Annotated in this window: 45 protein-coding genes and 5 tRNA genes (2 of these 50 cut by a window edge); 37 read left to right on the top strand and 13 right to left on the bottom strand. The window is 59.0% G+C overall.

All coding sequences use genetic code 11. The features are described 5' to 3' along the window. Positions 1 to 78, bottom strand: the 5' end (the start) of a protein-coding gene (cphA, locus tag E0486_RS02965; RefSeq protein WP_131850645.1) for a cyanophycin synthetase. It extends 2,562 nt beyond the left edge of the window; the window shows 78 of its 2,640 coding nt (coding positions 1–78); it begins with the start codon at positions 76 to 78; its stop codon lies off the left edge, out of view. A gap of 219 nt (positions 79 to 297) precedes the next feature. Here cphA and E0486_RS02960 point away from each other — a divergent pair, with 219 nt between their 5' ends. The 4 genes from E0486_RS02960 (at position 298) to E0486_RS02945 (ending at position 4,785) form a co-directional block, all read left to right on the top strand. Beyond that, complete coding sequence (locus E0486_RS02960; RefSeq protein ID WP_243697358.1) at positions 298 to 1,527, top strand: aminotransferase class V-fold PLP-dependent enzyme; 1,230 nt, start codon at positions 298 to 300, stop codon at positions 1,525 to 1,527. Positions 1,528 to 1,587: 60 nt separating this feature from the next. Beyond that, positions 1,588 to 2,961, top strand: a complete 1,374-nt coding sequence (locus E0486_RS02955; protein ID WP_131850643.1) for an APC family permease — start codon at positions 1,588 to 1,590, stop codon at positions 2,959 to 2,961. Between the two features lie 87 nt (positions 2,962 to 3,048). Further along, complete coding sequence (locus E0486_RS02950) at positions 3,049 to 3,948, top strand: cyanophycinase (RefSeq protein ID WP_131850642.1); 900 nt, start codon at positions 3,049 to 3,051, stop codon at positions 3,946 to 3,948. An 81-nt stretch (positions 3,949 to 4,029) separates the two neighbouring features. After that, the gene (locus tag E0486_RS02945) at positions 4,030 to 4,785 is read left to right on the top strand and encodes a hypothetical protein (RefSeq protein WP_131850641.1); all 756 of its coding nucleotides are present in this window, start codon (positions 4,030 to 4,032) and stop codon (positions 4,783 to 4,785) included. 118 nt (positions 4,786 to 4,903) lie between these two features. Here E0486_RS02945 and E0486_RS02940 read toward each other — a convergent pair whose 3' ends face one another. Together E0486_RS02940 and E0486_RS02935 are read right to left on the bottom strand one after the other, a co-directional pair. Next, positions 4,904 to 5,575: a hypothetical protein gene (locus E0486_RS02940; protein WP_131850640.1), complete on the bottom strand. Its 672-nt coding sequence runs from the start codon at positions 5,573 to 5,575 to the stop codon at positions 4,904 to 4,906. A gap of 224 nt (positions 5,576 to 5,799) precedes the next feature. Continuing rightward, positions 5,800 to 6,234 (bottom strand): surface-adhesin E family protein, encoded by a 435-nt coding sequence (locus E0486_RS02935; RefSeq protein WP_131850639.1) that lies wholly within the window; start codon positions 6,232 to 6,234, stop codon positions 5,800 to 5,802. A 586-nt stretch (positions 6,235 to 6,820) separates the two neighbouring features. Between E0486_RS02935 and E0486_RS02930 the strand changes: the two genes are divergently transcribed. From E0486_RS02930 to E0486_RS02920, 3 genes are all read left to right on the top strand, one after another. Beyond that, positions 6,821 to 7,912: a serine hydrolase domain-containing protein gene (locus tag E0486_RS02930; RefSeq protein WP_131850638.1), complete on the top strand. Its 1,092-nt coding sequence runs from the start codon at positions 6,821 to 6,823 to the stop codon at positions 7,910 to 7,912. A gap of 107 nt (positions 7,913 to 8,019) precedes the next feature. Continuing rightward, on the top strand, positions 8,020 to 8,607 hold the full coding sequence (locus E0486_RS02925; protein ID WP_131850637.1) for an NUDIX domain-containing protein: 588 nt from the start codon (positions 8,020 to 8,022) through the stop codon (positions 8,605 to 8,607). A gap of 130 nt (positions 8,608 to 8,737) precedes the next feature. Then, positions 8,738 to 9,094 (top strand): DUF4406 domain-containing protein, encoded by a 357-nt coding sequence (locus tag E0486_RS02920; RefSeq protein ID WP_207906188.1) that lies wholly within the window; start codon positions 8,738 to 8,740, stop codon positions 9,092 to 9,094. Between the two features lie 163 nt (positions 9,095 to 9,257). Here the strand turns inward: E0486_RS02920 and E0486_RS02915 are convergent, their stop codons facing one another. Both E0486_RS02915 and tyrS read right to left on the bottom strand, forming a co-directional pair. Continuing rightward, complete coding sequence (locus E0486_RS02915; RefSeq protein WP_131850636.1) at positions 9,258 to 10,367, bottom strand: lactonase family protein; 1,110 nt, start codon at positions 10,365 to 10,367, stop codon at positions 9,258 to 9,260. Positions 10,368 to 10,384: 17 nt separating this feature from the next. Continuing rightward, positions 10,385 to 11,659, bottom strand: a complete 1,275-nt coding sequence (tyrS, locus tag E0486_RS02910; protein WP_131850635.1) for a tyrosine--tRNA ligase — start codon at positions 11,657 to 11,659, stop codon at positions 10,385 to 10,387. A gap of 243 nt (positions 11,660 to 11,902) precedes the next feature. Here tyrS and E0486_RS02905 point away from each other — a divergent pair, with 243 nt between their 5' ends. The 6 genes from E0486_RS02905 (at position 11,903) to E0486_RS02880 (ending at position 23,592) form a co-directional block, all read left to right on the top strand. Then, entirely contained in the window at positions 11,903 to 13,012 is a 1,110-nt protein-coding gene (locus E0486_RS02905) for a putative type IX sorting system protein PorV2 (RefSeq protein ID WP_131850634.1), read from the top strand. 26 nt (positions 13,013 to 13,038) lie between these two features. Beyond that, a complete protein-coding gene (porU2, locus tag E0486_RS02900; protein ID WP_165917163.1) occupies positions 13,039 to 18,096 on the top strand; it encodes a putative type IX secretion system sortase PorU2 in 5,058 nt (1,685 codons plus the stop codon). Positions 18,097 to 18,190: 94 nt separating this feature from the next. Then, positions 18,191 to 18,991, top strand: a complete 801-nt coding sequence (locus E0486_RS02895) for a class I SAM-dependent methyltransferase (RefSeq protein ID WP_131850632.1) — start codon at positions 18,191 to 18,193, stop codon at positions 18,989 to 18,991. Positions 18,992 to 19,060: 69 nt separating this feature from the next. Then, positions 19,061 to 20,917, top strand: a complete 1,857-nt coding sequence (hscA, locus tag E0486_RS02890; protein ID WP_131850631.1) for a Fe-S protein assembly chaperone HscA — start codon at positions 19,061 to 19,063, stop codon at positions 20,915 to 20,917. Next, entirely contained in the window at positions 20,917 to 22,332 is a 1,416-nt protein-coding gene (locus E0486_RS02885) for a sulfatase-like hydrolase/transferase (protein ID WP_131850630.1), read from the top strand. The genes hscA and E0486_RS02885 overlap by 1 nt, the downstream gene beginning before the upstream one ends. A 30-nt stretch (positions 22,333 to 22,362) precedes the next feature. Continuing rightward, the gene (locus E0486_RS02880; RefSeq protein ID WP_131850629.1) at positions 22,363 to 23,592 is read left to right on the top strand and encodes an acyltransferase family protein; all 1,230 of its coding nucleotides are present in this window, start codon (positions 22,363 to 22,365) and stop codon (positions 23,590 to 23,592) included. On the opposite strand, the gene E0486_RS02875 is transcribed toward E0486_RS02880, so the two are convergent. Together E0486_RS02875 and E0486_RS02870 are read right to left on the bottom strand one after the other, a co-directional pair. Continuing rightward, complete coding sequence (locus E0486_RS02875; RefSeq protein WP_131850628.1) at positions 23,489 to 24,628, bottom strand: hypothetical protein; 1,140 nt, start codon at positions 24,626 to 24,628, stop codon at positions 23,489 to 23,491. The genes E0486_RS02880 and E0486_RS02875 overlap by 104 nt on opposite strands. Beyond that, a complete protein-coding gene (locus tag E0486_RS02870) occupies positions 24,625 to 25,224 on the bottom strand; it encodes a riboflavin synthase (protein ID WP_131850627.1) in 600 nt (199 codons plus the stop codon). The genes E0486_RS02875 and E0486_RS02870 overlap by 4 nt, the downstream gene beginning before the upstream one ends. A 100-nt stretch (positions 25,225 to 25,324) precedes the next feature. Between E0486_RS02870 and rpsU the strand changes: the two genes are divergently transcribed. The 13 genes from rpsU to E0486_RS02805 all read left to right on the top strand — a co-directional run bounded on the left by rpsU (position 25,325) and on the right by E0486_RS02805 (position 34,892). After that, positions 25,325 to 25,522 (top strand): 30S ribosomal protein S21, encoded by a 198-nt coding sequence (rpsU, locus tag E0486_RS02865; RefSeq protein ID WP_131850626.1) that lies wholly within the window; start codon positions 25,325 to 25,327, stop codon positions 25,520 to 25,522. Between the two features lie 64 nt (positions 25,523 to 25,586). Then, the gene (locus tag E0486_RS02860; RefSeq protein ID WP_131850625.1) at positions 25,587 to 26,483 is read left to right on the top strand and encodes a tyrosine-type recombinase/integrase; all 897 of its coding nucleotides are present in this window, start codon (positions 25,587 to 25,589) and stop codon (positions 26,481 to 26,483) included. 341 nt (positions 26,484 to 26,824) lie between these two features. Then, the gene (hpf, locus tag E0486_RS02855; protein ID WP_131850624.1) at positions 26,825 to 27,124 is read left to right on the top strand and encodes a ribosome hibernation-promoting factor, HPF/YfiA family; all 300 of its coding nucleotides are present in this window, start codon (positions 26,825 to 26,827) and stop codon (positions 27,122 to 27,124) included. Positions 27,125 to 27,439: 315 nt separating this feature from the next. Further along, a tRNA-Thr gene (locus tag E0486_RS02850) sits at positions 27,440 to 27,512 on the top strand. Between the two features lie 11 nt (positions 27,513 to 27,523). Then, a tRNA-Tyr gene (locus E0486_RS02845) sits at positions 27,524 to 27,605 on the top strand. A 132-nt stretch (positions 27,606 to 27,737) separates the two neighbouring features. Beyond that, a tRNA-Gly gene (locus tag E0486_RS02840) sits at positions 27,738 to 27,810 on the top strand. A gap of 73 nt (positions 27,811 to 27,883) precedes the next feature. After that, a tRNA-Thr gene (locus E0486_RS02835) sits at positions 27,884 to 27,955 on the top strand. A gap of 157 nt (positions 27,956 to 28,112) precedes the next feature. Continuing rightward, positions 28,113 to 29,300, top strand: a complete 1,188-nt coding sequence (gene tuf / locus E0486_RS02830) for an elongation factor Tu (RefSeq protein WP_131850623.1) — start codon at positions 28,113 to 28,115, stop codon at positions 29,298 to 29,300. Between the two features lie 94 nt (positions 29,301 to 29,394). Continuing rightward, positions 29,395 to 29,465, top strand: a tRNA-Trp gene (locus tag E0486_RS02825). A gap of 59 nt (positions 29,466 to 29,524) precedes the next feature. Then, positions 29,525 to 29,707: a preprotein translocase subunit SecE gene (secE, locus tag E0486_RS02820; protein ID WP_131850622.1), complete on the top strand. Its 183-nt coding sequence runs from the start codon at positions 29,525 to 29,527 to the stop codon at positions 29,705 to 29,707. A 15-nt stretch (positions 29,708 to 29,722) separates the two neighbouring features. Continuing rightward, positions 29,723 to 30,316: a transcription termination/antitermination protein NusG gene (gene nusG, locus E0486_RS02815; RefSeq protein ID WP_131850621.1), complete on the top strand. Its 594-nt coding sequence runs from the start codon at positions 29,723 to 29,725 to the stop codon at positions 30,314 to 30,316. A gap of 60 nt (positions 30,317 to 30,376) precedes the next feature. Then, complete coding sequence (locus E0486_RS02810; protein WP_131850620.1) at positions 30,377 to 32,197, top strand: LTA synthase family protein; 1,821 nt, start codon at positions 30,377 to 30,379, stop codon at positions 32,195 to 32,197. 175 nt (positions 32,198 to 32,372) lie between these two features. Then, positions 32,373 to 34,892 carry a DUF5916 domain-containing protein gene (locus E0486_RS02805; protein ID WP_131850619.1) on the top strand — a complete coding sequence of 840 codons (2,520 nt, stop codon included), beginning with the start codon at positions 32,373 to 32,375 and terminating at the stop codon, positions 34,890 to 34,892. A gap of 428 nt (positions 34,893 to 35,320) precedes the next feature. On the opposite strand, the gene E0486_RS02800 is transcribed toward E0486_RS02805, so the two are convergent. The 4 genes from E0486_RS02800 to E0486_RS02785 are packed head-to-tail and all read right to left on the bottom strand — an operon-like array spanning position 35,321 to position 37,740. Then, positions 35,321 to 36,439, bottom strand: a complete 1,119-nt coding sequence (locus E0486_RS02800) for a lipocalin-like domain-containing protein (RefSeq protein ID WP_131850618.1) — start codon at positions 36,437 to 36,439, stop codon at positions 35,321 to 35,323. 12 nt (positions 36,440 to 36,451) lie between these two features. Then, complete coding sequence (locus tag E0486_RS02795; RefSeq protein WP_131850617.1) at positions 36,452 to 36,751, bottom strand: hypothetical protein; 300 nt, start codon at positions 36,749 to 36,751, stop codon at positions 36,452 to 36,454. Next, a complete protein-coding gene (locus tag E0486_RS02790; protein ID WP_131850616.1) occupies positions 36,751 to 37,428 on the bottom strand; it encodes a hypothetical protein in 678 nt (225 codons plus the stop codon). The genes E0486_RS02795 and E0486_RS02790 overlap by 1 nt, the downstream gene beginning before the upstream one ends. A gap of 24 nt (positions 37,429 to 37,452) precedes the next feature. Continuing rightward, positions 37,453 to 37,740: a hypothetical protein gene (locus tag E0486_RS02785; protein WP_131850615.1), complete on the bottom strand. Its 288-nt coding sequence runs from the start codon at positions 37,738 to 37,740 to the stop codon at positions 37,453 to 37,455. Positions 37,741 to 38,088: 348 nt separating this feature from the next. Here E0486_RS02785 and rplK point away from each other — a divergent pair, with 348 nt between their 5' ends. The 4 genes from rplK to rplL all read left to right on the top strand — a co-directional run bounded on the left by rplK (position 38,089) and on the right by rplL (position 40,511). After that, entirely contained in the window at positions 38,089 to 38,535 is a 447-nt protein-coding gene (gene rplK, locus E0486_RS02780; protein WP_131850614.1) for a 50S ribosomal protein L11, read from the top strand. A 54-nt stretch (positions 38,536 to 38,589) separates the two neighbouring features. Beyond that, positions 38,590 to 39,285, top strand: a complete 696-nt coding sequence (rplA, locus tag E0486_RS02775; protein ID WP_131850613.1) for a 50S ribosomal protein L1 — start codon at positions 38,590 to 38,592, stop codon at positions 39,283 to 39,285. Positions 39,286 to 39,346: 61 nt separating this feature from the next. Further along, complete coding sequence (gene rplJ / locus E0486_RS02770) at positions 39,347 to 39,952, top strand: 50S ribosomal protein L10 (RefSeq protein ID WP_131850612.1); 606 nt, start codon at positions 39,347 to 39,349, stop codon at positions 39,950 to 39,952. A gap of 184 nt (positions 39,953 to 40,136) precedes the next feature. After that, complete coding sequence (gene rplL, locus E0486_RS02765; RefSeq protein ID WP_131850611.1) at positions 40,137 to 40,511, top strand: 50S ribosomal protein L7/L12; 375 nt, start codon at positions 40,137 to 40,139, stop codon at positions 40,509 to 40,511. Between the two features lie 2,010 nt (positions 40,512 to 42,521). Here rplL and E0486_RS02760 read toward each other — a convergent pair. Then, positions 42,522 to 43,475: a ComEA family DNA-binding protein gene (locus E0486_RS02760; RefSeq protein ID WP_131850610.1), complete on the bottom strand. Its 954-nt coding sequence runs from the start codon at positions 43,473 to 43,475 to the stop codon at positions 42,522 to 42,524. A gap of 436 nt (positions 43,476 to 43,911) precedes the next feature. Between E0486_RS02760 and rpoB the strand changes: the two genes are divergently transcribed. Together rpoB and rpoC are read left to right on the top strand one after the other, a co-directional pair. Then, entirely contained in the window at positions 43,912 to 47,718 is a 3,807-nt protein-coding gene (rpoB, locus tag E0486_RS02755) for a DNA-directed RNA polymerase subunit beta (RefSeq protein WP_131850609.1), read from the top strand. Between the two features lie 182 nt (positions 47,719 to 47,900). After that, positions 47,901 to 52,193 (top strand): DNA-directed RNA polymerase subunit beta', encoded by a 4,293-nt coding sequence (gene rpoC / locus E0486_RS02750; protein ID WP_131850608.1) that lies wholly within the window; start codon positions 47,901 to 47,903, stop codon positions 52,191 to 52,193. A 116-nt stretch (positions 52,194 to 52,309) separates the two neighbouring features. Here the strand turns inward: rpoC and E0486_RS02745 are convergent, their stop codons facing one another. After that, positions 52,310 to 52,573 carry a GlsB/YeaQ/YmgE family stress response membrane protein gene (locus E0486_RS02745; RefSeq protein ID WP_131850607.1) on the bottom strand — a complete coding sequence of 88 codons (264 nt, stop codon included), beginning with the start codon at positions 52,571 to 52,573 and terminating at the stop codon, positions 52,310 to 52,312. A 122-nt stretch (positions 52,574 to 52,695) separates the two neighbouring features. On the opposite strand from E0486_RS02745, the gene E0486_RS02740 reads away from it, so the two are divergent. The 5 genes from E0486_RS02740 to E0486_RS02720 form a co-directional block, all read left to right on the top strand. Continuing rightward, positions 52,696 to 53,298: an OmpH/Skp family outer membrane protein gene (locus E0486_RS02740; RefSeq protein WP_131850606.1), complete on the top strand. Its 603-nt coding sequence runs from the start codon at positions 52,696 to 52,698 to the stop codon at positions 53,296 to 53,298. 182 nt (positions 53,299 to 53,480) lie between these two features. Further along, positions 53,481 to 54,977, top strand: coding sequence for an APC family permease (locus E0486_RS02735; RefSeq protein ID WP_131850605.1), 1,497 nt, complete (start codon positions 53,481 to 53,483; stop codon positions 54,975 to 54,977). Next, positions 54,977 to 55,972 (top strand): bifunctional heptose 7-phosphate kinase/heptose 1-phosphate adenyltransferase, encoded by a 996-nt coding sequence (locus E0486_RS02730; RefSeq protein ID WP_131850604.1) that lies wholly within the window; start codon positions 54,977 to 54,979, stop codon positions 55,970 to 55,972. The genes E0486_RS02735 and E0486_RS02730 overlap by 1 nt, the downstream gene beginning before the upstream one ends. A 107-nt stretch (positions 55,973 to 56,079) precedes the next feature. Further along, a complete protein-coding gene (locus E0486_RS02725) occupies positions 56,080 to 57,027 on the top strand; it encodes an isoaspartyl peptidase/L-asparaginase family protein (protein WP_131850603.1) in 948 nt (315 codons plus the stop codon). Positions 57,028 to 57,161: 134 nt separating this feature from the next. After that, positions 57,162 to 57,671, top strand: partial view of a 2-C-methyl-D-erythritol 4-phosphate cytidylyltransferase gene (locus E0486_RS02720; protein WP_131850602.1) — the 5' portion only. The gene runs 165 nt beyond the window's last position; the window shows 510 of its 675 coding nt (coding positions 1–510); it begins with the start codon at positions 57,162 to 57,164; its stop codon lies off the right edge, out of view.

Below are 57,671 nucleotides of genomic sequence, written 5' to 3'. Positions count from 1 at the left end.
CTTCATCTGGATCAACTTCGGCCGGCGGACGCTCCAGTAGTTCGGGCCGCGCAGCACTTTCAATTCAAGAATCTTCATAGCAGGGAACTCGAGTTTGCAGCAATATAGCGAATATGACCGCCAAACGTAGCAAACCCTGGGTCCGCGGAAAAGTTTGCCACCCCTGCCGGTAAATCCCCCGGAGAAGTCGTAGTTTCAGTCTGACAACCAACTGCACCTGTCCCTAATTTCTACAACATGCGGCGCCGCTCCTTTCTTCAGCATCTTTCTTGGTTATCCACGGGTGTACTGGCGGGTATGTGGCAACCTGCGTGGAGCCGCAACCTGCACCGGTCGCTCGAAGGGGCCGAAGGGCGCAGCCCAGCCGGGCTCGCAGGCGATGAAGATTTCTGGAGTTCCGTGCAACACTCATTTGTACGCAGCAGCGGGCTCATCAACCTCAACAACGGCGGCGTGTCGCCGGCACCAAAAGCCGTGGCCGAGGCGCTGAAGAAAAATTTCGACTATTGCAACGAGGCGCCGAGCTACTTCCTGTGGCGCAAGCTCGATAAAGGTCGCGAGCCGCTGCGCGCTGCCCTCGCCGCCGCCGGGGGCTGTGCTGCCACATCGGTGGCCATCAACCGCAACGCTTCCGAAGGACTCGACACCGTGCTGCTCGGACTGAACTTGCGCGCCGGCGACGAAGTGCTGGCCTGCCGCCAGGATTACAACCACGCCATCTTTACCCTCGAACAACGCGCCCGCCGCGACGGCATCGTGCTCCGCTGGGTGGACCTAAAGCTGCCTTCGGAAGAAGAAGCCTACCTCGTGCGGAAGTACGTCGAAGCGTTTACACCGAAAACGAAATTGCTCCTGCTCACCCACGTGATCAACTGGAACGGGCAGGTGCTGCCGGTGGCGGCCATCGCCGCCGAAGCCCGCAAACGGGGCATCGAAGTGCTGGTGGATGGCGCCCATTCCTTCAACCAGTTTCCCTTTTCCATCGACGCATTGAATGCCGATTACTTCGTGACCTCGCTGCACAAATGGACCTACGCGCCGGTAGGCGCAGGGTTGCTGTGGGTGCGCCCGGAAAAGATCGCCGGGTTGTATCCCCTGCACGGTCATCCCGATTCGGGTTCTTCCGACATCCGGAAATTCGAGAGCCTCGGCACCCGGCCGTTTTACATCGAGCAGGCCACCACGGAGGCCCTTGCTTTCAACGCGCAGATCGGCATCGCGCGGAAGGCGGAACGCCTCAATTACCTCCGCAACTACTGGATGGACCGCGTGCGGCCGCTTCCGGGCGTACGGTTGTTGTCGCCCACCGCCCCGGGCTTCGGCTGCGCCATCGGACTGCTGTCGATAGACGGCCGCGACCCCAGGACCCTGGAAAGTTTCCTGATGAACGGCTACCACATCCACAGCACCGTCACCGACTGGGCGGGTCTCCGCGGCCTTCGCATTACGCCCAATGTATACACCACCCTCGCCGACCTCGATACCCTGGTAGCGGGCATTACCGCTTATGTCAAAACAGGCGGGTAATCTATTCATCAGTGGTTAACTGATTAATAGATTCTTTGGCCGGGGATTAGTTTTGCCCGCATGTCTCTCCATCGCCGCCTTTCGCTGCTGCAGGCCACGGCCATCAATATGATCGATATGGTGGGCATCGGTCCCTTCGTGACGCTGCCGCTGGTGATCGGCTACTTTCACAGCCCTTACTATATCTGGGCCTGGGTGCTCGGTGCCGGCATCGCCCTGCTCGACGGCTGCATCTGGAGCGAGCTCGGTGCGGCCTACCCGCTGGCCGGCGGCACGTACAACTTTCATAAAGTGGCTTACCCGGGCCGCGCGGGCCGGCTGATGTCGTTTCTTTTCGTTTGGCAAACCTCCATACAGGCGCCGCTGGTGGTGGCCTCCGGGGCACTCGGCTTCGTCAAATACGTGCAGTATTTCGCGCCCCTCGGGTTCTACGGGCAAAAGGGCGTCGCCATCGGGCTCATTGCCGTCATCGGGCTCCTGCTGTACCGCCGCATCGACTCCATCGGCCGGCTGTCGGTGGCCCTTTGGGTGGGCGTGCTCGGTACCATCGGCTGGATCATCATCGGCGGCTTTACCCACGCTACCGTGCCCGTGACGCTCTTTCCCACGGGCGGCGGCGACTTCCTCAGCGGCGCCTTCTGGACCGCCCTCGGGGCGGCTTCGGTGAAGACCATCTACAGCTTCCTCGGTTACTACAACGTGTGCCACCTCGGCGGAGAGATCCGCAACCCAGGTCGCAACATCCCGCGGAGCATCTTCCTATCCATCGCCGGCATCTCGCTGCTGTACCTCTGCCTCAACTGGGCGGTGGCCTACGTAGTGCCCTGGCAGGAGGCGCAGCACTACGACTTCATCGCTTCCATCGCCGTGGAGCGGATGTACGGCCCCGGCGCCGGCCGCGTGGCCACGGGGCTGGTGCTCTGGATCGCCTTTGCTTCGCTGTTTGCCGTGGTGCTGGGCTACTCGCGGGTGCCCTACGCGGCGGCGGCCGACGGCGCCTTTTTCCCGGCCTTTGCCCGGCTGCACCCGACCAAGGATTTCCCCTACGTGTCGCTCCTGTTCATCCTGGGGCTGGCGGTGGTCTTCACCTTTTTCCTGTCGCTGAAAGAGACGATCTCGGCCATCCTGGCCATGCGCATCCTGGTGCAGTTCGTGGCGCAGGGGGTGGGGGTGCTGCTGCTGCGGCGCCGGCGGGGTACGCGCGACCTTCCCTGGAAGATGCCGCTTTACCCGCTGCCCGTGATTGTGTCGGTGGCCATCTGGGGCTTCGTACTCTGGTCTACCGGCGAATTCGCCCTCTGGGGCATCGGAATCGCCGCCCTCGGCGTTTTGGTTTTTGGTTTAACAGAAAAGTGGATGCGCGGTAGAGGTGAAACAATAGCTTTGCGGGAGGCCCATCCGCCACAGACCCATCCTCCCGGCCTCCTTCCTTAGGGGAAGGAGGAGTAGGTCCGGATCTGTTCCTCTTCCCTTAGGGAAGGGGCTAGGGGGATGGGTCGACGAACGAGCCATCCATAACATATGACAAACCATTATCCTAAAGGAAAACTCATCGCCGTCGGCGGAGCCGAGGACAAAGGCACGGACCTGGAAAAAGGCGAGATCAAGCGCAACAACCTCAATTTTTTCGAGCTGGGCATCCTCCGCCGTATCGTGGAAGAAGCCGGCGGGGCCGAGGCCCGCATCGAGGTGGTCACCACCGCGTCGATGATCCCCGACGAGGTGGGGCCCATGTACCTGGATGCCTTCAACCGCGTGGGCTGCACCAATGTGGGCGTCATGCGGATCCGCGACCGCGCCGATGCCGGCCTTCCCGAATACATCGACCGCCTGCTCAACTGCGCCGCCATCCTGTTCACGGGCGGCAACCAGCTGCGGCTTACCGCCACATTCGGCGGCACCCACTTTGGCCAGATCCTCGCCGCCCGCTACCGGGCCGAGCCCTTCCTTATTGCGGGCACTTCGGCCGGGGCTATGGCCATGAGCAATACGATGATCTACGAGGGCAATGCCGCGCAGGCACACCTCAAAGGACAGGTAAAGATCACTACCGGCCTTGGCTTTATCGATACCGTCATTATCGACTCGCACTTTGAAAAACGCGGCCGCTTCGGTCGCCTCGCGCAGGCGGTGGCTACCAACCCGGGCTGCATCGGCATCGGCCTCGGCGAAGACACGGGCATGCTCATCACCGAAGGCAACCAGATGGAAGCCATCGGCTCGGGCCTCGTGATGATCCTCGACGGCCACGACATCCGCCACTCCAACATCGCCGACATCCCCGACGGTAACCCCATCTCGCTCGAAAACCTCAAGGTGCACCTCTGCGAAAAAGGCAATGGCTACCTCGTGCGCGAGCGGACCTTCCTGACCGAAGTCCGTGAAGGCGCGCTGGTGAAAAAGCAGGTGCACGTCGAGTAAGGTTAGTGAACCAGGAACAATGAATTTCGAATACAGAAGGGGCGCCGGGCCGGAAGGTCCGGCGTCCTTATTTTTACAGCAATGAAACGAATCCTGTTGCTCCTCCTGCTGCTGTCCGGAATGACCACTTTCGCGCAGCAACCGCCGCTGACCGGCACCTGGACCTTCAACTACCTTATCGACACGGCGGGCCGTGAGCGCGAAGACCTCCGCGAAGCTTCCGCGCTGTTTGCCGACCTGTATTTCCGGTTTGATACGAGCGGCCGCTTCCGGGCCTTCCTGATGAAAACGAAAATGGAAGGTGACTGGAGCTATGCGCCCGCCACCGGCACGATCCGCATGCAGATGGACGGTACCACCACGCCCCATGAAGCCCGCGTGCTGCGTCTCACCGACAGCAGCCTGCTGCTGCGCATGGACCGCAAGGGCGGCTATGCCCTGCGCCGCAGCACCGGAATCAGCGACAGCAGCGAAGCACCCGCGCCGCCTCCGCCGCCGCCTCCTTCGGTGTCCGCCACCAAAGCGCAGGTAGCCAAACGCTGGTACTTTCTGCGCCGCGAGGTGCCGGGCCGCAGCGAAGAACAGATCCGCCTCCTCAGCGAGCTGGTGGCCGGCTCCTACCTCGAATTCCGCCCCGACGGCGGCTACAAGGGAAAGATCGGGAAGCTCGAAGTTGACGGCCGCTGGTCCTTCGGCGAAGGGAACCACACGATCGTGGTCAGCGTCGACGGCGAGCAGCAGATGTGGACCATCAGCAGCTTCTCCGCCACTAGCCTTGTGCTGATCAAAGGCAGCCGCGAGGTATGGAAATTCTCGGTGAGGCCGCCCGCGAAATAGTTGGGACGTTACCGGATAATCCCATCCCATTTAGGTTCGAAACATGGTTATCCCCAGGGAATGCAAAAAAAAGACAAAGCCGCCCATCGGGCGGCTTTGTCTTTACCAGGGAAACGGCTTACGCTCCGCCTTCAGCCGAAGGCTTGCGCCCGCCCGGACGGTCGATGATGACGCGGGTTGTGAAATACGCTTTCTTGAATTCTTCGTTGTCCAGCAGGCCTTCCACTTCATCGTCGAGGCGGGTCAGCAGTTCCCGCAATCGGGCAAAGAGGCCATCTAGGTCGCCGGTAGCGCTTACGCGGTGCGCCACCAGTTCGTCGCGCTGGCCGCGTAGGCTTTCAAAGGTGGCGATGCCCGCGTCGATGGCTTCCACCAGGGCATCGTTGATGCGGTAGGTATCGTTGGGAACGAGGGCCCGGACCGCATCGCGCACCTGGCGGTGGCGCTGCAGCACCTCTTCTTCGGCGCCCCGCTTGAGGTCAGACACGCTTTGATTCACAATCGCCAGGAGGCCGAGATCCCCCTTCTTCCGGGCAAGGGCGGAGCCGCGGCGGCAGGCCACATGCGTGACGTCGGCCAACTGCTCCAGCGCCTTGTCTTTGTCGGCCGTCGCGCCGGTGCTGTCTTTGGACTGCACATCGCCGCCGGAGCGGATTTGCCGGATCGTTTCGTCGATTTCCACTTTCGTTTCGGCAACAGGGTCGCAGGTGCGCCATTCACCGGCATGGGCTTCCAGGTGGTTGACGACTTTGCGTGCGGATTCGAGGAGATTGAGGTCGGTTTGTTCCATATAGCAGTAGCGTTTAGTGTGGTAGTAAGGTAAAAAATTTTTCGGAAAAAGAAAATACGAACATTTTTTCGGGCCGCTTAGGATGGTTGGCAAATGGCGAAAAGCAATTACAATCGAGCCGAAAATCAGGTCTGAACGAAACACCTAGTAGCGCCTTTTACGTTGGCCGGATTTCATGCCCTGATGGCTGGAAAGAAAAACCCCGGCTGAGCGCCGGGGTTTAATTATTGAATGTTTGTACAAAACCAATTCAAACGATTACTGCCACGTGTATCCGGAATCGTTTCATTCCACTCCGCGCTTTCTCCAAAATCAAAAGTTTCTAAAGACTTTCCATCATTATCATACAAAATACTTTTCAGCAATCGCGAGCTGTTTGTAGAGCAATTAAACTGCATTTTGTCGATGGAATAAGAGTATCTGGTGGGGATGGTAGAGCTCGCGCCAAATACCTTTCTAAGGCTCTTTCTTTCTTCAATCAAAGCCGTGCCTGTCTGTTTTGTTTTTATCCAGACTGTAATAACAGATCCCTCGCGACTTGAACGTTCTGTGTTATATGAACTTGTTGTTTCTGAATCATAATCATAGACAGTCCAGCTGGATTGAGCGGAAGCAAATAATGAGACAATTGTAAAGAGTACAGTTAGTATAGGTTTCATAGCGCCAAAATAAAGGAATATTTCGTGATCAGCTCCGGGAGGATAGGGGCAAATTGAACCATTCTTGCGCGCGAGGATTCTTGATAATTTATCAAAAGCTTTCTGCCATCGGACGCCAGGGTTTCTACAGCGCGCCCAGACGGAAAAATCATGCATATTGCGCCGCGCTCGGAGTGCGTGCAATCGATCACTGAAGTCTACGGAACGAGAACAGGCGGAACTGGACCAACGACGCGGAGTAGCAGAACTGCCTCCGGAACAGACAGAACAACAATACAGCTTGGCAAATCAACACCTGGGGCATGTGGAACAAATGCTGGAGGGAGCGGATCAAAGTCCGGTGACGACAGATCAAAAACCAGAGCGCGCAGAACAAGCCCTATAGCACACAAAACAATCTCCCGACCTGACAGAACATCATCCCGGCCTGACAGGACAGCATAGTGGCCATCCGCGCTGAGAATCATCGGGTTACGCTTATTTTCGGTGCTGCTCCTTGCGAACTGTTCCTTGTATTTTCACCGTCCCAGGGCGCTCCCGGTTAAACATCCGCCTTATCTTCCCGGTCTATCCCAAAACTTCCTGCATGAAGCGCCTCCTCCCGCTCCTCCTGTTCCCCGTTTTCTTTTCCTGTAAAAAGAAGGATACGACCGCCGATCCCGTCACGCCGCCACCCGCCCCGCCAACGACCCTGTATTTCCCGCCCTCCGGCAACTCCTGGGAAACCGTTTCACCCACCGCTTTGGGCTGGAATGTAGCCGCGCTCGACACGCTCGCGCCCTGGCTGCAGTCGAAGAACACAAAGGCCTTCCTCATCCTGAAGAACGGCCGCATCGCCTACGAAAAATATTTCGGAACGTTCACCGCCGACTCCAACTGGTATTGGGCCTCGGCGGGCAAAACAGCCACCGCGCTGCTCACGGGCATCGCGGTCGGCGAAGGCCGCATCGACATCGCAAACAAAGTGTCGCAATACATCGGCACCGGCTGGACGTCGGCACCGCTTGCCAAGGAAAACGCCATCACCGTGCGTCACCTGCTCACGATGACCTCGGGGCTCGACGACGGCGTTCCGGATAACGACTGCACCACCCCGGCCTGCCTGCAATACAAGGCCGACGCGGGTACCCGCTGGGCCTACCACAACGGCGCGCATACGAAGTTGCACAACGTCGTGGAAAGCGCCACTGGCCAGACCTACAACGCCTACTTTGCCGCGAAGGTGCGCGACCGCATCGGGATGAACGGGCTTTGGGTAGCGGGTGGCTACAACGAGATCTACTACAGCACCCCGCGCAGTGCCGCGCGCTTCGGACTCCTGCTTTACAACAAAGGGAACTGGAATGGAACGGCGCTCGTGAGCGAAGGTTGGTGGAACACGCAGGTGGCCACGTCGCAGAACCTGAACCTCTCGTACGGCTACCTCACCTGGCTCAATGGAAAGGCCAGCGCAATGGTGCCCGGCTCGCAGGTCGTGTTCCCGGTATCGCTGATCCCCAATGCCCCGGCCGACCTCTTCGCCGCCCTCGGCAAGAACGACCAGAAGATCTACGTGTCGCGCGCGCAGGGACTGGTCGTTATACGGATGGGCGATTCGGCCGGCACACCCGCGCTCGCGTCTTCCGGCTTCGACAACGAGGTTTGGGCGAAGCTGCGCACGGTCATCGGCGGCTGGTGACCCACTCCAGCCCATCCCCAACCCTTCCCGAAGGGAAGGGAGTTCATGAAACCTCCAGCGCTTCGCACTTGTGGGATTGCCCTTAACTTACCGCGACAAATGAATCCATGAAGGAACGCATCCGCAACATCAGCACCGAGGTGCTGTCGAAGGGCTGGTCTACCCTGAGCACGATCTCGTTCGACTACCGGCGCCGCGACGGCAGCTGGGAGCGGCAGCAGCGTGAGGCCTACGACCACGGCAACGGCGCCGCCATCCTTTTGTACCATCCCGGCAAAGGCACCGTGCTGCTTACCCGCCAGTTCCGGATGGTCACGTACCTCTATGGCAACCCGGAAGGGATGCTATGGGAAGTGCCGGCCGGGTTGCTCGACGAGGAACACCCCGACGAGGGCATCCGCCGCGAAACCGAAGAAGAAACCGGCTACCGGCCCGGGGCGATCCGCCCGCTTTTTTCGGCCTATATGTCGCCGGGCTCGCTCACCGAACTGGTCCATTTCTATGCCGCTGAATACGACGACACGATGAAGACGGCAGAAGGCGGCGGCGTCGCTCACGAGCAGGAAGAGATCGAGGTGGTCGAGCTGCCTTTTGCAAAAGCCCTGAAGATGATCAACAGCGGGGAAATACGGGACGGCAAAACCATCATGCTGTTGCAATGGGCCGCCCTCAATGGTGTGATGAGTAATGAGTAATCAGCAATGAGTAATACGCTTCGGCTGCGCCCGCCCGGACGGTCGGGCTAACCGTTACGAACATATCATACGTTGGCAGGTCCCTGTTACCAATAGACCAATAAACCAATAGACCAATAAACCTTCTCCCATGATGATTTTAGTCGCCGGCCCCTACCGCTCCGGCACCAACGACGAGCCCGAAAAGATCCACGCCAACGTGCAGGCCATGACCGATTGCGCGCTGCGCCTTTACCGCCGCGGGCACCTGCCCGTGCTGGGCGAATGGTTTGCGCTTCCCCTCATCGAAGCAGCCGGCTCCCAACAGGTCGGCGACGATGCCTTCAACGAGATCTTTCATCCCGTGGCCATCCGCCTTATAGGGCATTGCGATGCCGTGCTCCGCATCGGCGGCCCCTCGGCCGGCGCCGACGAAATGGTGGCGCAGGGACGCGCGCAGGGCAAAAAGATATTCCTGTCGGAAGATGATATTCCCGATGGAGTTTGAACCGCCCTCCGCGGTTATAATCCCCGGATCATCCGGAACGGGTCCCCACGCAGTGGCGATGCCTTCCGGTTCATCCGGAATGAATCCCCACGGCGTGGCGGTCGCATCCGGACCATCCGGTCAATTGATTAACCGGTCAATCAATTGACCGGTTAACTGATTATTAGTTTCCCCACTTCAAACATACCGGGCCCGGCACCGAGATGCTCTTACCGGTATCCGTCAGCAGGCCCGTGGCCTTATCCACTTTGAAGATCGTGATGCGGTCGCTGTCCTGGTTGGCGGCGAGCAGCCAGTTCCCCGAGGGGTCGAGCGTGAAGTTGCGCGGCACGGCGCCGCCGGTGGGCTGTGTGCCTGCGAGCGTGAGGGTGCCGGTCTTTTCATCGATGCGGAAGATGGCGATGTGGTTGGTCGGGGCGCGGTTGGAGGCATAGAGGAAAGCCCCGTCGGGCGACACGTGGATGTCGGCGCTGTGCGGCGCGCTGCTGCTGCCGGCGGGCAGGAGGCTGATCTCCTGCAGCGGTGCCAGCTTGCCGCCGTTGAAGGTGGCTGCCGTGACGGTGCCGCTCAGCTCCTGGAGGATATAGACCCAATCCTTTTTGGGGTGAAACACGATGTGCCGCGGGCCGGAGCCGGCGCTGAGGCGGATGGACTTCTTCGTTTCCGTCAGCCGGTGCTTGCCCGGCGCAAAGCGGTAGGTCTTTACCGAGTCGGTGCCGAGGTCGGCTACGAGCAGGTAGTCCTCGCCGGGACTGAGCACGGTGCTGTGCACGTGGGGCGCTCCCTGGCGCTGCGTGTTGGGCCCGGACCCGGCGTACTGGAACACCTGCTCGGCGGGCGCGAGGCCGCCGTCGGGCGCCACGGGAAAAAGGGCCATCGTGCCGCCGCTGTAGTTGCCCACGATCACGTTCTTGCCCTTGCGGTCGGTGGTTACGTAGCAGGGATCATCGCCTTCGGAAGACACCTGGTTGATGAGAGTCAGCTGGCCCTTGCGCACGCGGTAGGCGCCCACGGCGCCCTTGCCCTTGCCCTGCTCGCTGACGGCGTACAGGAACCGTCCGTCGGCGCTGGGAGCGAGGTAGGAGGGGTTCACGGCGATCATCGTGTCGAGGAGCGTCGCTTCCTGCGTGGCCCCGTCGAAGCGGTACACGAAGATGCCGGCGCGGCCGGGCGTGCGGGTGTAGGTGCCCACGAAAAGGGTCTGCGGCTTTTGGGCGGCGGCGCTCAGCGAAGCCAGCAGCGCCAGGCCCAGGAAACGAAGGGAGCGGTTCATGCCGCGAAGCTACTAACTCAGCAGCGCACGAGGTAGACGTTCTTCTTGCCTTTGTTGACCAGCAGGTATTTACCATGCAGCAGGAGGGAGGCGTTCACCTGGAGGGCCACGTCGCCCACCTTCGTCCGGTTGAGGCTCACGCCGCCGCCCTGCACCATCTTGCGTGCTTCGCCCTTGCTGGGGAAGATGCCGGTTTCGGCGAGGAAGCTCACTACGTCGACACCCGTTTCGACCTGGCCGCGCTCGTAGTCGATCTTCACGATACCCTCGAGGCTTTCGAGGTCGTCGGCGCTGAGGCTTTCGGCGGGCGCGCTGGCGTTGGCAAACAGTTTCTTCGTCGTTTCGAGTGCTTTACCGAGCTCGTCGCGGCCGTGCACAAATACGGTCAGTTCTTCGGCGAGGCGTTTTTGCAGGACGCGCTTAGCGGCGTCGGCACGATGTTCGGCAATGAGCCCGTCGATCGTAGCCTGGTCGAGGAAGGTGAAGATCCTGATCCAGTTTTCCGCATCGGCGTCGGAGGCGTTGAGCCAGAACTGGTAGAACTGGTAGGGCGTCGTTTTTTCCGCGTCGAGCCACACGTTGCCGCCTTCGCTCTTGCCGAACTTGGTGCCGTCGGCTTTTTTGATGAGGGGGCAGGTAAACGCGAAGGCTTCGCCGCCCGCTTTGCGGCGCACCAGCTCGGTACCTGTGGTGATATTGCCCCACTGGTCGGAGCCGCCGGCCTGCACCTTGCAGTTTTTATTTTTATAGAGCCAGTAAAAATCGTAGCCCTGAATGAGCTGGTAGGTAAACTCGGTGAACGAAATGCCCGAGTCGCCCTCGAGGCGCTTGCGCACGGAGTCTTTCGCCATCATGTAGTTGACGGAAATGTGCTTGCCCACGTCGCGGATAAAGCCGAGGAAGTCGAGGCCTTTGAACCAGTCGTAGTTATTTACGAGCTCGGCGCTGTTGGCACCGGTGCCCGAAAAGTCGAGGAAGCGGGCGAGCTGGGCCTTGATCCCGGCTACGTTTTTGTCGAGGGTGGCTTCGTCGAGCAGGTTACGCTCGGCGCTTTTGCCCGAGGGGTCGCCTACCATCCCGGTGGCGCCGCCCACGAGGGCCACGGGCTTGTGGCCGGCGCGCTGCAGGTGCACCAGCAGGAGGATGGGCACCAGCGACCCGATGTGGAGTGAGTCGGAGGTGGGGTCGAAGCCGATATAGACGGCCGTGGGTTCTTTCTGCAGTTGTTCTTCCGTACCCGGCATGATGTCCTGGATCATACCCCGCCAGCGCAATTCCTCGATGAGATTCATGCGGCAAAAATAGGGGTTCAAGGGGTTCAGGAGGTTTAGTGAGTCGTAGGCCCATTAACTACAAACTATAAACTACAAACTACAAACTCCCGCACCCGGGCATGCCGTTTGTTTCATACTACCGAGCTTTTGAAAGCCTTCGCCTAAGGGTTTGCCTTATCCGCACCGAAAAGAAGTACATTTGACCGTAACTTTTCCCTGGAAGAGCTTTCCAAAACTATTGAAGACCCGTAAACTGTCCGAATGAATCCCTTCCGTATGCTGCTGGGCGGCGCCCTGTTCCTGTCCCTGAACGCCGGTGCGCAGTTCCGCAAATACTCCAATGAATTCCTCAATATCGGGGTCGGTGCCCGCGGCCTGGCCATGGGCAGCGCCCAGGTGGCCTCCGTGAGCGACGGCACCGCCGGCTATTGGAACCCGGCCGGCCTGGCCCACGTGCAGCACACCAACATCAACGCCATGCACGCCGAGTATTTCTCGGGCATCGGCAAGTTCGACTACGCCTCGGTGGCGCTCCCCATGCAGGGCGGCAAGCGCACCTTCGGGTTCACGGCCCTCCGCTTCGGCGTCGACGACATCCCCAACACGCTGTTCCTGGTGGAGCCCGACGGCAGCATCAACTACAACAACATCAAGTCCTTTTCCTCGGCCGACTACGCCTTCCTCCTTTCGGTGGCCCAGAAGCTGAAGGACCGCGGCAACCGCAAGCTGCAGTTCGGCGTCAACGCCAAGGTGATCCACCGCTCGGTGGGTTCCTTCGCCAAGGCCTGGGGCTTCGGCATCGACGCCGGCCTCCAGATGCAGGTAAAGAAATGGCGCTTCGGTATCGCCGGCCGCGACCTTACCACCACCTTCAACACCTGGTCGTTCCATTTCACCGACCGCGAAAAGGAAGCCCTCTACCTCACCAACAACGACATCCCCGTGCGCTCCACCGAGCTTACCGCACCGCGCGTGGTGCTGGGCTTCGGCCGCGAGTTCGCCCTGGGCAAGAAGGTCGGCCTGCTCGCCGAGGCGAACCTGGACCTCACCTTCGACGGGCAGCGCAACACCGTCATCTCTTCCAGCGCCGTCAACGTCGACCCGCGCATCGGCCTCGAGGCGAACATCAATAAAGTGGTCTTCCTCCGTGCCGGGGTGAACAACTTCCAGCAGGCGCTCTCCGATAAGGACACGACCAATCAAAAGAAGGTGTGGATCTACCAGCCGAGCCTCGGCGCCGGCTTCAAGCTCCAGAACGTGCGTATCGACTACGCCTTTACCAACCTGGCCAACCAGAGCAGCGCCCTGTACACCCACGTGTTCTCGCTGCAGCTGGACCTGTTTAACGACAAGAAGAAAAAACCGAACTAATCCATATCCGCCTAAACTGCATGACCATGAAGAAAGTTCTACTGGGTTTACTGCTGCTCCTGGGGCTGTCGGCCTTCGGACAATCGTATTACAACGAGTGGATCGATTATAGCAAAACCTATTACAAGTTCAAGGTCGGCGCCAACGGCCTTTACCGCATTCCGCAGGCAACGCTGCAGGCCGCCGGCCTCGGCGGCGCGCCCGCGCAGCAGTTCCAGCTGTGGCGCAACGGCCGGGAAGTGCCCCTGTATACCTCGGTGGCCAGCGGCTCCCTCGGCGCCGCCGACTTCATCGAGTTCTGGGGCGAAATGAACGACGGCCTCGCCGACACGCTGCTGTACCGCCAGCACGAATACCAGCTGTCGCGCAAGTGGAGCCTGGAGACCGATACGGCCGCCTACTTCCTGACCATCAATGCAGGTCCCAACCGGCGCCTTGCCAGCACGCCCAACAACGTGGCCGGCACCACGCTCACGCCGGAACCCTACTTCCTCTATACCACGGGCCGCTGGTTCAAAGACCAGATCTCCAACGGGTACGCCGTCAACGTCAACGAGTACATGTATTCGTCCACCTACGACATTGCAGAGGGCTGGACCTCCGCCAACATCGGCACCAACGGCAGCCTCGCCTTTGCCCTTTCCAACCTCTTTCCCTACCTCGGCAGCGCTCCTTCGCCCAAGCTGCTGATGGCCCTGTCGGGCAACGCCACCAACCCGCGCAGCTACCGCGTCAACCTCAATGGCGACAGCCTGATGGGCAACCCGGTGAACTTTTTCAACGACGTGATCGACAGCACCACGTTCGCCATCAGCCGCATTGCCTCGGGCGCGGCCGACGTGCGGGTGACCAACGTGACGACCTATCCCAGCGACCGCCTCGTGATCCACCGCTGTGAGCTTACCTACCCGCGCCTGTTCAACTTCGGCGGTGCCACGACCTTTGACTTTACGATGCCCGCGAGCGCTACGGGGCAATACCTCCAGATCACCAACTTCTCGGCCGGTGGCAGCGCCCCCGTGCTGTACGACCTGACCAACGATCTCCGCCTCGTGGGCGTTGCCGGCGGTGCAGCGGGTGAATACCGCTTCGTGCTTCCGCCGTCGTCCGACGAACGCAAGCTGGTGCTCGTGCGCGGCGACGGTACCGGCTTCAACGTCGTGACCGGCCTGCAAACACGCAGCTTCACCAACTACGCCCTGGCGCAGAATGCCGGCGACTACCTTATCATCACCCACCCGACGTTGACGGCCGGCGCCAACGGCAGCAACCCGGTGGAAGACTACCGTACCTACCGCCGTTCCGCCGATGGTGGCGATTACGACGCCAAAGTTTATTTCACCGAAGACCTCATTGACCAGTTCGCCTTCGGCATCAAGATGCACCCGCTGGGCATCGCCAACTTCATCCGCTACGCGCGCAACCAGTTCCCGGCACAGGTGAAGGGCGTGTTCATCATCGGCAAAGGCGTTGTGTACAACCAGGCGCGCGTGGGGGAGAACAACCCGCAGGTATACCAGCTGAACCTCGTGCCCACCTGGGGCTACCCCGCCTCCGACAACCTGCTCACCGCCGATCTCGGCTCGAGCCGCCCGCGCGTGCCCATCGGCCGCCTGTCGGTCATCTGGCCCTACGAGGTGGCCAACTACCTCGCCAAGGTGAAGCAGTTCGAGGCCGCCCAGCGCTTCCAGTCGCCGCTCATTGCCGACAAGGCCTGGATGAAGAACGTGGTACACCTGGCCGGCTCCACGGAGCCTGCCCTCCTCGGCACGCTCTCCGTATACCTCGACCAGCTGAAGCAGCTCATTTCCGACACGCTCTTCGGCGGCAAGGTGACCACCTTTATCAAGAACAGCCCCAACACGATCGAGCAGATCAACAACGGGGAGCTGGACCGCCTGTTTGCCGAAGGCATCTCGCTGATCACGTACTTCGGGCACTCCGCCTCCAGCCACCTCGAATACAACCTCAACAACCCCGACCAGTACAACAACCCCGGCAAGTACCCGCTGTTCATGGCCCTGGGTTGCAACGTGGGCAACGTATACAACCTGAACCCGACGCGCCTCAACGCGCTTGAGACGATCTCGGAGCAGTATACCCTGGCCCCCAACCGCGGCTCCATCGGCTTTATCGCATCGAGCCACTTCGGCATCACCGATTACCTGCAGAACCTGTCGCGGCCCCTGTACGCCAACCTCAGCTCGCGGATGTACGGCCAGACGATCGGCGCCATCATGAACCAGTCGATCGGCGATATGTTCGACGTGTATACCGAAGGCGACTTTTACGCACGCGCCACGGCCGAGGAATCGAACCTTAACGGAGACCCCGTGCTGCGGCTCAACCCGCACGACAAGCCCGATTACGTGATCGAAGACCCGCTGGTGCGGGTGACGCCCGGCTTCGTATCGGTGGCCAGCGACTCCTTCCACGTAACCGCCCAATTCATCAACATGGGCCGCGCGATCGATCACCCGGTGGTGGTGGAAGTAAAGCGCGAATTCCCGAACAACACGACGCCCGCCTTCATCTACCGCGATACGCTGCCCGCGATCCGCTACCTTGATTCGATCGGTATCAACCTGGCCATCGACCCGAACCGCGACAAAGGCCTCAACCGCATCACGGTCACGGTCGACCCCGACAACGAGATCCCCGAGAAATTCGAGACCAACAACAGCGTTTCCAAAGACGTATTCATCTACGAAGACGAAGCGCGTCCCGTATTTCCCTACAACTTCGCCATCGTCAACAATCCCAACGTGAAGCTGATCGCGTCGACGGCCAACCCGTTTGCCGTTACGCGCAACTACCGCATGGAGCTGGATACGACGCAGCTGTTCAACTCGCCGTCCAAAGTATCGACCAGCCTCACCGCTCCCGGCGGCGTGCTCGAGTTCAACCCTTCGGTGAACTTCCAGAACGACCGGGTCTATTACTGGCGGGTGGCGGAGATCCCGGTCAGCGGCAACCCGAACTGGACGAACTCTTCGTTCCTGTTCAAATCCGGCACCGACACGGGTTTCAACCAGTCGCATTACTTCCAGGCCATTCAAAGCCAGTATGTCCGGGAACGCCTCGATTCGGCCACCCGCACGTACCGCTACACCGCGGCCCAGCACGAGATCTACATCCGCAACTGCGTGTTCCCCGAAGCATCGACGCAGGCGGGCGACGTGGTGGTGAACATCGACGGCGATTCCTATATCCGGAACTTCTGCGTGTACGGCTTTGCCGTCAACGTGTTCGACAAGGAAACCTTCCGGCCCTGGGTGAACGTCAACGGCGCCTATGGCTCCGCGCCGGCGGCCTCCTGCTACCTGCCCTTCCGCAAATACAACTACCAGTTCAGCAACGACACCTCCGGTCGCCGCAAGATGGCGGCCATGCTGCAGGCGATCCCCGACGGCAATTACGTGGTGGTGCGCAGTGTGCCGCGCCCCAGCGGCGCCCCCGATGACTTCGCCCCCGTATGGCGCCAGGACGAAGCGATCTACGGTCCCAACACGCTGTACAACGAGCTCGTGCGCCGCGGCTTCACGCTCATCGACTCGGTGAACCGCGCCCGTGCCTTTGCCTTCGTTTATAAGAAAGGTGATCCGTCGTTCACACCCGCGCAGGGTATGACCCTCGGCCGCTTCGATGTGATGAGCATGAGCGTGCTGGTGAATGCCTCCGACTCGGTGGGCACGGTCACGAGCCCGCAGTTCGGTCCCGCCACCGCCTGGAAGCGCCTGCAGTGGAGCGGGCACTCGCTCGAAACGCCGAGTACCGACACGGTTTCGCTGTCGCTCCTGGGTGTGGGTATCAACGGCAGTGTAGACACGCTGCTGCGCGGCATCCGCCCTGCTCAGAACGACATTGACATTTCCGGCTTCAGCGCGGCTACCTATCCGTACATGCGCCTGCACCTGAACAACCGCGACACGAGCCGCTTTACGCCCTGGCAGCTCGATTACTGGCGCCTGTATTATTCCCCGCGCGCCGAGGGCGCCGTGGCGCCGAACCTGTTGTTCAGCATGCGCGACACCTTCGAGGTGGGCGAGCCCGTCGAGTTCCGCCTCGCCTTTAAGAATGTGAGCGAAGCGCACTTCGACAGCCTGCTGGTGAAAGCCGTGGTGACCGACCAGAACAACCGCGCGACGGTGCTGCCCCTGGGCCGCTACAAGCCGCTCGTAGCCGGCGACACGGTGCAGGTACGCTTCCCGATCGATACCCGCCGCCTCGTAGGCGCCAACACGCTCTACGTTGATATCAACCCCGACAACGACCAGCCGGAGCTGTATCACTTCAACAATTTTATCTACAAGAACTTCTTCGTGCGCGGCGACTCGCTCAACCCGTTGCTCGACGTGACCTTCGACAACCGGCACATCCTCAACGACGACATCGTGGCGGCGAAGCCGGCGATTGATATCCGCCTGAAGGACGAGGCCAAATGGCGCCTGCTTGACGATACCTCGCTGGTATCGGTGCAGGTGACCGGCCCGCTCGATAACGACAATGTGCCCCCGGTAACGCATACCTATACCTTCGACAATGACACGCTCCGCTTTGAGCCCGCCGCTTCCGGCGCCAACAACGAAGCCACGGTACGCTTCCGGCCTTACTTCCCCGACGACGGCACCTACCAGCTGACCGTATCGGGTAAGGACAAGAGCGGCAACGGAGCCGGGCGGATGGAATACAAAGTAGGCTTCCAGGTAATCAACACGCCGATGATCTCCAACATGCTCAACTACCCGAACCCCTTCACCACGTCTACGGCCTTCGTGTTCACCCTCACGGGGTCCGAGGTGCCGCAGAACATCCGCATCCAGGTGCTGACCGTGACGGGCAAGGTGGTGCGCGAGATCACGAAAGAAGAACTGGGCCCGCTGCACATCGGAACCAACATCACCGAGTTCAAGTGGGACGGCACCGACCAGTATGGTCAGAAGCTGGCCAACGGCGTATATCTCTACCGCGTCATCACCAACCTCAACGGCCGCTCGCTCGACAAGTTTACCAACAAGTCGAAGAACGAGAAGACCGACAAGTACTTCAACAACGGTTATGGAAAGATGTACCTGATGCGCTAAGCGCAGGTCGAACGAAAGCGAAAGCAGCTGCCGGAAGGTGGCTGCTTTTTTCTTTTCCGTATCCGGATTAATCGGCACATTTGCCCTTCGCACTATGGTGAAAAGCCTCTTCCTGCGCAGCATGCGCGCCGCCGGGCTCATGCCCCTGGTTGACCGGCTCTGGTTCGGCTTCAACCGCCTGCGCTTCCGGGGCCGCAACGCCCGGTTCCGCGCCACCCATCCGGGCATTGCGCTGCCGCCCGATTACATGCTCTATGAATCCTACCGCATGGACCAGGAGCTGTATTTCACCGACGGGCAGGCTACGGCCCGCTGGGTGACGGAGCAATTGTCGGCCTACGCGCCGCTGGATGGCGCCCGCCTGCTCGACTGGGGCTGCGGGCCCGCCCGCGTATTGCGCCACCTGCCGGACCTGCTGCCGGGCGCCCGCCTCGCCGGCTCCGACTATAACGGGGCGACCATCGACTGGTGCCGCACGCATATTCCCGGTATCGATTTCCGCCGCAACGGCGTGCTGCCGCCGCTCGCATTTGAAGACGCCACCTTCGATGCGGCCTACGCACTGTCGGTGCTCACCCACCTGTCGGAAGAAGGCCATGCAGCATGGCTCAACGAACTCCACCGCGTGCTGAGTGCCGGCGGATTGCTGTTGCTGACCACGCACGGCGCCGCCTTTGAGCAAAAGCTGACAGCAGGCGAGCGGGCCCTATTTCAAAACGGATCCATCGTGGTGCACGCCGTGGAAAAGGAAGGCCACCGCAGTTATGCGGCCTTTCAGCCGAAGGCATTCATGGAAACTCTTTTTTCCCGCAACTGGCAGGTGCTCAACTTTGCAGCCGGGAAAATACACGACTGGGGCCCTGAACAGGACACCTGGATCGTTCGGAAACAATAGTGATGGGCACGCGTAGAACAAGCCTTACCCATAAACTAATTAACCAATAGACCAATTAACGTCTCCCTCATGGCGAAGATCAGCATCAATCTTACAACCGGTACCCTGCAGCAGGAGGAAATGATCGTGGGCATCGACCTGGGCACCACCAACAGCCTTATCGCCATCATTCACCCTGAGACCGGCAAGCCTACCGTGCTCCGCGAGTTCGACAACTCCCGCCTCGTGCCTTCGATCGTACACTTCGGTCCGGGGGGATCCGTGTCGGTGGGTGACTATGCCCGGCAATACCTCGTTACGGAGCCGCAGAACACCATATTTTCGGTAAAGCGCCTCATGGGTAAATCCTACAACGACGTGGCCGATGCCGCCCGGTATTTTACCTACAACGTCATTGACGATGGCAGCGACAACCTCGTAAAAGTCGAGGTGAATGGCAAGTTTTATACACCCATCGAGTTGTCGTCGCTGATCCTGAAGGCACTGAAGGAACGCGCTGAGCATATCTTGAAAACACCCGTCAACAAGGCAGTGATCACGGTGCCGGCCTACTTCAACGACGCCCAGCGCCAGGCCACCCGCGACGCCGGGCGCCTTGCCGGCCTCGATGTGCTGCGCATCGTCAACGAACCCACGGCGGCTTCGCTGGCCTACGGCATCGGTCTCAACCGCGACGAGGAAAAAGTGGTGGCCGTATACGACCTCGGCGGCGGCACCTTCGACATCTCCGTGCTGCGCATCGCCGGCGGTGTCTTTGAGGTGCTGTCTACCCATGGCGACACCTACCTCGGCGGCGACGACTTCGACCGCGCCATCCTGCACCATTGGATGGGCGAAGCGGGTATCAGCGAAGAGCAGCTCGCTGCCGACAAGTCGCTCGCGCAGCAGTTGCGCCTGTCGGCTGAAGAAGCCAAGAAGAGCCTTGGAAAGCAGGACCCGTTTTCGACAATGATCGGCGACCGTGAGCTGACCCTCACGCGGGTGCAATTTGAAGGGCTCATTACCCCGTTGGTGGAACGCACGATAACCTCCTGCCGGCAGGCACTTGCTGATGCCGAACTGACCACTGCCGACATCCAGGAAGTGGTGCTCGTGGGCGGCTCCACGCGGGTGCCGCTGGTGAAGGAATCCGTGGCGAGCTTCTTCGGCCGCGCCGTGCACGACGAAGTGGATCCCGACGAAGTGGTCGCCCTCGGCGCCGCCATCCAGGCCGATATCCTCGCCGGCAAGAACAAGGATCTGCTCCTGCTCGACGTTACACCGCTGTCGCTCGGCATCGAAACAATGGGCGGGCTCATGGACGTGCTCATCCCGCGCAACGCTAAAATTCCAACCAAGGCGGGCCGCCAGTATACGACGCAGAAAGACGGACAGAGCGGTATGCGGATCTCCGTGTACCAGGGGGAGCGCGACCTTGTGCAGGACAACCGCAAGCTGGCCGAATTCAACCTCACGGGCATCCCCGCAATGCCCGCGGGCCTTCCGAAAGTAGACGTGTCTTTCCTCATCAACGCCGACGGCATCCTGCTCGTAACGGCCCGCGAGCTGCGCTCCGGCGCCGAGCAATCGGTGGAAGTGCGGCCGCAGTATGGGCTCACCGACAGCGAGGTGGAAAGCATGCTGCTCGATTCACTGCAGCACGCCAAAAGCGATATGCAAACACGCGCGCTCGTGGAAGCGCAGACCGAGGCACGGCAGCTGCTCGATACGACCGATAACTTCTTGAGAAAGAATGAAGGCTTCGTTACGCCCGTAGAACTACAGGAAACGAAAGCGGCGATGCAGGAGCTCGAAGGCCTGATCGCTTCGGGCGACAAAGACAGCCTCCATGCCGGTATTGAAAAGCTTAACGGCATCTCGCGCCCCTATGCCGAACGGCTTATGGACAACGCCATCGGCCAGGCCATGAAAGGTAAAAAGATCTGATGACACGCCGCGTTTCGCCATTGGCACCAGTGGTCGTGTTCGGGCTCCCGCTCTTTTTTGTGGGCCACGGCTTTGCGCAATATTTCCGGTTTGTGCCGGCATTGAGCGCCGCGGGACTACTGCTGAAATACGAGCTGGCCGCCGCCCTTCTGTGGGCCCTGTTCAGCTGGCGGTTGGGCGCGATACGAGGTGCATTGGCGGCAACGGCCACGCTGGCCTTTTACTTTTTTTTCGGTGCTTTCCGCGATGCACTCGGCTCCACTTTTCTATCGCGCTACAGCCTGCAGCTACCACTCTGGCTGGGTGCCTGGCTGCTCCTGCTCTGGTGGCTGCGGCGCCGGGGCGGAAGGAGCGGGCTGCGCTACCTGGCGCTCCTGCTGGGGGTGCTGTTGCTGGTAGACGCGGTGTCGATTGCTCGGCAGGCGCTCCGCAAGCCCGAACTGGCTGCGATGCCCACCCCCACAGTGGGCGGCCGCCCGGATGTCTACTTCCTCCTGCTCGACGGCTACGCCGGGCTTGACCAGCTGCAGGCCGACTTCGGTTTCGACAACGGCCCTTTTCTCGACAGCCTTCGCAGCCTGGGCTTTAAGGTACAGCCACACAGCCGCTCCAATTACGAGGACACCCCCTTTTCGATGGCCTCGCTGTTTCAGATGGATTACCTCGGGCTCGAGCGCTACAACTACACCGATGCCCACCTGAATTACTGCTACGAGCGAATCTACGACAACCCCGTGCTGCGCCGCTTTCGCAGCGCCGGCTACCGCGTGTTCAACCATTCGATATTCGACCTGAAGGGCGCGCCGGCGCCGATCGAAAACACCCTGCTGGTATCGGGCGCCTCCCTCATCAGCAGCGGCACGCTCGGCGCCCGCGTGTACCGCGACCTGTACGCCAACCTGCTGATGACGCGCTTTCCGCAAAGTGCAGCCAACCGCCGCTTCCAGCTCCGTGCGCTGGAGCTGAACGAAGACATCGCCCGCCGCACCCTCGACGTGGCGGCGCAGCGCACCGCGGAGCCCCGCTTCGTGTATACGCACTTCGAGATGCCGCACGCCCCGTATTACTACAAGGCCAACGGCACCCTCAACCCGCTCAGCACCATGCCCGGCAGCCTCGACCGCAAGGATCTTTACCTGGGCTACCTGCAATACTGCAACCGGTATATACTACGATTTATCCGATCGCTGCAGGCCCGGTCGGCGCGGCCTCCGGTGATCCTGCTGCTGAGCGATCACGGGTTCCGCTACGTGCCCGACTACCGCTACCACCACTCGAGCCTGGCAGCCATATCCATCCCGGGAAGCAACTATGCGGGTTATACCGACACCGTCTCGCACGTCAACCAGTTCCCGCTCCTGTTTCACCACTTGTTCGGCGACAGCCTCGTCCTTAAGCCGCACCGCTCGTATTGACGGGGCGGTTGCGGAAAATGTGTTTTCTTTATGCCCATGCCCCAGCGTGACTTCGACGGCTTTTACGGGCTTCGCTACTTGTGCATACTGGTGATCCTGGTGGCCCACCTGTTCATGACCGATTGCGACTTCGGGCATTGCCACAGCGGCTACGGATACCTGCAGTCGCTGGGCAACGTGGCGCTCCAGTTCTTCTTTGTGGCGAGCGCTTTCCTGATCACTTTTTTGCTGCTGGCCGAGGAGCGCAAGCTGGGCCGGCTGAGCATCCGCAACTTCTTCCTGCGCCGCATCCTGCGCATCTGGCCGGCCTACTTCGTGCTCCTGCTGATCGTTTGGGGCTTCATCAACCGCGTTGAATTCTTCCGGATCCCGCACGTGACCGCCTCGTTCTTCAGTAATGACCCTACCCGCTGCTACGGGCTCTACTTCGCGTTCCTGCCGCATATCGTTCCGTTTTACCACGCGATGGTGCCCTACCTGCACCACACGTATACCATCGGCATCGAGGAACAATTCTATTTCCTCTGGGGTTTTCTGTTCCTGTTGATGCGGCGACGCCGGCAGTGGCTGTTTTTGCTGATGGCCATCGGTGTCCCGCTGCTGGGCGTCCTTCAGGGAGCGCTTTATGCCGCCAACCCGGGATTGAACCGCTCAGGAACAGTGCTCGCGTACAGCCTGAAGGCGGTGACCTACCTGCAATACAGCCGCCTTTCGACATTCGCCATCGGTTCTTTTCTGGGCTACTCGTATTTCTACGGGCATGCCTGGATCCGGCATTTCCGGAAGACCGGTGTGCAACTGCTGCTGTATGGCGTATTGCTGCTGTTTCTGCTCACCGGCGTGGTGGTGCCGGTGCTCCACCTGGAACTGCTGGCGCTGCTGGCGGGAGCGCTGATGCTGGTAGCCTCCTTCCCGGCGCAAAGCCTGCTGCGCTACAACAACCGGGTGCTGGTGTACCTGGGGCATCGCTCGTACGGTATTTACCTGTTTCACATCGTGGCGCTGGTGCTGGCAATCCGTACCGTAGAAATACTGCCGGTGTCGGGTACATTTCGTTTCGGGCTGTTGCTGCTGCTGGCCGTGGGGTACGCCACGGCATTGGGCTGCCTGTCGTATGCCCTCGTGGAAAAGCCCTTTCTCCGTCTCAAGGATCGCTTCAAGCGGGTTGACCCGGGGCAGGCCGTGGCCGAAGCCACCGCCAGCACTGGTGCAAACCAAACGCCGCCAGGGCAAAAACCGGAACCAGCACGGGCATCGTAAAGCGGCCGTGCCAGTCGTCGCACTGGAAGGTGACCGCCAGCGGGTACAGGAGAAGCAGCGCCACGAGGTAGGAATAGGGGCGCTTCCAGCGGCGGGCGGCCTGCCAAAATCCCACAAAAAAGAAAGCATATACCGGCACCAGGAAAGCCACCAGCGCAGCGTTGTGGACCCTTGAGTACCAGGGGCGCGTCTGGCTGAAGAACGACCAAAGGCGCTGCGTCATCAGGCGGGCGAAGTGACCGGGATTGTGTACGACGTAATAGCCGATGTCGCGCAGGCCGTTGTCGTAGTGCCGGAGGTCGAGGCGGGCGCCTTCGGGCTGCTGCGGCACGAAGCACACGACGTGCTCCTCCACAAACGGCTTCATAGCGTCCATGTCTTCTCCGCCATGGAAGATCCGGTTAATGACCACCAGCATGAGCCCGGCAAACAGGAAGGAGAGGCCCCAGGCCACCCAGCGGTCGGTGCGGCTGCGGTAGCGGGCGAGCAGCAGGAATAGGAAGACGGGTGGAATGAACAGCACGCCGAAAGGCCGTGTAAACAGGAGCACAGCCAGTAGTACGAACAGGGGCAGCACCTGCCGGGCCCGCAGGAGCTCCAGGCAGGCAATCCGGTAGTACAACAGCATCGCCCCACTAAAAAACAGCGACTCCGAATAGAGGTAGAAGTCCCAGGAAAAGTAGGGGAGGAAGAGGCAGAGCAGAACGCCCGCGATCAGCGCCGCCGGCCTGCCGAAGAGGCGTTCCGTGCCGCCGTAAAACAGGAAGAGCGAGGCCAGCGAAAGGGCCGTTTGCACCCCGACTACGAAGGAGTAGCCCAGGCTGAATTTTTGCGCAACTGCAATCAGGTAGATGATCGGCAGGTAATAGTAATATTTGGGCGAACCCGGGAAACTGCCCTTCAGGACGAGGTCGGCCTGGCGGATGTATTTTTCGGCTTCGAGGGCCGTCACGATGCCCGTGGCGCGGTAGAGCAGCACGGGCGTCACCGCAAACAGGCCCGCCAGCAGCAGCGCGTCGCGCTGCCGTGGGCTCATCGGCCTTCGTTTTTCAGCACGGCGCGGCGCTGCAGGTATTTACCCAGCAGGTCGAACTCGAGGTTCACCAGCGAGCCTTCGTGGAGCAGGTGGAGGTTGGTGTGGGTATAGGTATAGGGGATCACCGCCACCGTAAAATGCTTTTTGCGGACGTTGAAAACGGTCAGGCTGACGCCATTTAGGGCGATGGAACCTTTCTCGATGACCAGGGGGGCAAACGCTTTCGGGAACCAGAAGCGCATCTCCCAGGAGCCGCCGCGGTCGTCGATGACCTCGCAGATACCCGTACTGTCCACGTGGCCTTGCACAAAGTGCCCGTCGAGGCGGCTGGAGGGGAGGAGGGAGCGTTCCAGGTTGACCAGGGCTCCGGGCCCCCATTCGTGGAGGTTGGTCTTTTCGAGCGTTTCCGGCACAGCCGTTACGCGGTAGTGGTCGCCCCGCACCTCTTCCACGGTGAGGCAAACGCCGTTGTGGGAGAGGCTTTGGTCTACTTTCAGCTCGGCGGCCAAGGCCGACTGGAGCCAAAAGGTCTTGTTCTGACCCCGCTGGGCCACTTCCCGCACGGTGCCGAAAGCTTCGATGATGCCGGTAAACATGGCGCAAACTTCGTGTTTTTGCAATTTATTTTGGACGGTAACTCCAAAAGGGGCTATCTTCGCACTCCGAAATTAAAAAACACTAAAGGAGGTATAACGCATGTTAATCATCGATTCTAAAGACTGCGAGAACATCGACAAGGCCCTGAAGAAGTACAAGAAGAAATTCGAAAAGGCCAAGATCTTATTGCAGCTTCGGGAGCGCCAGGCTTTCATCAAGCCGTCGATCCGTCGTCGCGGCCAGGTGCTGAAGGCTGTCTATAAGCAACAGATTGCCAGCGGCAAGATCGACGCTTAATACCTCGATAGTATTCAGATAATTCATAGCTGCAGGGTTTCGTACCTTGCAGCTATTCTTTTTTATGCCCGTAGCCCACCCCCAGCTCCAGCCTTTCCTGGATTACCTCAAGTTCGAGAAGCGCTACTCGCGGCATACCGTGCTTTCGTACGAAAACGACCTGACCGGTTTCTTCGACTTCCTGGAGCTCCAGTTCGGCGCCGTGTCGCTTCCCGGGATCACCCACAGCTTTATCCGCAGCTGGCTGGCAGCGCTGAAAGACGCCGGCCTCAGCGCCAAGACCCTCAACCGCAAGATCTCCGCCCTCCGCTCCTTTTTCAAATACGGCCTCAAAACCGGCTTGCTGACTCAAAGCCCGATGGTCAAGGTGGTAGCACCCAAAAACGAAAAGCGGCTCCCGCAGTTCGTGGCCGACAAAGACATCCGCACCCTGTTCGACTACGTCGAATTCCCCGACTCATTCCGGGGGCGCACGGAGCGGCTCGCTCTCGAGCTGTTCTACCAGACCGGCATGCGTCTCAGCGAGCTCACGGGCCTGAAGGAGAGCGCCGTCCATGCCGCGACGGGTGCGCTCAAGGTACTGGGCAAGGGCAACAAGGAGCGCATCATCCCCGTGGGCAATGTCCTGCTGGCCCACATCGCTGCCTACCTCGACGAGAAAAAGACCCGCGACGGCGCCGACCGCGGCGTACTGCTGGTGAGCGAAAAAGGCAAGCCCCTGCAGGCGCGGGCCGTATACACGTTCGTGAAAAAATACCTGAGCCTGGTGACCACCATCGACAAGCGTAGCCCGCACGTGCTGCGCCATACTTTCGCCACGCACCTTACCGGCGCCGGCGCGGAGCTCAACGCCGTCAAGGAGCTGCTGGGCCACAGCTCGCTCGCCGCCACGCAGGTGTATACCCACAATACCATCGAAAAGCTGCGGCAGGTGCACCAGAATTTCCACCCCAAGGGGTAGGCGGCTGCCGGAAAACATTCCTTTCAGCCAACTATCCACAGCAAGCCGGCCGGTGTGGCACGCTACCCGGTGCTGTTGCGGCGGCACGGACAGGTGCAAACGATTCCGGCGGTGGACGGATCTTCTAATTCATTCGGATTCAATTCAGCGGGCCCTCTGGCTCCGCGGTTGTTTGAGGGCGCTTCGGTCACAAACCTGTTAAAAGTTTACCGAAGAGCTGATTTTTTTCACGGGCAAATGCGTTCCGGTCCCCTGCTTTTCCCCTAACTTCATGGCAAGCCCTTCGGGGCCATGATCCCCAAGTTCTTTTACTTATTGTTTCATCGTTAAATACAGATTCTATGAACCTTCACATCCAAACGGTGCACTTTGATGCAGATCAGAAATTGATCGAGTTCGTAAAGGCCAAGATCGCCAAGCTGCCGCAGTTTCATGATCGCATCATCAAAGTGGATGTCTTTCTGAAACTGGACAACGTGGTCCATACGATAAAAGACAAGGTTGCCGAGATCCGGGTGCATGTTCCTAAAGCCGACTTTTTCGTGAAGGCCACCAGTAAGTCGTTCGAGGCATCTTTCGACGAAGCCTTCGACTCGGTGGTGAATCAGATAAAGCGCAAAAAAGAAAAGCTCGCTGCTTAACCCCCCAGCCAAAAAATTTCAGAGACCTCCTTCGGGAGGTCTTTTTTTTGCCCGTCAGCCGCAGCGCGGCAGGGGCGTAGCGCCGGGTAAAACCGCGCTGCGCCAAGCCTTCGGGCGGGTAAACGGCAGAACGCTTCCGATCCTACTTAAAAACACTAAACTTTTTTTATGCTTTTTTTTGTGGAATGGTGAATTCCGTTACCTTTGCCATCCCGAAAACAAGGGGAGTTCTTTAAAACTAGTTCGCTGAGTGTCAACGCGTCTCCGAGCGGCTGAAGGGCTACCGGATTGCATCACCTGCGATCGAGGTAATAAGCCGCTTTAGCTCAGTTGGTAGAGCAACTGATTTGTAATCAGTAGGTCGTTGGTTCGACTCCGACAAGCGGCTCCTAGTAAATCGGGCAGGTTCCAGAGCGGCCAAATGGGGCGGACTGTAAATCCGCTGTCTTCGACTTCAGAGGTTCGAATCCTCTCCTGCCCACGTCTCTCCGCCGTAGCTTCAGCGAAGGCGGACACAAATCTAAGATGTCAGATCTTTGATTTCAGATCTTTGGATAATCGACGGTGGAAGAAGCAGATCCTACATCTGTAATCCGACATCCGAGATTGAATTGCGGGAGTAGCTCATTTGGTAGAGCGATAGCCTTCCAAGCTATAGGTGGCGAGTTCGAGCCTCGTCTCCCGCTCTAAGACGGGGAGGCCGCGAACACGGCGCATCCCGACTTTTTCAGGAAAACCCCCTGGGGTGGAACTGAGCAAGCCGTTGTAGCTCAGGGGTAGAGCACTTCCTTGGTAAGGAAGAGGTCGTGAGTTCAATTCTCATCAACGGCTCACCAAAACTAGCCTGGTGTCACAGCCGGGTCGATGAAATGGGGCGGAACAGTTTCCCCGGAAACTGCGGGCGCCGCGCGTATATCCCTTCCTCTGGCTAAGAGCGAAGGTTTTTTTGGAATCGAAAATTTGTAGTCCACAACTAAAAACAAATACAATGGCAAAAGAGAACTTTAAGCGGGATAAACCCCACGTTAACGTTGGTACCATTGGTCACGTTGACCACGGTAAAACAACTTTGACGGCCGCCATCACCGACGTTTTGTCAAAAAGAGGTCTGGCGGAAAAAAAGAACTATGATGATATCGACGGTGCTCCCGAAGAAAAAGAGCGCGGTATCACCATCAACACCGCTCACGTAGAGTACCAGACTGCAACCCGTCACTATGCGCACGTGGATTGCCCCGGTCACGCCGACTACGTGAAGAACATGATCACCGGTGCTGCCCAGATGGACGGTGCCATCCTGGTTGTGGCTGCTACGGACGGTCCGATGCCCCAGACGAAAGAGCACATCCTGCTCGCCCGTCAGGTAGGTGTTCCCCGCCTCGTTGTTTTCATGAACAAAGTAGACCTCGTAGAAGACCCCGAGCTGCTGGAACTCGTTGAGATGGAAGTTCGCGACCTCCTCAGCTCCTACGGCTTCGACGGCGACAATACGCCCATCATCCAGGGTTCGGCTACCGGCGCTCTCGCCGGCGACGAAAAGTGGGTGGCCAAGATCAACGAGCTGATGGAAGCTGTGGATACCTATATCCCCCTGCCTCCCCGCCCCGTTGACCAGCCCTTCCTCATGTCGGTAGAAGACGTATTCTCGATCACAGGTCGTGGTACGGTAGCTACCGGTCGCATCGAGCGCGGTCGTATCAAGGTTGGTGAGCCCGTAGAGATCGTAGGTCTCATCGAGCACCCCCTGACCTCGACCTGCACGGGTGTTGAAATGTTCCGCAAACTCCTCGACGAAGGTGAAGCTGGCGACAACGCCGGTCTGCTCCTCCGCGGTATTGAAAAGACCCAGATCCGTCGCGGTATGGTAATCTGCAAGCCCGGTTCGATCACGCCCCACACCGACTTCAAAGCAGAAGTTTACGTTCTGTCGAAAGAAGAAGGTGGCCGTCACACGCCGTTCTTCAACAAGTACCGTCCCCAGTTCTACTTCCGTACCACCGACGTAACCGGCGAATGCCAGCTGCCCGAAGGTACCGAGATGATCATGCCGGGCGACAACACCTCCATCACCGTGAAGCTGATCCAGCCGATCGCCATGGAGAAAGGTCTGAAGTTCGCTATCCGTGAAGGTGGCCGTACCGTAGGTGCCGGTCAGGTTACGGAGATCATTAAGTAAGAAGCCGCCTGAATCCCCGAAGGGGGACTTAGAAAAGCATATCTTTACAAGCCTCCCCGATCCCCTCCTTTGGAGAGGTTAGGGGAGGCCTCTTACGGGCGTAGTTCAATGGCAGAATAGAGGTCTCCAAAACCTTTGATGGGAGTTCGAATCTCTCCGCCCGTGCAAACAACAAAAAAAGGCAAATGGCTCCACCGGGCCATTCGCCGTTTAAAACAGATTCTATGAACAAGGTATCCAATTACTTCAGCGAATCCTTCCGCGAACTGACGCAGAAGGTGACCTGGCCCACCTGGCAGCAGCTCCAGCAATCCACCATGATCGTGCTGATCGCCACCCTGCTCATCACCCTCCTTATCGGTGTGATGGACTTCGTTGTGGTCAAGGGCCTCAACTTTATCTATTAATCCGCGCACCCGAACATGGAAGAAAACAAGACGAATACGGCCGAAACGCAATCCGCCCCCCAGCCCGAAACCAAGTGGTACGTGTTGCGCGTGGTCAGCGGTAAAGAACGCAAGGTTAAGGAGTACCTTGATAAAGAAGTATCGCGCGGTGGCTGGGGCAACGTAGTCAAGCAGGTCTTCCTCCCCGTAGAGAAAGTATACAAGGTCCAGAACGGCAAAAAAGTCATGCGCGAGCGCAACTACTACCCGGGCTACGTGATGATCGAAGTGGCCGACGGCAAGCTGCACGACGAGCTCCGCGAAACCATCTCCGGCATCACCAACGTGATCCACTTCCTGGGCAAGGAAAACCCGATCGCCCTCCGCAAGTCGGAAGTAAACAAGATGCTCGGCAAGATGGACGAAATGGCCGAAGCCGGCGGCGCCTCCATGAGCGAACCTTTTATCGTAGGCGAAACGATCAAGATCATCGAAGGACCTTTCAACGACTTCAACGGTACCATCGAAGAAGTAAACGACGAGAAGAAGAAACTCAAGGTAACCGTGAAGATCTTCGGTCGCTCCACACCGGTAGAACTGAACTACATGCAGGTGGAGAAAATCTCTTAAGAAATCACAACACCTTTATAAAAGCCATTCCGTCCGGGATGGCTTTTTTACTTTTGCGCCATGCCCGCCCGCCTTCGCTTCCTCCTGCTGTACTTCCTGTCGTGGACGCTCTTTTTCGAGGCGGCGCGCCTGCTCTTTCTCCTCCTGCAGGGAAAAGCGCTGCCGGCAGGCACCTTTGCCGGAACGCTCTGGTACGGCGCCCGGATGGACCTTTCGATGGCCGCCTACCTGTCGTTGCCCATTGCCGTATTTCTACTGCTGTCCTTCCTTGTGCCCATCCTGCGCCGTCCGCTCCTGTACCAGGCCTATACCATCCTGCTGCTGGTGCCGGTGCTGCTGCTCATCGTTTGCGATGTGGAAGTGTACAAGCAGTGGGGCTTCCGCCTCGACGCGACGCCGCTCAAATACCTCTCCTCGCCCGCTGAGGCCTGGGCTTCCATCGCCCACCTCCCGGTAGTCCGCTACGGGTTGTTCTTTGTGCTGTGTTGCCTGGCGGCCGGCTATGGTGCCGCACGCCTGCTGCGCCGGATGGCAGCGCCCCTGCAGCTCCCCGAACGCTGGTACCTGGGCCTGCCGCTGCTGCTGCTCGCCACCGGCGCGCTCATCATCCCGCTGCGCGGCGGCCTGCAGCAAACACCCCTCAACCAAAGCTCCGTCTATTTTTCGCCCAACAACTTCGCCAACCAGGCCGCGCTCAACGTGCCCTGGAACTTCCTGTTCGGCGTGATCAGCGAAAAGGCGGAGACCAATCCCTATCCCTACTTCCCGGCCGCCGAAGCCCGCAACCTGGCCAACCGCTTTTTTGCTGGAGAACCCTTCGATGTGCAGCCTCCGCCCGTTCCGGGCGACAGCCTCAACGTGCTGCTCGTGATCTGGGAGAGCGGAACCGCCAAGGCCATCGATACGACCATCGAAGGCGTCGAGATCACGCCCGGCTTCAACCGCCTGAAGGCCGAAGGCTGGTATTTTGCGAATGCCTGGGCCTCCGGCGACCGCACCGACAAGGGACTTCCCGCCGTGCTCAGTGGCTATCCCGCATTACCGCAATCGTCCATCATCCGCCTGCCCAACAAAGCGGCGCGGCTGCCCACGCTTGGCAAAGGCTTCCGGCAAAAGGGCTACGAGCCTGCTTTCTACTATGGCGGTGAAACCGAGTTCGCCAACATCAAATCCTACCTCCTCGGGTCGGGTTACACAACCCTGATCGACAAGTCGGACTTTGCAGCGAAAGACCAGAATTCCAAATGGGGCGCGCACGACGGGGTCGTTGCCGACCGCATTCTCCATGATCTTTCCGCCGCACGCAAGCCGTTCTTTACCACCTGGCTGACGCTCAGCTCGCACGAGCCTTTCGAAACACCAACGGCGCCGGTGCTCGCCGGAAGTGATGACACGCATCTCTTCCTGAACTCCATTCATTATACCGACTCGGTGCTCTATCACTTTGTGCGCGCCTGCGAGCAAACAAATTGGTGGCACAACACGATCCTGGTGGTAGTGGCCGACCATGGCCACCCGCTGCCCGCTACCGGCAGCCGCCGCGACAACTTCCGCATCCCGATCCTCTTCCTCGGTGGCGCGTTGCCCCAAAAAGGCATCGAGCAGCGCGTCGTGTCGCAGCTCGATATCGCTTCCACCGTTGCCTCGCTTGCCGGGCTTAAGTTGGAATTCCCCTTCAGTCACAACCTCGCCAGCCGCCTTCCCCACAGCGCCTTCTTTTGTTTCAACAATGGTTTCGGTATCGTGCAGGATACGAGCTATGTACTCTTCGACAACGTAGGGCGGACCGTGCTCGAGCAAAGCCCCGGCGCTACTCCGCAACTCCTCCGCACCGGGCAGGCGCTGCAGCAGTATACCTACCAGGACTTTCTGGATAAGTAACGTGTGCCTGTAACCTATCCCTGTTTCATCCGTTAAGAGAAGGGTCACCCGCTTTTACCCACGAAAACTTTCGTTAACAAAAACCAAAAGCGGTCCACGCTGTGATAAGCGGTAACTCCGAACGTATTAGGAGCGTCTAATTTCGTACTACCGGCACACAAAAAACCAAACACCAATGTTGAAGTCCCTGCTATCGCTCACCCTCAGCTTCCTGGTACTCATCGCTTCGGCGCAAACACCCCGCCAGCTGCCCGCCAAGCGCACGACCGCCTCTTTCAAGATCGACGGCGAGCTCAGCGAGGCCGCCTGGAAAGAAGCGGCGCCCGCCACCTCCTTTATCGAATGGCGCCCCAATGCCGGCAAGCCTGAAAATCCCGCCACCGGCACCGAGGTGTACATCCTCTACAGCAATACCTCCATCTATATCGGCGGCTTCTGCCACGAGCGCACCCGCGACTCCGTATCGCGCGAGCTCGTGGGCCGCGACGTGGTGGGCGTAAACGACTTCGTGGGCGTCATCTTCGACACCTACAACGACAAGATCAACGCCTTGGGGTTTTACGTAACGCCCTACGGCGAGCAGTTCGACGCCAAGTATTCCAACACCAACGGCGAAGACGGCTCCTGGAGCGGCGTCTGGAACAGCGCCTCCAAAATCCGCAACGACGGCTGGACCTTCGAGATGGAGATCCCGTACTCGGCCCTGCGCTTCGTGAGCAAGCCGGACCAGACCTGGGGTATCAACATCACCCGCCGCCGCAACAAGACCGGCCAGCAGTACATGTGGAACCCGATCGACCCGCAGAAGAACGGCTTCGTGAACCAGGAAGGGGAGTGGACCGGCATCGAAAAGATCGAGCCGCCGCTGCGCCTGTCGCTGTCGCCCTACCTCGGCGTGTACGCCAACCACTTCCCGCAAACGGATCCGAAAAAGAAAAACTGGAACACCTCGGTCACCGGCGGCATGGACGTCAAGTGGGGCGTGTCGGATGCCTTTACGCTCGACATGACCCTGATCCCCGACTTCGGCCAGGTGCGCTCCGACAATACGATCCTCAACCTGTCGCCCTTCGAGGTGCGTTACCAGGAACAGCGCCCCTTCTTTACCGAGGGCACCGAGCTGTTCAATAAGGGCAACCTCTTTTACTCGCGCCGCATCGGCCTCGACCCACCGCTGCATATGGGCGCCGCCTACAACCGTGCGGCCGAACTCCGCGGCGAGGTGATCGACAACCCCGCACAGGCCAAGCTGATTAACGCCACCAAGTTTTCGGGCCGTACCCGCAAAGGCCTCGGCATCGGTGTCTTCAACGCCGTGCAGCGCACGATGTATGCTACTGTAGCCGACTCCACCGGCAAGAACCGCGAGCGCGTGGAGACCGGTCCGCTGACCAACTACAACGTGCTCGTGTTCGACCAGACGATGAAGAACAACTCCTCCGTGTCGTTCATCAACACCAACGTGCTCCGCGACGGCAGCGACCCCGACGCCAACGTAAGCGCCTTCCTCTTCGACGTCAACAACAAGAAGAACACCTATAACTGGAACGGCAACGTATCGGTGAGCAACATCTTCAGCGGCGGAAAGACGAGCACCGGCTATGCCCACTTCCTGGCTTTCGGAAAGACCGGCGGCCGCTTCAACTTCAACATCGCGCAGGAACTGTACGACGAGAAATACGACAAAACCGACCTCGGCTTCATGAACAACAATAACTACCTCGACCACTCCATGTGGATGGGGTACAAGTGGACGCAGCCGAAGGGCATCTTCAACAACCTGTACCTCAACTTCAACCAGGGCCTCAGCCGCCGCTTCAACCCCTCGGCCTACCAGCAATACTGGGTGAACGTTAACGGCAACGGGCAGCTGAAGAATCTGTGGTACGCCGGTGTGTATGTCGGCTACAACGCCGACGGCCACGACTTCTACGAGCCGCGCCTCATCTACGCGGAACAGCAGCGCTACACGCAGCCCGGCGCACCCTACTTCGTGGCGCAGAGCAAGCTGATGACCAACGCCTGGATCGAGACCAACAACGCCAAGAAGTACAAGGTGAACATCAACGCCGGCGTGGATTTCAACGAACAGTTCAACGGCCGCCGCTACGACTTCAGCATCTACCAGCGCTACCGCTTCAGCGACAAGCTGTCGATGGACCTCAACGTGTATTACAATCCCTGGATCGACAACGCCGGCTTCTACGGCTTCTACGTCCCGGGCAACGGCTACCAGGGTTACTACGGATCGGGCTACACCGACGTGCTCTTTTCGCGCCGCAACCGCAATACCATCGAGAACACCTTCAGCGTCAAGTACAGCTTCTCCAACCGAAGCTTCATCAACATCCGCGCCCGCCACTACTGGAGCGACGTGGAGGTGAAAGACTTCTACGACCTGCAGCCCGATGGAACGCTGCTGCCCACGAAGCACAACGACGTGCCGCGCCAGCACCAGAACTTCAACATCTTCAACGTCGACGCGCAGTACACGCTGCAATTCGCGCCGGGCTCCTTCCTCAACATCGTGTGGAAGAACCAGGCCCTCGACGTGCTTGATCCCGACTACACCTCCAAGTACGGCCGCAACCTGTCGCGCACCCTCGACGCACCTGCCTCCAACAACCTGTCGGTTAAGGTGATCTGGTACCTCGATTACCTGCAGTTCCGCAAATGGACCGGGAAGGGGAAATGAGTAATGAGTAATGAAAATGAAAAGCGTCCCACAGTAGGTGGGACGTTTTTATTTGAGTCTGTTTTTGTCGGCCGCAAGCGGCCTCCGTACACGACGACACAACGACACAACGGCGCAACGAAAAGAACATCCTTTCGAAGGCCTCACTGAGTTACAACCGGCTGCACACCGCCGCATAGCAGCCTGCCCCGCAAAGCGGGGGCGGCACTTTATCGCCTCGGGCTTTAGCCGGGGGAACAGAATGCGGATTCTGCAGCGCCCCGCCGCGTAGCGGCGCTATTTGTTTGCCTCGGGCTTTAGCCCGAGGAGCCGGCACAGGCGAGGAGGCATGCGGCGCGTAGCGCCGCCACTTTATCCTGCGGGCTTCAGCCCGCAAACAAAAACGTCCCGCTGAAAGCGGGACGTTTTTCTATAACCACAAAGCCATTTTAAAAAGCCATTTGCGTCGGGATCTTCGTGTACAGCATCTGCTCGATCCAGGCATCGCCGGCGGAAAGCTGCACCGTCTCGCTGCCGCCGCCGGGCGTATCCAGGGTGAGCAGCATGCGGCCCGAGCCGTTGCCTTCGTAGCCGCTGTTGAGGCCCGTGGGGTCTTTGAACACCTGGTCGGTCACGGCCGCATCCACGAGGAAGTACACCGTTTCCTTTCCTTCGTCCAGGAGATCTACCCGGAACTGCAGGAAGTAGGTGTCGCCATTGATCACGGTCGGTTGCAGCGGCGTGGTGCGGGTGGCCACGTACTTGCTTTCGCCGTTCACCAGCATCGTGGCGTGCGAGTCGACGGGCACGCCCGCTTCGAACTTTTCACCCGGCTTTACGATCACGTAGTTGGAGAGGTGCAGGCCGTTGGCCAGCTGCAGGTCCTGGAGCATCCACTGCACGGGGCCGCCATCGGGGCGCGAGAAGACGCCGTACTCATGGTCCATCCAGGTGGTGCCGCGCACGCCGAAGGTTTCGCCGTCGATAGTGAGGGTGCCGCTGGCCTGCAGGTTGGTGTACGAATAATAGTAGTTGTATTGCTGCACCGGCAGGGGGCCGTCGCCGGCTTTGCCCGAGCGGCCGGTACCGAATACGTAGAGCGGCGGACCCTGCTGCTCCAGGCGCAGGCTGAGGCTGCATTTCTTACCGCTGGCCTTGCTGGTGAAGTCGCAGTGCACGGTCATATGATCCACGCTGCCATCGATGCCCTCCATCCGGATGCCTACCGCGTCGGGGTAGCCCACCGGGCTGGAAAGTCCTACGCGCCAGGGTTTGCTGCTGTCCGTCTCGGCCCAGGTATCCGCCAGGGGCATGTACTGCAGGGCGGAGTAATGCTGCTTCGCCTGCACGTCGGTGATCGAGCCCATGGCCACGCCGAAGTTGGTTTGGTCGGTGAGCACGCCCACGGCGTTGATCTCGAAGCCGAAGGCGCGGCCATCGTCGGTGCGGAGGGTGCCGATGTGCCACCACCATTCGGTGGGGGCGCCGGGGTGGCGGTACTGGTCTTGCGGAAGCTGGATGAATACGCCGGCGTCGGTGACGGGCGCAAGGGTTTGTTCTGCCAACATAGTTCGTTGTTTTTAATGATGATCAATAAGAGAGGCGTGGTGGTTGGCGTAGGTCGGCAGTTGTTTTGGTAGGGTGGGAGTGGCAACAAGGTAGACCGTCTTTTCGAGCCGGACAATAGTAGAAATACGGAGTTTTTGGCGGCCGGGGCACGCGGCGGCGCAGCGGCGCAACGGCGCGGTGAAAGAATAGGCGGCTTTTTCAACCCGCCGCGTGGCAGCCTGCCCCGCAAAGCGGGGGCGGTGCGTGTTAGCCTCGGGCTTCAGCCCGCGAAAGAAAAACGCCCCGCGAAAGCGGGGCGTTTCATTATTCATTACTCATTACGCATCGGCCGCCTGGTGGCCTTGCGATCCGTAATTCTACGGGCGATGAAATACTCGTCCTGGAACTCCGGTTGATCATCCATTAGCGCGATGACCTCGTCGTCGAGCTCATACAGCTTGTCCTGGATCTCCTGCAGCAGCTGCGGGAGATTTTTGTTAACGAGCTGAAGGCCGTCGCCCGTCGTATCACGGTCGGCGGAAAGCGGGCGCGCCCGCTCGATGTCGGCGCTGAGGGCGGCCACATCACCCATGCTGATCTTAAAGGGCGCGAGGTCGGCCATATGTTCTTCGGCCCATTTCACCACGGCGGCGCAGCGGCCAATGCGCTCCAGCTCGGAGCCGTTGTCGAAGTAGCGACGCGGTTGCGTGGCCTGGGCCAGCAGTACGGGCAGGCCTTTGCGCAGCGCAAACAGTTTCAGCCGCTTGGCCATCAGCCAGCTGCGCGCGCAGATGTTGTCGATGAAATTGTTTTTGGCCTGCGTGAGGCCCGAGGTGCCGCCTTCCTCCTTGGCATCGACCAGGAAGTGAGCGCGTTCCAGGCGGGGAACGATGTAGGCCACCGATTCGGCGACCATCTCGTTGCGTTCCCAGACCGCCCTGCGTTTGTTCATCAAAGCTGCTACAGCCTGTTGCATGTGAAAGCGGTCTTCGTGTGCTTGTGCTGCCATAATTGTTGGTTTTAGGACCTTAAATTACAACAGCCGGGCTTTCAACTTTGCCGTATTTCTAGATATTTTGCCGGATTCCCCGGAAAATCCGGGATTTTTCTGAAAATGAAGGCTTTCTGACCCTCTGGTGGTTAAAAACAGCTCCCGAAACGCGGAAACAGCCCTTTCGCTGACAGCAACGCTGTTTTTGGGACCGAAACACAACCGGTGCGAACAGAAACAGCCTTTTTTTGCCGGAAACGCCGCTTCGAACGGCAGAAACAGCGCCCGAAACACGGAAACGGCTTCTCTTCTGACAGAAACGCCGGTCAAGTGACAGAAACACCGGTTTTGGTCCCGCACGCAAGCTCAAAGCATGGTCGCGAGCGGGCGGAAGCGGCCACTTGTGCCCTCCTGTAATCAGGTACTCAAGTACTCATGTAAGCTGCCCTTCTCCTACCCCGCTGCTCTTAACAGAATTATCCTACTTTTTTCCGCCGGCTTCCTTACCTTTGCGCTCCCAAAAGTTAGTTCTTTCTCCGACCGCTGTAGCCTCCGGCGAAGGCGGTCACCCAGAGTTAAGTAGCCAGGATCACTCCTGGAAGCTTAAAATGATCAACTTGGGAGATGATCCTGTCGCGGAGATAGGCTCATCGCTTGAACCAATAAATCACGTAGAAAATGGCAAAAGAAATCACGGGCTATGTAAAGCTCCAGTGCAAGGGTGGCCAGGCCAACCCTGCTCCCCCGATCGGTCCGGCCCTGGGTTCCAAAGGTGTCAACATCATGGAATTCTGCAAGCAATTCAATGCGCGCACCCAGGACAAGCAAGGCAAAGTACTCCCCGTACTGCTGACCGTTTATTCCGACAAGTCGTTCGACTTCATCATCAAAACGCCCCCCGCAGCCGTTCAGCTGAAGGACGCCGCCAAGATCCAGAGCGGTTCCAAAGAGCCGAACCGCAACAAGGTGGGTAAAGTAACCTGGGACCAGGTGAAAGCCATCGCTGAAGACAAGATGGCCGACCTGAACGCCTTCACCCTCGACAGCGCCATGAGCATGGTGGCCGGCACGGCCCGCTCGATGGGACTGACCGTGGAAGGTACCGCTCCCTGGGAAAGCAAATAATGATTTTGTCATCCTGAGCGTAAGCGAAGGACAGAACACTTAAAAGAAATTACAATGGCATTTGTTCCTAAAAAAAGAAAGGCAGTCAACGGCAAGGTTGACGCCAATAAAGCCTACTCCCTCCAGGCGGCTTCCGCCCTGGTGAAGGAAGTTAACACCTGCAAGTTCGACGCCTCCGTAGACATCCACATCCGTCTCGGCGTTGACCCCAAGAAAGCCGACCAGGCCATCCGCGGCACCGTAACCCTGCCCCACGGCACCGGTAAAACCAAGCGTGTGCTGGTTCTTTGCGGTCCCGAGCAGGAAGCCGCCGCCAAAGGCGCCGGCGCCGACTACGTTGGCCTCGACGAATTCATCCAGAAGATCGACGGCGGCTGGACCGACGTTGACGTCATCGTTGCTACCCCCGCGGTGATGCCCAAGATCGGCCGTCTCGGTAAGATCCTCGGTCCCCGCAACCTGATGCCCAACCCCAAGACCGGTACCGTTACGAACGACGTAGCAGGCGCTGTGAACGAGGTAAAAGGTGGTAAGATCGCCTTTAAAGTGGACAAGGCAGGTATCATCCACGCTTCGATCGGCCGCGTATCCTTCTCGCCCGAGAAGATCGCCGGCAACGCCCAGGAGCTGATCAACGCCATCATCAAAGCCAAGCCGTCTACTGCCAAAGGTACCTACCTGAAAGGCCTGACCATGGCCGCCACGATGAGCCCCGGCATCCCTGTCGACACAAAAACCTTCGTTCACTAATCCTGCCGCAAGCCCCGGATGACAACCATCCAGCTTCAACGGATTACAAAAGCTTCGTACAATGACTAAAGAGCAAAAAAATGAAGTGATCGTCGCCCTGAAGGAGAAATTCTCCCAGTACGACAACTTCTATGTAACCAATACGGAAAGCCTGAGCGTTGCCCAGGTGTCCCAGCTGCGCCGCGCCTGCTTCAACAAGAATGTGGAAATGAAGGTGGCCAAGAACACCCTCATCCGCAAGGCCCTCGAAGGCCTGGATGCCGAGCGTTACAACGGTGTATTCGACTCCCTCCACAACGTAACCGCCCTGCTGTTCTCCGAGAACCCCAAGGAGCCGGCCCTGATCATCTCTTCGTTCCGCGACGCCGCCAAAGGCGAGAAGCCGGAGCTGAAGGCCGCTTTCATCAACGGTGATATCTACACCGGCGACAACAACCTGAAGGCCCTCACGAAGATCAAGACCAAAAACGAGCTCATTGGCGAGGTTATCGGCCTGCTGCAGTCGCCCGCTTCGCGCGTGCTGTCTGCCCTGCAGAACTTCCACGAGCAAGGCGGCGTGATCAACAAGCCCGGTACCGAAGCCGCTGCCCCCGCAGAAGCTCCGGCCGCCGAAGCGCCCGCTGCACCCGAAGCACCTGCTGAAGGCGAAGCTCCGGCTGCTGAATAAGACCCATCCCCAACCCTTCCCGAAGGGAAGGGAGAAAGATATCCCCACCAACTCCCTCCCCCTCGGGGAGGGCCGGGGTGGGGCCGCCCTCGCCGCTGGGGTCAACAGCGACAAATTTTTTTAAACCCTCCGACGGATCCCCTCCTTAAACCGGGGAGATGAAGCCGGAAAAAATTTAAACAACATGGCAGACGTTAAAAATCTTGCAGAACAACTGGTAGGCCTGACCGTTAAAGAAGTACAAGAACTGGCCGATTTCCTGAAATCCGAGTACGGTATCGAGCCCGCAGCTGCTGCGGTAGTAGTAAGCGGTGACGCCGGCGGTGGCGCTGCAGCCGTAGAAGAGAAGACTTCCTTCAACGTGATCCTGAAGAGCGGTGGTGCTTCCAAGCTCAACGTGGTTAAGATCGTTAAGGACCTGACCGGCCTGGGCCTGAAAGAAGCCAAAGACCTCGTTGATGGTGCTCCGAAGCCCGTTAAAGAAGGTGTGGACAAGGCTACTGCCGAAGATATCGCCAACAAGCTGAAAGAAGCTGGTGCCGACGTAGAGATCGCTTAATTGCCCTCTGCCTCGCAACGATAAAAGAGCCCCCGCCGCCAGGCGGGGGTTTTTTTGTGCCCGCCTCGCTGGGCGGGAAGCGCCCTCGCCGGGCGCCCAAAGCCCCCGGCTAGGGTAGAAATGACAGCTGTGGGGCGATTAAAAGGGCCCCTGGAAGCGCATCTGCGCGGCCGTTTTACGGCTGGTACCGGCCCTTTTGCTACGGGTTCCCCTGTGTGAGTCAGCGGTACTCCGGTCCATAAACAGGGCGATCATCCGAACTCCCGGCACTACGGGTGAGGCCACTTTCCAGGCCGTCCCGGGCCGTCCGTGTGCAGGTAATCAGACCCTTTTTGCCCTTGATCAAGGGGCGCAAAGGGCCTCCGCAGGGGCCCGGAAATGGGCCGTTTGCGGCCCGTCAGGAGCTTGTTTCAGCACGCTGTTACCGGCGCCGGGGTGGCGTGAAGCCGGGTATAAATGGCGGGTAAACGATCCCGTAATGCCCAGCCAACCCCTGCGAAATCCGGTACGGAGGACGCACTTTCCAGTTTGTTTGGCGGTCCTTACGGCCCGTTTTTGCACAGGATCGGGAAGCGTTTCTGCCGCAGAATTACGCTACTTCGAGGCGCCTGCAGGTACTTGTTTCAGCACCCCGGGCAGACAAAAACAGAGTGCCTTGACCTTCTTTTTCGGCCCTGGAAATGTCCGGGAAAGGAGCCGGGCGCCCCGCCATTTTCCGTTTGGATTACGACAAAAAAATGCCGAGTGGCCCTCCCCAAAAACAGTTTTCCCGCACCACTTCTACGTGCCGGTCAAGCCCGGAAGGTGGCAAAAAAAACGCCGGCGACGACGCGCCAAGCCCGTGAAAAGGTACCCCGGGCCGCCACATAAACGATCCGAAATGGATACCCGGCCAACCCGAAAAACCGGAAAAATCTCCCGGGCGCCGGCCCGGATTCGGGGGCAACGGGCCCGGAAAAAGGGAGCGAAAAACTCCATCATGGGAGGAAAATCCATCCTGAATCGGCTTCCTTTTCGGACACTTCCGGCCCCGGTTGGGCCTCCCCGGCCACCCCCTGACCGGGCCGTTCGGACCCGCAAACGGCTCTTGTCGACCGTCCAAAATGGCCGGATCCTACCTCCCGGTACAGGCCCATTCGGACCCTTTTGCGCTCCAAACACCGGTCGACGGACCCTGTTTTGCCGCCCTTTCAACAGGGGCACCGACCCACCGAGCACCCGCATTTGACCCCTGCCGCACCCGGAATTCCACCCCGGCCGGCAACCTCGGTGGATCGGAAAAAGGGGAGCAGACCCCGACCGGAGTGGCGGGTACAGGGGTAGTTGGACCGGTATTTCACCCCCATTTCTGACATTATTGCAGCCTCCGATCGGCTAAAAATGGGGCCGCGGAAAGCCCCTTTTTAGCCTGTTTTAGCCAGTGTGCGTCGTTCCGAACCCGGCAGTCACCCGAACTCGAGGCGGTCGTAACGGGTCTTAAATGGCCCTGCGCGGAGATGGGGTAGGAGGGGACGAATGCCTATAAAACGGCTCAAAAGGACCAACTTAATTTAAAGTCGACAAACATTCGATCTTTTACTTGGAAAAATGGCTGAAACACAATATAAATAAATGTGAATCAAATGTATAGGTAGGTTTTTGTAATTTAATGTGGAAGGCTGTGAAACTTAAATGCACATCACGGATAGAGTCTGTGACTAACTCTAAATGAATCCATTGGATCATAGAATTATTGTTTGGTGCTATATGATGGTCTGATGAGTGGCACTTTTTGGCGCTTCAGGAAATCCACATGTCGCAAGCGTCTTCCATTAGTTTCGGCAAATTCAAATTTTAGTAAAGCAACTTCGACAGGGTTCTAACTTTTTAATAATGGTAGTAAACAACCATTACCTCTTATAAATCAATATTATATAATGAAATAATGCCAATTTGGCAAGATGGCTTGTCCAATGCCCAGTAATGCATCTAATTATTATTCAGTAAATAGGTTTAATCAATTGATAAATGCTATTTTATGTCGACATAGGGAAGAAGTTTTTGCAACGTACTGTCCGGCAATAAAAGCACCTTACGAAGATCGTCCGTGGAACGGTAGGCACCGTGTCGTTCCCGGTATTCCACAAGCGCATTGGCCAGGTTCCAGCGGATATACGGATGAACTTTAAGTTCATCACGGGTGGCGCTGTTTAAATTTAATTTGCGGATACCCTGCCCGCTCGATTTAAGCTCGAGGCGGGTGCGGATCTTCCGGAAGGTGGAGTCGGGTAGACCCCATGTCTCCCCCACCTGGTCCACCGACACGAATCCACCGAGCCGCTCCCGGTACCGGAGGATCCTTCCTGCCAGTTTGGCACCGATGCCGGGCAGCCCCTCCCAGGCCATCGAGTCGGCTTCATTGATGGATAGTAGTATCGGTGTCCGGGGCTCCCGGGCGAAAGGTGGGTACCGCTGACCGCCGCCCGCCCCATCAGGGGCCGGGGCAATCCGGACCGAGGGGAGCACCCGCTCTACGAATCCCTCGGGCAGGCTCCAGATCTTCCCGAGGTCTTCCGGCCGGCGGAAGCGTCCACCCCGTTCCCGGTACTTGAGGATCGTGGCGATCGTCCGGGCGGGAAGTCCGAGCCGGGACCAGCCGGCGGCATCGAGCTGGTTGGGATCGAATTCGAAAAGGGGCGCCTGCCGCCAGGCGTCCCGGCCGGCCCCCGGATCTTCCCGGCGGGAGGCATAGCCGGAACGGTCGGGGTAGCCGGCGCGCCCATGGTCGTATGGCTGCCGGTAGCGGGAACTGTCGGGCGGGCGGCGGAGTACCGAATCGGGGAGTGGGGCCAGCGCCGGCGACGGGGTGGGCAGCAAGGCGGGCAATGCCACGAGGACACCCACAACAAGGACCAGGAGGAAGACCGCGATGCGGTCCTTTTTACTGAAGGTGAAATAGTCGGGCAGGGGGCTTTTGGGGTTCATCTCCGAAAGCTCCGGCGGCCGGCTGGTCCGGCCATGGGAAAAAGGCCAGCATTTCCTGGGATTTTTCCCGCCTTCGCCCCGCTACGGCAGGCAGTGCCCGGTCGCTGTCGGACGAGGCCAGTATGGAAGAAGGCGGTGCAACGAAAGGCGAACGTCAGTTCGGGAGCCCGTACAACTCCTGCAGCCCATCGTCAGGAATACAATTAATTCATAAAAGAGTCAAAAAAAGCTTAGGCACATTCTTTGCTAAGGCGAAAAAATTGTTTGCAAAGGCTTTTTCCGTACTTTTGCCCTCCTTAAGTTTTGGCCAAAAACAATTTTGACGTCGGTAATTCGAGCTTAATTCATTGAAAATCATCGCTTTTTTCATTTTTATGAAAGAGGCCTGATAGCTCATTGCCCGCGTCTGAAACTCATTTAAACCGGTTTTTTACTTATGCCCGCTACACAAACGAAAGAACGGATCAATTTCGGGAAGATTGGCAATATCGCTGATACGCCTGATTTGCTCGCCGTTCAGATCCAGTCGTTCAAAGAGTTTTTCCAGTTAGAGACCACGCCGGACAAGCGTAACGTAGAAGGCCTCTTCCGCGTGTTCAAAGAGAACTTCCCGATTACCGACACACGCAACATCTTCGTTCTCGAGTTCCTCGACTATTTCATTGACCCCCCGCGCTACACCATCGAAGAATGTATGGAGCGTGGCCTCACGTATGCCGTTCCCCTGAAGGCGAAGCTGCGCCTCAGCTGTAACGACGAGGAGCATATCGACTTCCAGACCATCGTTCAGGATGTGTTCCTGGGCAACATTCCCTACATGACTCCCCGTGGCACGTTTGTGATCAACGGCGCCGAGCGTGTGGTGGTTTCCCAGCTGCACCGTTCCCCCGGCGTATTCTTCGGCCAGTCGGTTCACCCCAACGGCACGAAGATCTATTCCGCCCGCGTGATCCCCTTCAAGGGCGCCTGGATGGAATTTGCCACCGACATCAACAACGTGATGTACGCCTACATCGACCGGAAGAAGAAGTTCCCCGTAACGACCCTTCTCCGCTCGATCGGCTTTGAAACCGATAAAGACATCCTGGAGCTTTTCGGCATGGCCGATGAAGTGAAGGGAGAGCGTAAAGCCCTCGCCGCATTCCTCGGCCGCCGCCTGGCTGCCCGTGTACTGCGCAGCTGGGTAGAAGACTTCGTGGACGAGGATACCGGTGAAGTGGTTTCCATCGAGCGTAACGAAGTCATCCTCGAGCGCGACTCCGTGCTCGACGAAGAAGCCATCGAAACGATCTCCGACATGGACATTAAGTCCGTGTTCATCCAGAAGGAAGACGTAGGTGGCGATTACGCGATCATTTACAATACCCTCAACAAGGATACTTCGAACTCCGAGCTCGAGGCCGTGCAGGTGATCTATCGCCAGCTCCGCGGCGCCGACGCCCCGGACAACGAAACCGCCCGCGGTATCATCGACAAGCTGTTCTTCTCGGACAAGCGCTATGACCTCGGCGAAGTTGGTCGTTACAAGATCAACCGCAAGCTCGGTCTGAACTACCAGATGGAGCAGAAGACCCTGACGAAGGAAGATATCATCGAAATCATCAAATACCTGGTGCGCCTCACCAACGGCAAGGCCGAGATCGACGACATCGATCACCTGTCGAACCGCCGTGTGCGCACCGTGGGCGAGCAGCTCTACGCCCAGTTCGGCGTAGGCCTGGCCCGTATGGCCCGCACCATCCGCGAGCGGATGAACGTGCGCGACAATGAAGTGTTCACCCCGGTGGACCTCATCAACGCCCGTACGCTGTCTTCGGTAATCAACTCGTTCTTCGGTACTTCGCAGCTGTCGCAGTTCCTCGACCAGACAAACCCGCTGTCGGAGATCACGCACAAGCGTCGTATCTCGGCACTCGGACCGGGCGGTCTGAGCCGTGAGCGCGCTGGCTTCGAAGTACGTGACGTACACTATTCCCACTACGGCCGTCTTTGCACGATCGAAACCCCGGAAGGTCCGAACATCGGTCTGATCTCGACCCTTTGCGTTCACGCGAAGATCAACGAGATGGGCTTTATCGAGACGCCCTACCGCAAGGTGGAGAACGGCAAGGTGAACATGAAGGAACTGACGTTCCTGAGCGCCGAGGAGGAAGATTCCGCCAAGATCGCCCAGGCCAACGTGCCGCTCGACAAAAACGGCGCCTTCGCCGAAGAGCGCATCGTGAGCCGCGAGACGGGTGACTTCCCCATCCTCGACCGCGCCGAAGTGCAATACATGGACGTAGCCCCCAACCAGATCGTGGGCCTGTCCGCCTCGCTCATCCCGTTCCTGGAGCACGATGACGCCAACCGTGCACTGATGGGATCGAACATGCAGCGCCAGGCCGTTCCGCTGCTGCGCCCCGACGTTCCTACCGTAGGTACGGGCCTCGAAGGCAAAGCCGCCCGCGACGCGCGGATCCAGATCCACGCGGAAGGCGAAGGTGTGGTGGAATTCGTGGACGCCAACGAGATCCACGTGCGCTACAACCGCAACGAAGACCAGCGTCTTGTTTCTTTTGAAGAAGACCTGAAGATCTACAACCTGACGAAGTTCATCAAGACCAACCAGGAAACCTCCATCAACCTGAAGCCCGCCGTGAAGAAAGGCCAGAAGGTGAAAGAGGGCGACTTCCTCACGGAAGGTTACGCCACGAAGGCTGGTGAGCTGGCCCTCGGTAAAAACCTGAAAGTGGCCTTCATGCCCTGGAAAGGTTACAACTTCGAGGATGCCATCGTGATCTCCGAGCGCGTGGTGAAAGAAGACATGTTCACCTCGGTGCACATCTCCGAATACGAGCTCGAAGTGCGCGACACCAAGCTTGGTGAAGAGGAACTGACGCCGGATATCCCGAACGTATCGGAAGAGGCTACCAAAGACCTCGACGAGAACGGTATCATCCGGATCGGCGCCCATATCAAGGAAGGCGACATCCTCATCGGCAAGATCACTCCGAAAGGAGAGAGCGACCCGACGCCGGAAGAAAAGCTGCTCCGCGCCATCTTCGGCGACAAGGCCGGTGATGCGAAAGACGCCTCGCTGAAAGCACCCAACGGTGTGGAAGGTGTGGTGATCGGCAAGAAGCTGTTCCAGCGCGCCAAGAAAGACAAGAACGCCAAAGTGCGTGAGAAGGCCTCCCTCGAGAAGCTCGAGAAAGTTCACGAAAAGAACGAGAGCGATCTGCGGGAAGTGCTGATGGACAAGCTGCTGACCCTGCTGAAGGATCGTCCTTCGACGGGTGTAAGCAACAACTTCGGCGAGATGCTGATCGGTAAAGGCGCCCGGTTCACCCAGAAGAACCTGAGCGGCATGGACTACCAGAACGTGAACCCGCTCGGCTGGACCGGCGACGCCAAGGTAGACGAGCAGATCAACATCCTCCTGCACAACTTCTCGATCAAGTACAACGAAGAGCTCGGCCGCTACAAGCGCGAGAAATTCAATATCAGCATCGGCGACGAACTGCCCGCGGGCGTTCTGAAGCTGGCCAAGGTATACATCGCCGTGAAGCGTAAGCTGAAGGTGGGGGATAAGATGGCCGGACGCCACGGTAACAAGGGTATCGTTGCCAAGATCGTTCGCCACGAAGACATGCCTTTCCTCGAGGACGGCACGCCGGTGGACATCGTGCTGAACCCGCTGGGTGTACCCTCCCGTATGAACCTGGGCCAGATCTATGAAACGGTCCTGGGCTGGGCTGGTGAGAAACTCGGTCTTCGCTTCGCCACGCCGATCTTCGACGGTGCTTCCACGGAAGACATCGCCGGATACATCGAGCAGGCGGGCCTGCCGACCTTCGGTCACACGCACCTCTATGACGGTGAAACGGGTGAGCGCTTCCACCAGAAAGCAACGGTTGGTATCATTTACGTGATCAAGCTGCACCACATGGTGGACGACAAGATGCACGCCCGTTCGATCGGACCCTACTCCCTCATCACGCAGCAGCCCCTTGGTGGTAAAGCCCAGTTCGGTGGTCAGCGTTTCGGTGAGATGGAAGTGTGGGCGCTCGAGGCCTACGGTGCCGCGAACATCCTGCAGGAACTGCTCACGATCAAGTCGGATGACATCATCGGCCGCGCGAAGACCTACGAGGCGATCGTGAAGGGCGAGAACATCCCGCGCGCGGGTCTGCCGGAATCGTTCAACGTACTCGTGCACGAACTCCGCGGCCTCGGTCTGGACCTGAACTTCCATGACTAGGCCCCCCGGCCCCCGAAGGAGGGAACTTAGGTCGACGTGACCTGTGAGTTGGAAACAGTTCTTTAGAAATAACAATCAGATAGCCCGCGGCGTGAAAACGTCGTGGGCAAATCTGAAATCTGACATCTGGCATCTGAGATTTAAATCAGGCATCAGACATCATACATCAAGAAATCTTCTTTATGGCTTTTAATAAAAAAGACAATCGTCCGAGACCGCAATTCTCCAAGATTACGATCGGACTGGCCTCTCCCGACAGCATCCTGGAAAAGAGCTTCGGTGAGGTGCTCAAGCCGGAGACCATCAATTACCGCACGTACAAGCCCGAACGCGACGGCCTGTTCTGCGAGCGGATCTTCGGCCCCGTAAAGGATTACGAATGCGCCTGTGGCAAATACAAGCGCATCCGCTACAAGGGCATCGTATGCGACCGCTGCGGTGTGGAAGTAACGGAGAAGAAAGTGCGCCGTGAGCGCATGGGCCACATCAAGCTCGTAGTGCCGGTGGTACACATCTGGTACTTCAAGAGCCTGCCCAACAAAATCGGCTACCTGCTCGGCATGAGCTCCAAGAAGCTCGAGAGCATCATCTACTACGAGCGCTTCGTGGTGATCAACAGCGGCATCCGTGCCGACAAGGGTCAGAACTACGGCGACCTGCTGACGGAAGAAGAATACCTGGACATCCTGGATTCGCTGCCGAAAGACAACCAGTACCTGCCCGACGAGGACCCGAACAAGTTCATCGCCAAGATGGGTGCGGAAGCCGTGCACGACCTGCTCGGCCGCATCGACCTCGACCAGCTTTCCTTCGACCTGCGCAACGCCGCCGCTACCGAAACCTCGCAGCAGCGTAAGGCCGACGCCCTGAAGCGCCTGTCGGTCGTGGAATCGTTCCGCGACGCCCAAACCCGCATTTCCAACCGTCCCGAGTGGATGGTGATGCAATACATTCCCGTGATCCCGCCGGAACTGCGCCCGCTTGTTCCCCTGGACGGTGGTCGCTTCGCCTCGTCTGACCTGAACGACCTGTACCGCCGCGTGATCATCCGCAACAACCGCCTCAAGCGCCTGCTGGAAATCAAGGCCCCCGAGGTGATCCTGCGCAACGAAAAGCGGATGCTGCAGGAAGCCGTCGACTCCCTGTTCGACAACAGCCGTAAGTCCAACGCCGTGAAGGCTGAAGGCGGCCGCGCCCTCAAGTCGCTCTCCGACGTGCTGAAAGGCAAGCAGGGCCGCTTCCGTCAGAACCTGCTCGGTAAGCGTGTGGACTACTCCGGCCGTTCGGTGATCGTAGTAGGACCGGAGCTGAAAATCCACGAGTGCGGTCTGCCGAAAGACATGGCCGCCGAGCTGTTCAAGCCGTTCATCATCCGCAAGCTCATTGAGCGCGGTATTGTGAAGACCGTAAAGAGCGCCCGCAAGCTCGTTGACAAGAAGGAAGCCGTGATCTGGGACATCCTGGAGAACATCCTGAAAGGTCACCCGGTCATGCTCAACCGCGCCCCGACGCTGCACCGCCTCTCGATCCAGGCTTTCCAGCCGAAGCTCGTGGAAGGTAAGGCCATCCAACTGCACCCGCTCGTAACGACGGCCTTCAACGCCGACTTCGACGGTGACCAGATGGCCGTGCACGTGCCCCTGAGCAACGCCGCCGTGCTGGAAGCACAGCTGCTCATGCTGGCCGCCCACAACATCCTCAACCCCCAGAACGGTACGCCGATCACCCTGCCTTCGCAGGACATGGTACTCGGTCTGTATTATATCTCGAAAGGCAAGAAGTCGACCGACACCGAAAAGGTGCGTGGTGAAGGCAAAGCCTTCTACAGCGCCGAAGAGGTGATCATCGCCTACAACGAAGGCGTGGTGGACATGCACGCCCACATCAAGGTGCGTACGAACGTGCGCATCGACGGTGAGCTGCAGTACAAGCTGATCGAAACCACCGTGGGCCGCGTGATCTTCAACCAGCACGTGCCCAAGGAAGTAGGCTTCGTGAACGCCCTGCTGACGAAGAAGAACCTCCGCGAGATCATCGGTGACATCATTCGCATCACCAACGTGCCGAAGACCGCCAAGTTCCTCGACGACATCAAGCAGCTCGGTTTCCGTACCGCCTTCCAGGGTGGTCTGTCCTTCTCCATCAACGACCTGATCATCCCCGATATCAAGGAAGAACTGGTGGCCAACGCCAAGGTGGAAGTGGACGAAGTGTGGGAGAACTACAACATGGGTCTCATCACCAACAACGAACGCTATAACCAAACGGTTGACATCTGGTCGCGTGTGGATACCCGCATCACGGAAACGCTGATCCGCGAGCTCGCCACCGACAAGCAAGGTTTCAACTCGGTATACATGATGCTGGACTCCGGCGCCCGTGGCTCGAAGCAGCAGATCAAGCAGCTGGCCGGTATTCGCGGACTGATGGCCAAGCCCCGTAAGTCGGGCTCCACCGGTTCAGAGATCATCGAAAACCCGATCCTTTCCAACTTCAAGGGCGGCCTGAACGTACTGGACTACTTCATCTCCACCCACGGTGCCCGTAAGGGTCTGGCGGATACGGCCCTGAAAACGGCCGACGCCGGTTACCTCACCCGCCGTCTGGTAGACGTGGCCCAGGACGTGGTTGTTACCGAAGAAGATTGCGGCACGCTGCGCGGTATCGCCACTTCGGCCCTTAAGGACAACGAAGACGTGATTGAGCCGCTGGCCGACCGTATCGAAGGTCGTACCTCGCTGCACAACGTATACGATCCCATCAGCGACGAGCTGCTGGTAGAGGCAGGCTCCGAGATTACGGCCGACATCGCCGAGAAGATCGAAGAGCGCGGCATCGAAACCGTAGAAATCCGGTCGGTGCTTACCTGCGAAGCGAAGCGCGGTACCTGCGTGAAGTGCTACGGCCGCAATCTGGCCACCGGCACGGTTGCCCAACGCGGCGACGCCGTCGGTATCATCGCCGCCCAGTCGATTGGTGAACCCGGTACCCAGCTGACCCTCCGTACCTTCCACGTGGGTGGTGTGGCCGGTTCCGCTTCGGTAGAATCGACCCTCCAGGCCAAGTTCGACGGTACCATCCAGTTCGACGGTGTTCGCTCGGTAGTGACCACGAACAACGAAGGCGACAAAGTACAGATCGTGATCGGTCGTACGGGTGAAGTGCGTATCGTGGACGAGAAGAACGACCGCCTCCTCATCACCAACAACGTTCCTTACGGTGCGACGCTGAATGTGAAAGACGGACAGCAGGTGAAGAAGGGCGACGTCATCTGTACCTGGGACCCCTTCAACAACGTTATCATCGCCGAAATCAACGGTGCGGTTAAGTTCGAGAACATCATCGAAGGCGTTACCTACCGCGAAGAGTCGGACGAACAGACCGGCCACCGCGAGAAAGTAGTGATCGAAACCCGCGACAAGACGAAGATCCCTTCGCTCGTTGTTGCCGGTAAGGAAAATAAATCGTACAACCTCCCCACGGGCTCGCACATCGTGATCGAGAACGAGGAAGACGTTAAAGCCGGCCAGGTGATCGTGAAGATCCCCCGCGTACTCGGCAAACTGCGCGACATCACCGGTGGTCTGCCCCGTGTAACGGAACTGTTTGAAGCCCGTAACCCGAGCAACCCCGCCATCGTATCCGAGATCGACGGTGTGGTGACCATGGGCGCCGTGAAGCGTGGTAACCGCGAGATCATCATCGAAGCCCGCGACGGCGTGACCCGCAAATACCTCGTGCCGCTGACCCGCCAGATCCTGGCGCAGGACGGCGACTTCGTAAAAGCAGGTTCGCCCATGTCCGACGGACAGATCGCGCCGCAGGATATCCTCAGCATCCAGGGTCCCTTCGCCGTACAGCAGTACGTGGTGAATGAGATCCAGGAAGTGTACCGACTGCAGGGTGTGAAGATCAACGACAAGCACATCGAGGTGATCGTTCGCCAGATGATGCGCAAGGTGTCGATCGTAGACCCGGGCGATACGAAATTCCTCGAGGAAGACCTCGTAGACAAGTTCGAATTCCTGGAAGAGAACGACTACATCTTCGATAAGAAGGTGGTGACCGAGTCGGGCGACTCGACGAAGATGCGCGCTGGCCAGATCGTAAGCCTCCGCGAGCTGCGTGAGGAAAACTCCACGCTCCGCCGCAACGACAAGACGCTGGTGGAATACCGCGACGCGAAGCCGGCCACTTCGGCCCCGACGCTGCTCGGTATCACGAAGGCTTCGCTGGGTGTGACGAGCTGGATCTCCGCCGCATCGTTCCAGGAAACGACCAAAGTACTGTCTTCGGCCGCCATCCAGGGCAAAACCGACGACATGCTCGGCCTGAAGGAGAACGTAATCACCGGTCACCTCATCCCGGCCGGTACCGGTCTGCGCGATTTCGAAAACATGATCGTGGGCAGCAAGGAAGAGTATGAACTCCTCCAGACCACCCGCGAAGCCATGTCTTTCGACGACGAAGAGTAACACTTCGGCTGCGCTCAGCGTGACAGTAAGTTCACGGTGAGCTTGTCGAAACGCTGAATAACGAAGTAAGGCCGTCTCCAAAAGGGGACGGCCTTTTTGTTGTGCATGCTGTGGCATTAATACCGGCGTCGTCCGCCCGACAGGGCACCCCAGATGAGCAGCGCCACAACGGCACCGCCGGTGGCGATGAGCACACTGTAGAGGTTGAAACCGGAGACGCCGTTCCAGCCGAGGAACTTCGCTATATATCCACCGATGAGGGCGCCAACGACGCCGATGACCATGGTGATGATGCAACCCTGCGGGTCGCGGCCGGGGGTGAGGGCCTTGGCGATGGCGCCGGCCACCAGGCCCAGCAAGATCCAGGAAATGATGCCCATAATTACGCTTTTTACCCGCAGGCAAGCAAAGGCCGTACCCGCTGTTAATCGTTTGAAAAAGTTGATGGGCTTACCGGCCGTTCCGGCTTTTGCCCGTTAATTTGCACAAAATTTCCCCTCGCATGAAGAATGGCCTGCTTGCCCTGAACATTGTTTTGCTGGTTGCCGTCGGCGTCCTTTTTTACCTGCATTTTTCCGGCAGCCCAAAACCTATGGCCGCAGCCCCGGCCGTGAAGTCCAACGGCACGCACGACCCCGGCCATTGCCGCATCGCCTATTTCGAGATGGATTCCATTGAAGGCGCTTACGCCCTTGTGAAAGACGTAAAGACCGTGCTGGACCGTAAGGAAGGGGAGATCAACAGCGAGCTCGCCCGCATGGAGCGCGACTACCGCAGCAAGGCAGCCGAATACCAGGCCCAGGCGGTGAACATGAACCAGACCCAATCGGAAATGGCGCAGCGCGATATGATGCAGCGCCAGCAGACCCTGCAGGCCCGCGAAGCCCAGCTGCGCCAGGAATACCAGGTGCTCCAGGCCAACAAGCAGCAGGAAGTGCGCAAGAAGATCGAGGAGTACCTCAAGGGCTACAATGCCAACGGCACCTACACCTACATCATGTCGTATGAGCCCGGCCTGTTCTTCTTCAAAGATTCCGCCTACAACATCACCGGCGACCTCATCAAAGGACTGAACGCCGATTACAAGCCGGCCGCGAAGAAATAATTTACAAATACACCATACCTGCACCTCTGCTAATGAGTAGGGCAGATTCGAAATGATATGTGAACGGCGCATCCTAGTGCGCCGTTTATTATTTAGCGGGGTTCTCGGTATTCGCAGACCAACAGAGTAACCGACTAGCAGATTCCCCACGGGGTTTTGTATCTTGACGCCAAATCACTACCATGGCCGAATTGCTTGTTGAGAAACCAGCCGCTGCTAGCACCGACAAAGGATTCAAACGTTCCCTGGGCCTCCTCGACGGCACGATGATCGTGGCCGGGTCGATGATCGGCTCGGGCATCTTTATCGTGAGCGCCGATATGCTCAAGGACCTCGGCTCCACCGGCTGGCTGATCGCCGCCTGGCTCATTACCGGCTTTATGACCCTCACTGCGGCCCTTAGCTACGGCGAGCTCAGCGCCATGTTCCCGAAGGCCGGCGGCCAGTATGTGTATCTACGGGAAGCCTATAATCCCTTTATCGGCTTCCTCTACGGCTGGAGTTTTTTCTCCGTTATACAAACCGGCACCATTGCCGCGGTAGGGGTGGCCTTTGGTAAGTTTCTCGGCTACCTGGTGCCTGCCCTCGGCGACGGCAACGTGCTCCTCGGCTCGGCGGAGGCCGGCTTTAAAATAACCGCGGCGCAGCTCGTGGGCATCGTGCTGATCGTCTTCCTTACCTACATCAACACCAAGGGCGTGAAAGGAGGGAAGCTGATCCAGACCACCTTCACGTCGGCCAAGCTGCTGGCACTCTTTGGCCTGATCGTCTTCGGTTTCCTCGCTGCGAAATCCGACATCTGGAATATGAACTGGACGGACGCCTGGACCATTAAGCGTCACGCGAGCCGCATCGACGGCGGTGCTTCCACCGACTGGACCGCTCTCACCGGCGTCGCCGCGCTCGGGGCGGTTGCGGCCGCGATGGTAGGTTCCATCTTTTCATCGGATGCCTGGAACAACGTAACCTTTATCGCCGGGGAAATGAAAAACCCGCAGCGCAACATCGGACTCAGCCTCTTCCTCGGTACGCTCATCGTAACGCTCATCTACGTATCGGCCAACCTCATGTACGTATCCGTGTTGCCCATCGGCATTCACGGCGAACCCGCACAGGGCGCAGCCAACCTGGCCTTCGCGCAGGACAATCGCGTTGCCCTCTCAGTGTCGAACGCCGTTTTTGGCGACATCGGTACCATCATTCTCGCCGTTCTCATCATGGTGTCGACCTTTGGGTGCAACAACGGACTCATTCTCGCCGGAGCACGCGTGTATTACACAATGGCAAAGGACGGCCTGTTCTTCCGCCAGACGGGCGAGCTCAACCGGCACGCCGTACCCGAATACGCCCTCTGGATCCAGTGCGCGATGGCCTGCCTCCTCTGTCTCAGCGGCCGCTACGGCGAGCTGCTCGACATGGTCTCGTTCGTGGTGGTGCTCTTTTATGTGCTGACGATCATCGGCATCTTTATCCTGCGCCGCAAGCGGCCCGATGCCGAGCGTCCCTATAAAGCATTCGGCTACCCCGTGCTCCCGCTGCTGTACATCCTGATGGGCACTGCGTTCTGCCTCCTGCTGCTGATGTTCCAGAAGCCCTATCCTTATTACGGACTTGGGATCGTGCTGATCGGCATCCCGATTTATTTCGTTGCTTTGTCGCGCAAAAAACGAATTGCCTGATGCCCAATTTTGCTGAACTCTTTAGCCGCTTTCCGTCCCTCAAAGTGGGCGTCATCGGCGACGTGATGCTGGATACGTATATGTGGGGCCACGTGGAGCGGATCTCGCCGGAGGCGCCCGTGCCCGTGGTGTCGCTCGACAAGAAAGAGTTCCGCATCGGCGGTGCCGGCAACGTAGCTTACAACCTGCAGGCGCTAGGCGCCAACGCCTTTGTGCTTTCCGTAACCGGCGATGACGAGGACGCCCTGCGCCTCGTACAGCTGTTCAGCGGGCTTGGCGTCAACTCGGCCTACAGCATCCGCAGCCGCGACCGTATTACGACCAACAAGACCCGCATCATCAGCCGCAACCAACAGATGATGCGCCTCGACACCGAGATCACGCGCGAGCTGGTAGCGGCCGATGAAGACAGCCTCCTGCAGTCTTTCGACCGCTTCCTCAGCGAGGTGCGGCCCGATATCGTAATCCTGGAAGATTACAACAAGGGCGTACTCACCGAGCGCGTAATCCGCCACGTGATCGACGGCTGCCGCGCTGCCGGCGTGCTTACTGCCGTGGACCCGAAGCGCAAGAACTTCTTCACCTACCGCGGCGTCGACATTTTTAAGCCGAACCTCGGCGAAGTGCGTGAAGCACTCAACCTGCTGACCGTGGATACCTCGCGGCCGCAATTGCAAAATATTCACCACGAGCTCTACCGCCACCTGCAGCATGCCATCTCCTTCGTAACGCTGTCAGAAAAAGGCGTCTTCTACCAGCAGGGCAACAACAACGACCTCATCCCTTCGCATTTCCGGAACATCGCCGACGTATCGGGCGCGGGCGACACCGTTATTGCCGTGGCGGCCCTCGTTTATGCCGCTACCCGCGACGTGCGGCTCATGGCCGAGATCGCCAACATCGCCGGCGGGCTCGTGTGCGAGATCGTGGGCACGGCCGCGATCAACGTCAAGCAATTGTTGGCGGAAACCGAGCACCTGTTAGGAAAAGAATAGCCGGCGGGTCGCAGGTTATTAAAAATGGACGGCGAGGCGGCGTGACCGTTTCTGGTAGGAATGTTGCCGCTCAAGGCTTTGACTTTTGAATTTTTACTTTTGACTTCATGAACAACCCCTTCACGATTGCCATCCACGGCGGCGCCGGTACGATCCTGCGCTCGGACATGACCCCGGAGCTGGAACAGGAATACGTTGCCGCGCTCGATTCGGCCCTGGCCGCCGGCTACCTGCTGCTGGCCGGGGGGGGCAGTGCCACCGATGCGGTGGTAGCGGCCACGGTGGTGCTCGAAGACCACATACTCTTCAATGCCGGCCGCGGATCCGTATTCACCAAGGATGGCCGCCACGAGATGGATGCCGCCCTGATGGACGGCCGCACGCTCGGCGCCGGTGCCGTGACGGGCATCCGCAACCTGCGCAACCCGATCGTGCTGGCGCAGCGGGTGATGCGCGATACGCAGCACGTGTTCCTGAGCGGCGACGGAGCGCTCGAGTTTGCCCGGGAGCAGGGCCTTCCCTTTGAGGCCGATCACTATTTCTTTTCGCAAACCCGCTACGACCAATGGCTCAGCGTGCGGCATACCGACCGCGTGCTGATCGACCACACCAACGAATACAAGGACGAATACCCCGACAAGAAGTTCGGCACCGTCGGCGCGGTCGCCTGCGACGCGCAGGGCAACGTGGCGGCCGCTACTTCCACCGGCGGTATGACCAACAAGCAATGGGGCCGCATCGGCGATAGCCCCATTATCGGCGCCGGCACCTATGCTCGCAACGCCACCTGCGCTATCTCCTGTACCGGTCACGGCGAGCTGTTCATCAAGGCCGTGGCGGCCTACGACGTGAGCTGCCTGATGGAATACAAAGGCCTCTCGCTGCAGGAAGCGATGGACGTCGTCGTCAACGACAAGCTCGTGCGCATCGGTGGAGAGGGCGGGATGATCGGCGTGGACGCCCGCGGCAACCATGCCCTGCTGTTCAATTCCGATGGTATGTACCGCGGCGTGCGCAACAGCGAAGGGCTGAAGCAGATCGGCATCTACAAATAATCAATTGATTAAAGTTTGTAGTTTATCGTTCTCAAAGGCGCTGCAGGGCAGCGCCTTTGCCATGGTAATCGCGCCCCACGCAACCACAAACTATAAACTACAAACTACAAACTCTCTTTACCTTCGCTCCCTCTATGAAGAAGTACGCGATCATCGTGGCCGGTGGCACCGGCACCCGCATGGGCTCCTCCACACCGAAGCAGTTCCTGCTGCTCGGCGACAAGCCGGTGTTGTATTACACCATTAAAACATTCCTGGAAGCCTACGACGACCTGGAGATCGTGCTGGTGTTGCCCGAAGATCATACCGACATGGGCCGCGAGATCATCGACGCTTACTTCGACTACCGCCGCATACGGGTGACCGCCGGCGGTGAAACCCGCTTCCATTCCGTGCGCAACGGCCTGCAGCTGATCGACGGCGATGGCATCGTGTTCGTACACGACGGCGTGCGCTGCCTCCTGTCGAAAGACCTGATCCATCGTTGCCATGATAAAGCGCTGGAAAACGGAAGCGCCATCCCGGTGGTGCCCTGCCGCGACAGCGTGCGCCTGCTGAGCAGCGAAGACAACGAAGCCATCGAGCGCAGCCGCGTGGTGCTGGTGCAAACACCCCAGACCTTTCACAGCCGCATCCTCCGCCCC

The sequence above is a fragment of the Flaviaesturariibacter aridisoli genome (assembly GCF_004343705.1).
In the GTDB taxonomy this organism is placed as follows: domain Bacteria; phylum Bacteroidota; class Bacteroidia; order Chitinophagales; family Chitinophagaceae; genus Flavisolibacter; species Flavisolibacter aridisoli.
Note: the sequence above shows the minus strand (reverse complement) of the source record. Positions and strands in the feature narration are given on the sequence as shown.

Coding starts and splice junctions, on each gene's coding strand:
- E0486_RS02795 (WP_131850617.1), bottom strand. CDS start 36,751: ATGAATAATGAAACGCCCCGCTTTCGCGGGGCGTTTTTCTTTCGCGGG.
- E0486_RS02950 (WP_131850642.1), top strand. CDS start 3,049: ATGACAAACCATTATCCTAAAGGAAAACTCATCGCCGTCGGCGGAGCC.
- rpoC (WP_131850608.1), top strand. CDS start 47,901: ATGGCTTTTAATAAAAAAGACAATCGTCCGAGACCGCAATTCTCCAAG.
- E0486_RS02925 (WP_131850637.1), top strand. CDS start 8,020: ATGAAGGAACGCATCCGCAACATCAGCACCGAGGTGCTGTCGAAGGGC.
- E0486_RS02860 (WP_131850625.1), top strand. CDS start 25,587: ATGCCCGTAGCCCACCCCCAGCTCCAGCCTTTCCTGGATTACCTCAAG.
- rplA (WP_131850613.1), top strand. CDS start 38,590: ATGGCATTTGTTCCTAAAAAAAGAAAGGCAGTCAACGGCAAGGTTGAC.
- porU2 (WP_165917163.1), top strand. CDS start 13,039: ATGAAGAAAGTTCTACTGGGTTTACTGCTGCTCCTGGGGCTGTCGGCC.
- E0486_RS02935 (WP_131850639.1), bottom strand. CDS start 6,234: ATGAAACCTATACTAACTGTACTCTTTACAATTGTCTCATTATTTGCT.
- E0486_RS02960 (WP_243697358.1), top strand. CDS start 298: ATGTGGCAACCTGCGTGGAGCCGCAACCTGCACCGGTCGCTCGAAGGG.
- nusG (WP_131850621.1), top strand. CDS start 29,723: ATGGAAGAAAACAAGACGAATACGGCCGAAACGCAATCCGCCCCCCAG.
- E0486_RS02940 (WP_131850640.1), bottom strand. CDS start 5,575: ATGGAACAAACCGACCTCAATCTCCTCGAATCCGCACGCAAAGTCGTC.
- E0486_RS02895 (WP_131850632.1), top strand. CDS start 18,191: ATGGTGAAAAGCCTCTTCCTGCGCAGCATGCGCGCCGCCGGGCTCATG.
- E0486_RS02945 (WP_131850641.1), top strand. CDS start 4,030: ATGAAACGAATCCTGTTGCTCCTCCTGCTGCTGTCCGGAATGACCACT.
- rplJ (WP_131850612.1), top strand. CDS start 39,347: ATGACTAAAGAGCAAAAAAATGAAGTGATCGTCGCCCTGAAGGAGAAA.
- hscA (WP_131850631.1), top strand. CDS start 19,061: ATGGCGAAGATCAGCATCAATCTTACAACCGGTACCCTGCAGCAGGAG.
- E0486_RS02735 (WP_131850605.1), top strand. CDS start 53,481: ATGGCCGAATTGCTTGTTGAGAAACCAGCCGCTGCTAGCACCGACAAA.
- E0486_RS02930 (WP_131850638.1), top strand. CDS start 6,821: ATGAAGCGCCTCCTCCCGCTCCTCCTGTTCCCCGTTTTCTTTTCCTGT.
- E0486_RS02800 (WP_131850618.1), bottom strand. CDS start 36,439: ATGTTGGCAGAACAAACCCTTGCGCCCGTCACCGACGCCGGCGTATTC.
- E0486_RS02875 (WP_131850628.1), bottom strand. CDS start 24,628: ATGAGCCCACGGCAGCGCGACGCGCTGCTGCTGGCGGGCCTGTTTGCG.
- hpf (WP_131850624.1), top strand. CDS start 26,825: ATGAACCTTCACATCCAAACGGTGCACTTTGATGCAGATCAGAAATTG.
- E0486_RS02790 (WP_131850616.1), bottom strand. CDS start 37,428: ATGGCAGCACAAGCACACGAAGACCGCTTTCACATGCAACAGGCTGTA.
- rpsU (WP_131850626.1), top strand. CDS start 25,325: ATGTTAATCATCGATTCTAAAGACTGCGAGAACATCGACAAGGCCCTG.
- E0486_RS02725 (WP_131850603.1), top strand. CDS start 56,080: ATGAACAACCCCTTCACGATTGCCATCCACGGCGGCGCCGGTACGATC.
- tyrS (WP_131850635.1), bottom strand. CDS start 11,659: ATGAATCTCATCGAGGAATTGCGCTGGCGGGGTATGATCCAGGACATC.
- rplL (WP_131850611.1), top strand. CDS start 40,137: ATGGCAGACGTTAAAAATCTTGCAGAACAACTGGTAGGCCTGACCGTT.
- E0486_RS02915 (WP_131850636.1), bottom strand. CDS start 10,367: ATGAACCGCTCCCTTCGTTTCCTGGGCCTGGCGCTGCTGGCTTCGCTG.
- E0486_RS02805 (WP_131850619.1), top strand. CDS start 32,373: ATGTTGAAGTCCCTGCTATCGCTCACCCTCAGCTTCCTGGTACTCATC.
- E0486_RS02870 (WP_131850627.1), bottom strand. CDS start 25,224: ATGTTTACCGGCATCATCGAAGCTTTCGGCACCGTGCGGGAAGTGGCC.
- E0486_RS02810 (WP_131850620.1), top strand. CDS start 30,377: ATGCCCGCCCGCCTTCGCTTCCTCCTGCTGTACTTCCTGTCGTGGACG.
- tuf (WP_131850623.1), top strand. CDS start 28,113: ATGGCAAAAGAGAACTTTAAGCGGGATAAACCCCACGTTAACGTTGGT.
- E0486_RS02760 (WP_131850610.1), bottom strand. CDS start 43,475: ATGAACCCCAAAAGCCCCCTGCCCGACTATTTCACCTTCAGTAAAAAG.
- E0486_RS02920 (WP_207906188.1), top strand. CDS start 8,738: ATGATGATTTTAGTCGCCGGCCCCTACCGCTCCGGCACCAACGACGAG.
- E0486_RS02905 (WP_131850634.1), top strand. CDS start 11,903: ATGAATCCCTTCCGTATGCTGCTGGGCGGCGCCCTGTTCCTGTCCCTG.
- E0486_RS02740 (WP_131850606.1), top strand. CDS start 52,696: ATGAAGAATGGCCTGCTTGCCCTGAACATTGTTTTGCTGGTTGCCGTC.
- secE (WP_131850622.1), top strand. CDS start 29,525: ATGAACAAGGTATCCAATTACTTCAGCGAATCCTTCCGCGAACTGACG.
- E0486_RS02730 (WP_131850604.1), top strand. CDS start 54,977: ATGCCCAATTTTGCTGAACTCTTTAGCCGCTTTCCGTCCCTCAAAGTG.
- rplK (WP_131850614.1), top strand. CDS start 38,089: ATGGCAAAAGAAATCACGGGCTATGTAAAGCTCCAGTGCAAGGGTGGC.
- E0486_RS02745 (WP_131850607.1), bottom strand. CDS start 52,573: ATGGGCATCATTTCCTGGATCTTGCTGGGCCTGGTGGCCGGCGCCATC.
- E0486_RS02885 (WP_131850630.1), top strand. CDS start 20,917: ATGACACGCCGCGTTTCGCCATTGGCACCAGTGGTCGTGTTCGGGCTC.
- E0486_RS02955 (WP_131850643.1), top strand. CDS start 1,588: ATGTCTCTCCATCGCCGCCTTTCGCTGCTGCAGGCCACGGCCATCAAT.
- E0486_RS02880 (WP_131850629.1), top strand. CDS start 22,363: ATGCCCATGCCCCAGCGTGACTTCGACGGCTTTTACGGGCTTCGCTAC.
- rpoB (WP_131850609.1), top strand. CDS start 43,912: ATGCCCGCTACACAAACGAAAGAACGGATCAATTTCGGGAAGATTGGC.